Raw genomic sequence first — 57,671 nt, 5'->3', positions numbered from 1 at the left:
CACGCAATGAATTTGATGAAATACGTAAATACAATAAGATTAGGGCTACAATAAATTCAGGAGAAAATATTTGTGGAGTAGATTGGGATTGCATAGATGAATATGATGAAATTAAAAACATTCCTGATTTAAAATCTAATATTATAGTTTTATTAAAAGACAAAATAAATATAATTGGAGTAATATACTTAACAGCATCAATTAATCATAAGGAGTTTACTTATGATGAATTAAATTTTATTAATACCTTAGGTAAAATAATTGTTCCAATCCTAAAAGAATATCAATAATATTAAATTTATAGGTATGAAATTAGAGAGCTAGTTTCATACCTTTTATCATAAATAGGTAATTAATAAAAACTTAAAAGTATATATTTTTATATATAGTATATATAAGATATAATTTAAGTAGTAGGTATAGCGCTTTTCCATAGGGAAAGGTACTTATAAGTTATTTAAAATTTATATTAAAATATAATAATGAATATTAAAGTTTGGGAGATAAATAATAATAGTACTATTAAAAGATAAAATAATAAAATAGCAGGAGGAGAAAGATGAATTATAATTTAGGAAAAATATATCATGGATTTAAGTTTCATAGAGAAGAAAAGGTTGAAGAAATAAATTCTATAGCTAGAGTTTTTATACATGAAAAAACAGGGGCAAAATTATTACATCTGGAAAATGATGATTCTAACAAAGTATTTGCAATAGGGTTTAAAACACCACCAAGCGATGATACTGGAGTTGCTCATATATTAGAACATAGTGTATTATGTGGTTCACGCAAATTTCCTACAAAAGAGCCCTTTGTAGAACTTATAAAAGGATCATTAAACACGTTTCTAAATGCTATGACCTTTAGTGATAAAACTATATATCCACTAGCAAGTAAAAATGAAAAAGACTTTTTTAATTTAATGGATGTATATTTAGATGCAGTGTTTTATCCTAATATATATAATACAAAGAAAATTTTAATGCAAGAAGGTTGGCATTATGAATTAGAAAATGCTGAAGATGAGCTAACTTATAAGGGTGTAGTTTATAATGAAATGAAAGGAGCATTTTCATCACCAGATGGAGTGTTAATGAGAGGAATTCAAAAATCTTTATTTGAACATAATACCTATGGATTTGAATCAGGTGGAGATCCAGAATTCATACCAGATTTAACTGAAGAGGAGTTTTTAGGATTTCATAGTAAATACTATCATCCATCTAACAGCTATATATTCTTATATGGAGACGGAAACTTAGATGAAAGATTAGCATTTATTAATGACAATTACTTAAACAATTTTGAAAAAAAGGATATTGATGCTGAAATATTACCAGAGAAGCCTTTTAAAGAAATGAAGGAGGTTGTAACAGAATACTCTATTTCTAATGAAGATAATGAAGATGAAAAAACTTTCATGGCATTAAACTTTGTTACTGGAGAATGTACTAATGATGAATTATATATTAGTCTAAGTGTTTTGGAATATCTTTTATTAGAAACTCAAGGAGCTCCATTAAAACAAGCAATCCTTGATGCTAACCTAGGAAAGGATGTATATGGAAGTTTTGATAATGGGATTTTACAACCGGTATTTAGTATAGTACTTAAAAATAGTGATGCAAATAAAAAAGAAAAATTTAAGAATGTAGTGTTTGATACATTAAAATCGTTGGTTAAAAATGGAATTGATAAAAAATTAATAGAAGCATGCATAAACATTACAGAATTTAAGTTAAGAGAAGCAGATTTTCAGGGCATGCCTAAAGGGTTATTCTATTATATGACAGCTATGGATAGCTGGCTACATGATGAAGATCCGTTAATTCACTTAAAATATGAAAAAAATATGGAAAAAATAAAGAAAGCACTAACTTCAAATTATTTTGAGCAATTAATTGAAAAATATATATTAAACAATAATCATAGCTCATTAATAGTGTTAGCGCCTAAAAGGGGGTTAGCAGATAAAAAGGATAAAAAATTAAGAACTGGATTAATGGAATATAAAGAAAATCTGTCTGTTGAGGAAATACAAGACATAATTAATGAAACAAAGTCTTTAATAAATAGACAAAATACTCCTGATCCAGAGGAAATATTAGAAACAATACCAGTATTATCTATAGATGATATAGACCAGAAAGTTGAAGAATTGAGTGTTATAGAGGAGGATGCTTCCGGAGTGAAGCTACTTCATCATGATGCATTTACAAGTAAAATTGCTTACTTAGATTTTATGTTTGATAGCAGAACCATAGCACAAGAAGATATTTCCTATCTAAGTCTATTAACCACACTACTAGGTAAAATTAATACTAAAACCTATAGTTATGTAGATTTATCTAATGAAATACTAATTAATACAGGTGGAATATATTTTAAAAATGAAGTATATGGCGATAGTAAAGATGTCCTTAGATATAGTACTTATCTTGAAGGACATTGTAGTGTAGTAGTAGATAGAGTTCCAAGAGCTTTAGAAATATTGGCAGATATAATTAAGAATACATCCTTTGAAGATAAAAAGAGAATAAGAGAACTTATAAGAGTTCTAATATCAAGAATAGAAATGAAGCTTATGGATAGAGGACATCAAGTTGCAACTACAAGATTAGGAGCTTATTTCTCTCCTGCTTATGAATATATAGAAAAAACTTCAGGATATGAGTATTATAAATTCTTAAAGGAGATAGAAAATAACTTTGATGATAGAATAGATAGTGTTATTTTGAAATTTCAAGCTATAATGAATAAGGTATTTAATAAAAATAGTTTAATAGTGGCAGTAACTGGTAAAGATGAAGAAGTTAGTGCTGTAAAGAAGAATGTTTCAGAGATATTAGAAGTATTATCTGATGAAGAAGTACAAATTAATAAGTATAGCTTCCATGAAGAAAACAAAAATGAAGGAATGCTTACTCCATCTAATGTTCAATATGTGGCAAAGGGATATAATTATAAAAAATTAGGATATGAGTACACAGGAAAGTTATTAGTGCTAAAAACTATAATTGGCATGGATTATCTATGGAATAAAGTTAGAGTACAGGGTGGAGCTTATGGAGCTTTTGCTAATATAGTGAGAAGTGGTAATTTTATGTTTGCTAGTTATAGAGACCCTAATATAAAAGAGACCTTAAAGACTTATGATAATGCAGCTAAATACTTGGATAATTTTACAACTACAGATAGAGAGATGCTAAAATACATTATAGGAACTATAAGTGAACTAGATATGCAATTAACTCCATCCATGGCAGGAGATGCAGCAGTTAGCTATTATATAAGAAGAATATCTAAGGTGGATAGACAGCAAGAAAGAAAAGAAGTGTTATCTACTACAGTTAAGGATATTAATAACTTCTCAAAATTAGTAGCAGATGTTATGAAGATGAATTATATAGTGGTTCTTGGTAATGATGGTAAGATTAAAGAAAATAAAGATGTATTTAAAAACTTAGAAAATGTGTTTAACTAAGGGGGGAGAAATTTAATCAGAAGTTATAATTTACTTATGAATTCTGATTAAGATTAACTATGATAAATGATAGTATATATGGAGAAGGAGAGATCGCTCTAGAAGATGCAATAGGAGAAATGTTAGTTAATAAGGGTTTAACTATTTCTACTGCAGAATCATGTACAGGAGGAATGGTTGCAGCAAGATTAATTAACTATCCTGGTATATCAAAAAGTTTACTTGAAGGAGTAGTAACCTATAGTAATGAAGCTAAAATCAATAGAATTAACGTAAAAAGAGAAACTTTTGAGAAATTTGGAGCTGTTAGCCATCAGGTAGCAGCTCAAATGGCTGAAGGAATAGCGAAGACTTCAGGAGCTGATATAGGAATATCAACTACAGGAGTAGCAGGTCCAGGTGGAGGAACTGCTGAGAAACCAGTAGGAAGAGTATATATAGGATTATATTATAAAGGCAAGGTTACAACAAAAGAATTAAACCTTTCTGGAGATAGGCAAGAAATAAGAGAAAAATCTACTATAAATATTTTAGATATGTTAAGAAATGAATTATTAAATGATAAATTAATATAAAAAAGTAAAGCACCCATGTAAATGAGGGTGCTTTACTTTTTATGTTTATGCTTATTTTTATTATCCTTATTAATTAAAATAGAAGACAAATCAGTACCAATTAAGTTGTTAATATTTATATATCCATTACCTTGTTTATATTTTTTATCATTTATCAAGGTTGAATTTATTCTCAATAAAGTATATATATCATCAAAGGTAAACTCGTTGTTTATTTCAAATAATAGTGCACAGATACCTGCTATAAAAGCACAGGATATAGAGGTTCCACTACGAATAGTATAAGGGGAAGTAAGAGTCGGGGGATATATTTTTTCACCATCTTTCTCAGATATATAATTACAGTCAGTGTTTAAAGATATAATATCATCACTGGCAGCAACAAAATCAGGTTTTTTTAATATTTTATTAGAGCCGCAACAGGAATAATCACTTATTTTATAAGTAGAATTTGTATCTATTCCACCTATTGTAAGCACTTTATCAGATAGAGCAATACCTTTTATAGTATCTTCTTTATCTTCATTATTACCAGCAGGTACAACTATTATTATGTTTTTATTTCTAAGTATAGTAAAAATTTTATCATATAGAGATAAAATAAACTTATTTAAAGTAGTTATTTCAAAAGGTGCACATACTATTTTTATATTAAATTCATCAATACTATTATATAAACATTCCAAAGCAAATAAAGTAGCTGAAATATACCCTTTACCAAGCTTATTAAAGGCTTTTACCATAACTAAATGGCTATTAACAGCAATGCCATGCTGTTTTACTTTTTTATTTGTACCTTCTCCACATATTAATCCAGAAATAAAAGTCCCATGACCATTGTCATCATAAGGGTATGTTGAACCATTAATTATATCAATAAATTTTTTTACTTTATTTGATGGGGTAGATAAATCTATATGTGGATACACGCCGCTATCAATAATACCAATACCTATGCCTTTACCGGAAACCTCTTTATTTTTTAACACTTCAAATCTTTTATTGTCTAAAAAAATTCCATTGGCATGAAGGATATTTTTGTTGCATAAAAATGCTATGTCGTCAATGCATATATATTTGACTTCCGGAAGCTCTATAATTCTTTTAATAGCTCTTTTGGTAGCAAGTACACATAAACAATGCAAGGATTTAATATTATACAAGACTTCACCTTTTGAGGATTTAATGTTTTTCTCTATTGAATTTTTAATGCTACCATATTTAATTATTATTCTATATCTATTATAAATATCATTATCCATCACATTTTTGAGAGTTGGATCAAGTTTTTTATTAAAAAGCATAAAATACTCCTTATATACTTATTACACTTATTAGTATATGTAAACTAGGAGTATTTGTTAAAGCTTTTATTTATTATAAAAATAAAAGCTAAGATTAAGAATTTTTATATTCTAATCTTAGCTTTTAAAGCTTTGTAAATTTTATTATAAATTATATATGTTCTTACACATAGAGAAAAATGCTCTTGCAATAGGAGTAAGAGTTCTTTTAGAACTTACTATTAAGAAAAGATCTCTTCTTAAGTCTACATTTTCTACTCGACTTATACACATGTTACCACTAATAAAGCCATCATCACATAGGCTTTTACTAATTATAGAAATTCCTAATCCTAGATTAATAAGTTTAAGTTGAGCATGTACACTATTTACCTCACAAAGAACTTTTAATTTCTTAGGATCTATTTTGTTAGCATGAAGCTGAGCTTCTAAAGTATGTCGAGTGGCAGATTCTTTTTCTCTTATTATAAAAGGATATTTTATTAAATCATCAATAGAAATAGTTTCAGGTAAATTTAATTTAGGATTAGAAACAATAACAAGTTCATCTTCCATTATCTTATAACTATTTATTTTTGAATTATCTATGATTGTACCAACTAAACCAATTTCACATTTAAGATCTATAATATCTTTAATTATAGATACAGAACCTTGTTCTTTAATGTTAAATTTAACGTTTGAGTAGAGTTCACTAAAGGTTGAAACAAGAGTAGGTAGTAAGGAATTGCATGGAGTAGTGCTAGCAGCAATGTTTAAGACACCAGTAATATTATTATTGAAGTTAGATAGATCGGTGATAGCATTATTCCTTAAATTTATAATATCATTAGCATATTGTAGAAAAGATTCTCCTACAGGTGTAAGATTAACTTCCTTAGATGTTCTATCAAATAATTGAATATTAAGTTCTTTTTCTAAACTAGAAATATGAGAACTTATAGTAGGTTGAGATAGGTAAATAGCATTTGCAGCCTTAGAAAAACTTCTAAGTTTAGACACTGTAATAAATGCTTCTAATTGTTTAAAATCCATAGTCTACCTCCTATTAATAATAATTTAAGATTTAATAATTCGATTTATATGAAAAAAGATTTCTATTTGAGAACAGTTAAAACTCCTTACGAAAAAATAGAAAAGATAGAAGCTATCCTTTCCATTTAAAAACTATAATTCCAACTATCATTATGACAACACCGATGCATTCTCGTATTCCATATCCAGCTTCAGTAGAGCCAAACCAACCAAAATGATTGATAAGTGCAGCTGCAATAAGTTGGGCAATAAGAATAGTTGCTACAGCTATAGCCGGACCAAGACTAGACATACCCTTAATTACTGTAAACGTAATAACAGCACCCAATACTCCGGCCAAAAGGTAAAGTTTGTTAGCATCTTTTAAATTTCTAAAGGTACCGTCACCTGCAAAGAATAACACTATTAGGGCAGTTATAAGTGCAATAGCTTGGGTTAATACTGTGGTCTCCCATAGTCCAATTTTTTTTGAGAGTTCTGTATTAAATACACCTTGAACACTCATAGTTACCCCTGCAATTATTGAGAAAATTATACCCAACATAAAAACTTTCACCATCCTTTTAAAGATAGCTTACCCTAATATGGATATAATTATTTAAAATTTAAGGGGTATATCTTCGCTTAATTTTATTAATTATAAAGTTAAAATCATAGAAAAGAAATTGTTTTTAATATTAAAACTCTTTTAAATCATAACTTTTAACTAAGGTATCCCTTCTATTGTTGAGTTGTTTCCAAATCTCGATTTTATTTATCTTAGTAAAATTAAACAAATCAGTTTTATCTTTATTTTCATCTAAGGTAAATAAGTTATTTGAATAAGCCTTTCTAATTGCGTTGTTAGCATTAGAAATAGGCATGTTAAAATAGGATAGTGTTGAGAAATCTTTAACACTTATACCATGAGTATTAAACATGTCAAACATGCTTCTAGATATCTTGTTTATGTATCCTTTATCTTTAACTTTTAAGTTTACGGTATTAGATGTATCGTTAATGAAAATGTCATTATCAATTCCAACTTTAAATTTTTTATAAGGAGATAAAATTTTTGAGATTATCTCATCTAATTTATCAAGCTCTGTATTAGAGACAGAACCTAGAGGAATGTACAAATTAGATATGTTTTTATACAACTTATATTTCTTATTTAAAAATTTTTGGATAGATATAATGTCATCAACAGATTTATCATCCACCAATGCAACTAAATAATATTTCATTTTTTCCTCCCGAATGTAGATTTTTATTATAAAGTATTATATCATTATAAAATACTTTAACGCTACAATTAACAGTATTATAACATATAATAATAGGTTATAATAGACATATATAGTTAATTATATTTTTACTTTTATATGTATATAAAAATAAAAATTAAAAATTACACTTATAAATTTAAAATTTTTATTAAAATATACGAACATTGTGATATAATTATAATTATGAGATTTTAACATTTAAGAATTAAGTTTAATTGACATAGATATAGATAGACATGGAATTAAGTTAACATATGTAAAGTATGGACATTATATAAATAGTGAGGATGATACCTGTATGGAAAAATTAGTTATAAATGGAGGCAATCCATTATTTGGAAATGTAAATATTAATGGCGCAAAAAATGCAGCTGTAGCAATTTTACCAGCAGCAATTTTAGCATCTAAGGGAGTTTGTACAATAGAGAATGTTCCTAATATAGAAGATATAAATTGTTTAGAAATTATTTTAGAATATTTAGGATGTAAGGTAGAATCAAGTTGTAATTCAATAAAAATTGATAGCACAAATATAGTAACAACCAATGCTACAATCCCAGAAGTAAGGAATATGAGAGCATCCTATTACTTATTAGGATCATTATTATCTAGATTTAAAAAAGCTAGAGTAGAACTTCCAGGGGGCTGCCCTATTGGAGATAGACCAATAGATCAGCATATCAAAGGATTTGAAGCCTTAGGAGCTACAGTTACCATAGAACATGGTGCAGTAAATCTGGTTGCAGAAAAATTAGTTGGAACAACTATATATTTTGATGTAGTTAGCGTAGGAGCTACTATAAATATCATGCTTGCAGCAGTTCTTGCGGAAGGAACTACAGTTTTAGAGAATGCAGCAAAAGAACCACATGTAGTAGACGTGGCCAACTTCTTAAATACTATGGGGGCAAATGTAAAAGGTGCTGGAACGGATGTAATAAAGATTACTGGAGTAGAGGAACTTTCAGGATGTAATTATTCAGTTATACCAGATCAAATTGAAGCTGGAACCTTTATGATAGCAACAGCAGCTTGTGGTGGAGATGTTACATTAAATAATGTAATACCAAAACACTTAGAATCTATTTCAGCAAAGCTTTTGGAAATGGGTGTAGAAGTTATAGAAGATGAGGATAAAGTTATAGTTAGAAGTGGAAATAACCTTAAAGGTGTAAATATAAAGACTTTACCATATCCAGGATTTCCAACAGATGTACAACAGCCAATGAGTACTCTTTTAACTATAGCGCAAGGAAGAAGCATTGTAAATGAAAGTATATATGAATCAAGATTTAAGCATATAGATGAGTTAAAGAAGATGGGTGCAAATGTTAAAATAGAAGGTAGAATAGCTATAATAGATGGAGTTAAAAATTTATCTGGAGCTAATGTTAAAGCTACAGATTTAAGAGCAGGTGCAGCTTTAGTTATTGCAGGTCTTTCAGCCCAAGGAAAAACTGAAGTTGAAGGCATTGAGCATATAGATAGAGGATATTTGTATATAGAAGAAAAATTTAAAGCTTTAGGTGCAGATATTAGAAGAGTAAATATATAAGTTTTATATGTATTTTAGATACTAGATTGAGGAGATAATTATGAAATTTTGCCCATTATTTAGTGGTAGCAGTGGGAATAGTATATTTGTATCAGAAAACAATAGTAACATTCTAGTGGATGTGGGAATGCCAGGTAAGGCTATCGATAAAGAATTAGGGGACATAGGTATAAATCCTAATTCTATAGATGGTATATTTATTACTCATGAACATTCAGATCACATTAAGGGGGCCGGAGTATTTTCAAGGAAATACGATATTCCTATATATGCACCAAGTCTCACCTGGGAAGCCATGGATGGGAAAATTGGAAATATTAAGGAGAAAAATATAAAAATAATTGATGGTAAGTTTACTGAAATTAATGATTTGACCATAGAGAATTTTCCTATACCTCACGATGCAGTATGCCCTAGAGGTTATAGAGTACATGGCTCTAAAAAATCATGTTGTATAGCTACTGATTTAGGTCACTTTTCTATAGAAGTAAAAATGGCACTAGAAGATAGTGATATGATTTTAATAGAGAGTAATCATGATATAGAAATGGTTAAATTTGGACCATATCCATATCCATTAAAGCAAAGAATACTAAGTGCAAAAGGACATTTATCCAATGAAGATTGTGGTAAAGCTATAGTAGATATTTTAAAAGGAAATCATAAAACTATATACTTAGGGCATCTAAGTAAAACAAATAATTATCCGGAGCTTGCTTATGAAACTGTAGCAAGTGTATTAAGGGAAAACAATATTAGCGTAGAAAAAGATATAGAATTAAAAATGTGCAATAGAGATAGGCATAGTATATTATCAGAAATATAAACAGAGTTCTTAGCTTCTTTGAAGCTCTAGAAATCCTTATCCAGGGACGTAGCCACTCTTTACTCCCACTTTGAAGAAGATGGTAGTACTAGAGTGGGTAGTCATCGAATAAAAAGTTTGGTTAGTAATAGGAGGTGTAGAATGAAAAAGAATACCTTTAGTTTAGTATTAACAATAACAGTAGTTGTAATAGCACTAGTTGTAGGCGGAATTTACCTTACAAAAACTATGAGTATAAAGAAAGATAAGGCAAGTATAATAAGTAAAGAGAAACTTGAAAATACTAAAGGAGCTACAGAGGATGATGGCTATATTGATATAACTTTATACTTTGGAGGAGATGCTGAAAAGTCCGAACTTATAAAGGAAGAGAGACTAATTAATAGTGAGGATTTAATAGGTGAGATGATCATGCAAGAACTCATCAAAGGACCAGCTAAAGTTAGTGAAAAAAGCAAGCCTATTTTACCAAAGGAAACAAGGCTTTTAAGTTTTTCTATTAAGGATGGCATAGCAAATATTAATTTAAGCCCAGAAGCTATGTTTGAAATGTCTGAAGTTCAAGAAGTAACAATACTTAAGTCTATATCAAACTCTTTGAGTCAGCTGAAATCTGTGAGTAAAATAATGATTACAGTAAATAATCAAGGTGTTGAAAGTTTAGGTGGAAACTATAATATATCAAAACCATTTACTAAGGATGAAATAATTACTTTAAAAATACAGAAATAAGATATTATTGAAAGATAAATAAAAATTTATTATAATTAATAAAATAGATAAACAAATTTTGTTATAAAGAAGGAGAAAATAACATGAGCATATATAGCAATTGGACAAATTATGTTGTAGAGTATGTAAAAGAAAATGGAGAACCTGCATTTTGGAAAGAGTATGCAAAGGTTGAAAAATCAATATATACAAAAGCCTTAGCAATTGATGGCGGTGTTATTAGTGGAAAGTTCTCTGAATTAGTTAAAGAATTTGACGTTAATGAAATTTACTTTATGGGATTCTTAGATGGAATAAATGAAAGTATAGATAAAGAATTAGATCTTGAAGCTATAGAAAGTGATTCAGAAGTTAACTTCAAAATAGATTATGAAAAACTATACTTCAATATGCTTGATTCTAAAGCAGACTATCTTTATACATTATCACAATGGGATAGAATATTCTCACCAGAAAAAAGAAAAGAGATACAAAAAACTTGGAGAGAATCAAAAACAGTAATAAATGAAGTTAAAGTCGGTAGAAATGATGCATGTCCTTGTGGAAGTGGTAAAAAGTACAAGAAATGTTGTGGAAAATAATATAAACATTAGCCCTAGTGAATTTTTTATTCATTAGGGTTTTTTATATATGTATTATTGTAAGATATTCTATATACGGCTATGATATAATTAATTATATGATAAATTTACAGGGGGATTGTTTATGGATAAAAATATGAAATGGCTAAAGGAAAGTAGGGTTAATAGTACAATTAATTCACTTAAAAAGAATGGTATGAATGGCTATTTAGTAAATAGTCATGAAGAACTCATTGAGAAAATTAATGAACTTACCAATGATGGTGATACAGTAAGTTGTGGTGGTTCAATGAGCCTATTTGAAACTGGAGTTATTGATTATTTAAGAAGTGGAAAATATAATTTCCTAGACAGATATGAGGATGAGTTAAGTAAGGATGATTTGAAAAAATTATATAGAAACACTTTCTCCGCTGATGTATATTTTACTAGTACTAATGCAATTACAGAAAAAGGAGAGCTATACAATGTAGATGGCAATGGTAATAGGGTAGCGGCTATGTTATATGGTCCAGATAAAGTTATAATTATAGCAGGAGTAAATAAAATTGTAGAGAATATTGAAGAAGCCATTAAGAGAAATGAAAGAGTATCAGCACCTGCAAATTGCAAAAGATTAAATAGAGCTACTCCTTGTGTAAAGGTGGGCCATTGTATGGATTGTTCAAGTGAAGACAGAATTTGCAATGAATATGCTATAATAAGAAGACAGGGAAATAAGGATAGGATACATGTAATTTTCTTGAATGAGGAATTAGGATATTAATTAAAATAAGAATATTAGAGTAAGTGCTTTGGCAAAATAAGTTAGTTTAAAATATTTTGCTAAAGCACTTTTTTATAACTATATGAAAAATAATGAAAATTAAAGAAAGATTAAGAGAATGAAAGCTTATCTATCTATATATACTAATAGCATAGTTGAATAAATTGATATTTGAGGTAAAATATTATTAGATAATGATTGTTAAATAACAAACGTTGTTACGAGATTATAATTAAATAACTTTTAGAATATAATATAAGAATAAATTTTATTTAGGTGTAAATTATAGGAGGTCATGTATTATGAAAATTGCAGTAATAGGATGTACACACGCAGGAACAGCAGCGGTAGTAAATGCAAAACAACTTTACCCAGATAGTGAGATTACAGTTTATGAGAGAAATGATAATATATCTTTCCTTTCTTGTGGAATTGCTTTAAGTGTATCTAATGTAGTAAATGAACCAGAAAAATTATTTTATAATTCCCCAGAAAATTTAAATAACCTTGGTATAAACATGAGAATGAATTATGATGTAACTGATATTGATATGGATGAAAAAATAATCACAGCTACAAATTTAAAGACTGCCGATATAGTAAAAGAAAAATATGATAAATTAATTTTAACCTTGGGATCGTGGCCAATAGTTCCTAATTTTGAAGGAAGAAACCTAAAAAATATATTACTATGTAAAAATTATAGTCATGCAAAAACAATTATAGAGAAATCAGCTGATGCTAAGAATGTGACAGTTGTAGGAGCTGGATATATAGGAGTAGAACTTGCTGAAGCCTTTGAAATGAAAGGTAAAAATGTAACCCTAGTTGATGCAGAAGACAGAATAATGAGTAAGTATCTTGATAAAGAATTTACAGAAATAGCAGAGAATGAATTTAAAAACCGTGGAGTAAAACTAGCTTTAGGTGAAAAAGTTCAAAGGTTTGAAGGAGAAAATGGTATAGTATCTAAGGTAGTAACTGATAAAGGAAGTCATGAAGCAGATTTAGTAGTACTTTGCATAGGATTTATACCAAGTACAAGTTTAGTAAAAGGAAAATTAGACACTCTTCCAAATGGAGCAATAATAATAGATGAATATATGAGAACTAGTGTTAAAGATGTATTTGCAGCTGGAGATTGCTGTGTTGTAGAATATAATCCAGCAAGGGATAAGAGATATATTCCTCTTGCAACTAATGCTGTAAGAATGGGAACCTTAGTTGCTAAAAATCTAGTAAACCCAACTCTTAAGTATATGGGAACCCAAGGTACTTCAGGAATAAAGATATATGATAAATGTATAGCATCAACAGGTTTAACAGAAGAGGTTGCTAAGAAAACCACATCTATGGAGATTGACTCAGTAATGGTTAGTGAAAATCATAGACCAGAATTTATGCCAACCTATAAGGAAGCAACCATAAAGCTTGTTTATGACAAGGCTACAAGAAGAATTCTTGGAGGACAGATTATTTCTGACGAGGATTTAACTCAACACATGAATACCCTATCTGTTGTAATTCAAAATAACATGACAATAGAAGAACTGGCAATGACAGATTTCTTCTTCCAACCACACTTTAATAAACCATGGAGCTTATTAAATACTGTAGCTCTTAAAGCACTAAAGTAATATATAAGTTATATTATATATAATTTAAAAATAACTCATCATAATTAATATGGTGAGTTATTTTCATAGTAAAATAGATTGCTTTGATAAATTTAATAAAAGTAATGAGATAACAGTTAAAGTTTCTATGAAGTCTGTTTATTAGAGTTAGATTCGCTGGACTTACAATTATTATAAAAATTATTTAAAAAATTATAAACTTCTCCTGAATAAAATTTATCACTAGTATTTTTATCCATCTTGGACAATAAGACTTGGCGAGTAATAATATCATTTAGATTAACTTCTTTACAATTTTTCATAATATCGTACATTATCATAAAAGTCGTAGTTCTTTCAAGTCCTTCATTGCCATGGAAATGAAGCCAGCTGCCTTCAGGTTGATTTTTTACAACTTCCATAAAATAATTTACCATAGCCTCTGTAGGTAAATTTTTATATGTTACAGGAATACGAATATAAGATAATGAATAAGCTTCAGACTGCTCAGTTTCATTTTGAACCTTTGAAGGTATAATTACATCTTTAAAACCCTCTAAAGCAATAGGTTTATTAAGTGGGATAGATTTTAATCTAGAGTTTTCATCAGCAATGATTTCATTTACTGTTAAGCCTCTATTTGCATCGTTGTTAGCATTTTGCCAACTTACAGGAATCCCATCAATAAATCCATGGGATTCTTCTCTTAAGTCAATAATAGTTATAGGCACATTACCTATAGACTTCTTCATTAAAGGAACTCCAGTTTTAGAAAATTGACCACTACCAGAAATATTAAGCTTATCTAGACCAGACAAATTTATATTTTCTGAAGGAGTAATTTTATCTGTGCTCTTTCTAAAATATTTTGGTAATTCAAAAGCAGTTGGAGAATCAACCATTAACTTTACATCTGGAATAGGAGTAGCATAACATACAACATAATTAAAGGATAGAATTATAGTTAAAAAAGCAAATAAATTAATCTTTAAAAATTTTTTCATATTTAGACACCACCTATATAATATTTAATTAGTATCTATTATAATTTTACCTATGACATTCTAAATTATTCATAGTAAAATATAGGTATTATTGGTGTGGTGCTAGTATAGTTTATTGTAAAACTATACAAATAGATTAATATAAAACTATTTAAATATGGAACTATAAAACTAGAAAAATAGTTAACTATTTGTTCTGTTCATGCGGGTTTCAGAGATTTTACTGCTCAAATAGTATTATGAACTTATTAGTTAAATTAAAAAATTAGGAGGATGTTTAGTGAATATAACATTAATAACTGTAGGAAAAATAAAAGAAAAATATTTAAGAGATGCCATAGATGAATATTCTAAAAGATTATCAAGATACTGTAAGCTTGAAATAATAGAACTTCAAGATGAGAAAACACCAGATAATGCATCAGAAAAGGAAGAACTTCAAATAAAGGATAAAGAAGGTCAAAGCATATTATCAAAAATTAAAGATAATGCTTATGTTGTAGCCATGGATTTAAAAGGAAAACAAATTTCATCTGAAGAATTTGCAAATTTCATAGATAACTGTGGATTAGAAGGAAACTCTAATTTAGTTTTTATCATAGGAGGAAGCTTAGGTCTATCAGATCAAGTTATAAAAAGAGCTAATTATAAAATATGTTTTTCTAAAATGACCTTTCCCCATCAATTGTTCAGAGTAATGCTTCTAGAACAGATATATAGGGGATATAGGATAATAAAGGGTGAACCGTACCATAAGTAAATGAGGTTTTTGAAAAAATATGGAAATTAAAGATTGTTTAAGGACTATGTAGAAATTTATTTCAAAAGACAAGCTATATGATATAATAAATTTACAAATAAATTTATATCATATGGGGGATAATATAATGAAAGAATATAGTTCTATAGAAGTAAGAATGAATGAAATAGTTCAGAAATATAAGAAAAACCTTGATAAAAAGATAAATGAGAGAATTGAAGAGATGAAGCAAGATGATAATTCTCATTATATGGTTTATAATATGCTAGGTGTATCAAATGAAGAGGGTGCAATGATTGATTTATATCAAAATAAAGGACGTTTTCTTTATAAATATGCTGGGTCTATGTTGGAAGATGCAGCAATTCTTTGTTTTGAACATAAATTTAGTAATGCAGAAAGCAAAAAGAAAATAGATAATACTATTACAACTAAACCTAAGAGAGTTGAAATTGATTGCTTGGTAGGAGATACTGCTTATGAAATTAAGTGGAGAGATGCTACTACAGATGGAGACCATATAACCAAGGAGCATACAAGAGTAAAAGTAATCCAGGAAAAAGGATATAAACCAGTAAGAATAATGTTTTTTGAACCTAACAGAGGGCAAGCAAAAGAGATTCAAAAAAGATTAAAAGATTTATATACTCAAGTTGAGGGAGAATATTATTCAGGTGAAGAAGCGTGGGAGTATATAAAAAATGAAACTGATATAGATTTAAAAAATATGCTAAATGAAATGATAAGTAAAGAAATTAATGAGAAAGAAATAAGCTATATATAAAAAAGATAAAAAGGTGAGTAAAAATATGATACTTTTAGGAGATTCTTTAGTAAAGTTAAGAGAAATTAGTGAAAAAAGTGTGGATTTAATTTATTTAGACCCTCCATTTTTTACACAAAAAACACAAAAGCAAAAGACTAGGGATAATGAAAAGGAGTATTCTTTTGATGATAAGTGGGATAGTATAGATGAGTATAGATTATATATACAAGAGAGGCTAATAGAGTGTAAAAGAGTTCTAAAAAAAAGCGGAAGTATATTTTTGCATTGTGATAAAGCTGCGTCACATCATTTGAGAATTGCCTTAGATAATGTTTTTGGAGCAAATAATTTCCAAAGTGAAATTATATGGACATATAAAAGGTGGTCTAATTCTAAAAAAGGATTACTTAATAATCATCAAAATATATATTTCTATAGTAAAACAAGTGATTTTAAGTTTAATACAGTATATACAGAATATTCAGAGACTACTAATGTAGATCAAATTTTGCAAGATAGAGTAAGAAATAAGCATGGAAAGTCAGAGTATAAAAAGGATGAAAATGGAGATGTAGTTTTAGGAAAAGCCAAAAAAGGTGTTCCAATGTCTGACATATGGGAAATACCATATTTAAATCCTAAAGCTGCTGAGAGAGTTGGATATCCTACTCAGAAGCCTATACTATTATTAGAAAGAATAATTGATATAGTTACTGATGAAAATGATGTTGTATTAGACCCTTTTATGGGTTCAGGAACAACCCTTGTAGCAGCAAAGTTAAAAAATAGAAATTATATTGGAATAGATAAGTCAGAAGATGCAATACAGCTAGCTAAAAGAAGATTAGATGCTCCTGTAAAGACAGATTCTATATTACTTAAAAAAGGTAGAGAAAGTTATAAGAATTTATCAGAAGATGAATTAAATATACTAAATCAAATTGGAGCAGTTCCAGTACAAAGGAATAAAGGTATTGATGGGTTCTTAAAAGAGTATTACAAAGATAGTCCAGTAGCAGTTAGAATACAAAAAAATAATGAGGATTTAAGTTCAGCAATGAAGTTACTTAAGGCTGCAGGTAAAAAGAAAAGTTGTAAATTGATGATTTTAATAAAAACAATGAATAAAGTTGATAATCAAGAGTCATTAGATATTTCTAATGAGATAGCAGTAACCGACGAAGAAAGTAAAATAATACTAATTGACAGTTATAGAACTCAAATACAAAATTTAATAAATAATCTTTAAGCAAAAATGTAAATATATATAATAATATTGATATAAATAATTGACTCTTACTAAAGATGGTAAGGGTCTTTTTATGTGAGGAGGAATATAATGAAGCGAATTTATTTAAAAGAGCAATTAAAAGAGATACAGGATTATCCTATAGAAGTTATTAATAGTATGGCAGAAATTACAGATGTATTAGATTACAACTATGGAGATGATAGGGATATAGAATCCGATTTAGGAGGATATGTAGTTATAGCAAAAAATATCGTTGATATTGAAATGCTGAAACAAGACAAGCTACAAGATTTAATACCAGAATATACTGATATAATAGAATGCAAGGAAGGAGTTAATTGGACTTCTTCCTTATTTTTGCTTTCAAGTGATTATTCAATAGTAGTAGTGTGTACTCAAGAGATTTCTAAATATTTAATTGAAAGGTGATAATTATGGCTCAAAAGGTAATTAAAAGTACTCAATACTGTAACATAATGAAACAAGGAAAACTTAGAGATAAAGAGTACACCTATTGTATTAAAAAAATTTATGTTAAGGCAATGAGAAGGGAAGAAATAAGATTTAGTCTTTATAAAGATACTGTTAGAGCTGATAATAGGTATATTCCAAGAAGTCTTGATGTAACAAAGGTAGAGTTAATTGAACTAATAAAGAATTCTATTAAAGAAAAAGTATTTTCAGGTGAATTCATTGAATCATTAAAACAAGAAATAAATAAGTTATAAAGTCTTAATTGCTATTGATGGTAGTAATTAAGGCTTTTTCTATGTCTAGAGGAATCAAGAATTATTAAACTAATATTCAGTATGTATGGTAATGAAGGAAAAGGATATAAAGCTATAACTACTAAACTTAATTACTTAGGATATAAGACCAAGAAAGGAAATGATTTTTTAGTAGGTTCAATTAAATATATACTTACTAATCCAGTATACATAGGCAAGATAAGATATAACTTAAGACAAGAATGGAGTGAGAATAGAAGACGTAATATTAACCCAGATCCAATAATAGTAGATGGAATACATGAAGCTATAATTGATATGGCTACATGGGATAGAGTACAAGCTATAATGGAATCAAAGAAAGGTAAGCCTTCAAGAATCTATGATGGAGAGTATCCATTAACAGGAATATTAAAATGTCCAGTGTGTGGTGCTGGAATGGTGATAATGAGAAATGGTAAGAAGAGAAAAGACGGAACTAAAGCAACATACTATGCATGTGGAGCATGGAAAAATAAAGGAACAGTAGTATGTAATAGTAATGCAATAAATCTAGATAAAGCTAATGAGTATGTTTTTGGAAAGTTGTCAGAACTCTTATCTAATGAGAAGATGATAAAGACTATTGTAACAAATATAAATAAACAAAGAAAGGCTAGAGTTGCTCCTGCTAAAAAGGAAACTCAAAGAATTGACAAAGAACTAGAAAAGCTAGATAAGAAGAAGGGAAAAATATTTGAAGCATATGAGGATGAGTTAATCTCTAAAGAAGAATTCTTCAGTAGGAAGGAAGAATTAAATGAAAAAATACAGAGATTACTAGAAGAAAAGGAGCCCTATACAGTAGCATTAAGTGAAGATACAGAACAACAAGTACCGTATGAATTAATAAGGAGTGTACTAGAAAACTTTAATATACTCCTTGCCAATAGTGGTAGTAGAGAAGAAAAGAAATTATTAATTCACATGATAATATCAGAAATAACCATTAACAGACTAAGAGAAATAGATTCAATAAAGCTAAAAATAAATGATAACTTAATAGAATATGTAAGTAAACAAGACGGTGTATCTAAGAAGGGTACCCCTTCTTGTTTTATTTTAAGAAATATTGGAATAAATACTTTAAATTTAGAGATTGCTATATAAGTTAAAATGGTATAATTATCTTATGGAATTTAAATATAATAAATTTAAAAGACTATGGGGAGAGATAGTATATGGCAATACCAACATATGAAAGAATAATGCTTCCATTATTAGAAGTGTTAAGAAATAATGAGATTTATACTAATAATGAATGTATTGAGATATTGGCTAGAAAATTAAATATTACAGAAGAAGAGATGAACTTATGCTTTCCAAGTGGTAAAAAGAGAGTATTTTATGATAGAGTAAATTGGGCTAAAACTTATATGAAGAAAGCTGGACTAGTAGAGGCACCTAAAAGGGGTTTGGTTAGGATTACTAAATTAGGATTAGAATTGTTACAGGAAAATCCAAAGCAGTTAAAATCTAAAGATTTATTAAGATACAATAGTTTCTATGAGTTTGTAAGTTCAAGTAATAGAGACCAAAATCATAGTGAAAATAATGAAGTAGCATTAAATGAAAAAACACCATCAGAAGAAATTGCAAATGCTTTTGAAAATTTAAAGACCTCATTAGCAGATGAAATATTAGAAAAAATCAACTCATGTTCATTTGAATTCTTTGAGAAATTGGTAATAGAGCTATTGATTAAGATGGGATATGGTGGTTCAAGAGAAGAGGCAGGAAGAGCAACTAAGAAAACCGGTGATGAAGGTATAGATGGAATAATTAATGAAGATAGACTTGGTTTAGATAGTATATATATTCAAGCTAAAAGATGGAAAGATACAGTAGTTGGTAGACCAGAAATTCAAAAGTTTTCTGGAGCATTAGATACTCCAGGAGCAAGTAAGGGGATTTTTATAACAACTTCAACTTTTTCTAAAGAAGCTAGAGAGTATGTTAAAGCTATAAATACAAAAAACATAGTTTTAATTGATGGTATGCAGTTGGCACAATATATGATTGAATTCAATGTTGGAGTATCTACGGAAATAATATATGAAGTTAAAAAAATAGATACAGATTATTTTAGTGAAGATTAGGATTTTAGTAAACTAGATTGAGATTATGAGAGGTAACAAATAGTTGATAGTGTATAAAAAAGAAGACGATTTATTAAATAAAGATAGAAAGCGTATTATAAGTACGATTAATGAATTCAGGGATGAATCAAAATGTATGTTTAATGATATAAAATTTAAATGTAATAGTGAGGACAAAAAAGGATTAAAGAAGAACCATTTAATTCAGATGAGAAATTATTTAGATAGCATTGCTTATAACGGTAAAGTTATGATTTGTAATATAGAGGATGAGAATTACTATAGATATGGAAGAAAAATGAGAGAAGTTCATGTGAAAAAAGCTCACAGGTATAAAGTGTTTTGTGAAGTGCATGATAAAAAGTTATTTGACTCTATTGAAAATGGTAAAGAATTTAATATAAATAATAAAGAACAATGTTTTCAATTTGCACTTAGAGCCTTTACTTTTGATTATTCTAGAAATTGTATCAAAAACAATTTTAGTTCAGGAAATAAGTATATAGATAGGGTCGCAGAACTTTCTTTGAATAAAAGTAATAAAGTATTTGAAAGATTTAAACAATGCTATGTAGAAGACGAGTGGTCTGAAATAGAAACATATAGTATTATATTAGATAAAAAAATAAAGTTCATATCATGTTGTTGTTTTTATCCATTTATTGATTTAAAGAGAATATATAAAGGGTATGTAAAGGAGGAAGCTTTCTTTAATATTTTTCCGCAAGGTAATAAAACATATATAGTAATTTCCTATTTTAAAGATAGCAACCATTGCAGAAAGTTATGCAAACAGATAGATGAGTATGCAAAGAAAAATAAATATGAAGTTATAGAGAAGTATTTTAGTAAAATACTTGCATGTCAGGATATAAATTTAACTTTAGGACCACAACTTTGGAATAGCTGGAGTGAAAAAGAACAAGAAGATTTTTATAGATATGCACATAAATTAAAGGCAGCTAGTTATAAAAATTTTAGCTCACTAATGAGTATGCTAGTTTTTAAAAACAATAAATTTCATTTATTTAAAGATTTTAATTATAAATAATAAGATAAAAAAATCTCACTTACTACTGATACGGAGAACCATACCATAAATGATGGAGCTCTTTTCTAATCACAAAGAGGAATTGTCCTAAAATTATCGAATAAATATATAATTAGAACTATTTATATATTTGGGAGGATTTTATGGAAGATAATACAGAAAAAATAAAGTTAAGTTTTTGGAAGAAAATAATAGGTAGCATTCAAGGAATAGCGCATTATGAGAATGTGTTAAAAGAAACTACTGGGAAGGCAGTACTATATTTACTATTAATATCGCTGTTTCTTGGAGCTATTGGATCTATAAGAGGATCTATTGAGGTTAATAATGGCATATCAGAGCTTATACAAATATATAATGACAATTGTCCAAACTTTGAGCTTATAAATGGAGAGTTAAGTGTTGAGGGCAGTATGCCAATGGTTTTATCAGAAGATGAAGATAATTATATTATTATAGACACAACTAACAGCACAAATCCTGATGTTTTAAATTCTCATAATAAAGGTATTTTAATACTAAAAGATAAAATGATTCAAAAAGAGAACGAATTACAAACACAAGTAACCGAATTCAAATCATTACAAGGATTAACCATTAATAAAGATATAATATATAGCTATTTACCTTACGCGAAGATTATTATACCATTTATTTTTATTGTAAGTATTCTTGGATATTTCTTGGGTGGACTCTTAAGTGCTCTATTGTTAGCTCTATTTGCTCTTATAATCAATGGAATTTTTAAAACAAAGTTGAAATATGGACAGTTGTATAGATTAAGCATTTATGCACTAACTACTCCGCTTATAATAAATACAATCTTGAAAATTTTAAGTATAGAACATTTTAGTTTCTATTGGTTAGTATATCATACTATAGCTTATATTTATATTGGCTTTGCACTGAACAAACTAAAAAGTTCTAAGAATAATATTTCATTAGATTAGGTGTATAAATCAAATAAAAAGGTTAATGTCATAAATATTACGGTCAATGGTACCGTAAGTAACCATGACTCTCTATATTATATATGTTTAGGGTATTGAAATTCCCTTTATGATATGCAATGAAAAGTATATTAAGGTTAAAAAATGAAGCTACAGATTGTATAAAAATCTGTAGCTTTTTCTACGTTAATCAGAATTGAAGATATATAGTCCATATTGTAATCGGATTTACATTATAGTTATCTCATAACCAGTCAATATATTATATAGAAAAAACAGTGGTTTATCAATATAATATGTTAAAAAGCTTGAAATAATGAGTGTTAAGTAGATAATATATATGGATCCTATTTGGATGTATTTTGTACATTTGTAATAACTAACCTAAATGAATATAATTAATTTCGTTGGTTAGGAAATTTGTAAATTGAAATTGAGGTGTTGATTATGTTGTCAATGTTAGCAGACTTAAGAGAAAGTGACAAGATACAGTATGGTGCTAAAGCAAGTGCGTTAGGAGAGTTAATAAGAAGCGGAGAAAAGGTTCCAATTGGTTTTGCATTATCTTTAGAATTTTTCATGCGGTTTCTTGAATATAATAATTTTTCCTATAGTGCTGGAGACTATTTAACTTATAATGCAGAAATATGCAAAGTAATATTAAAAGGTTCATTTTCTCCTGATATGGAGAGGGGGTTACTTAAATTTTTTAATTGTATACAAGGCATGGGACTGAAATATGTAGTAAGATCCTCTGCTCTGTGTGAAGACAGCGATAACTATAGCATGGCAGGAATGTTCGATTCATTTATTAAATTGAATACTTTTGAAGAAGTTAAGACTGCAATAAAGAAGTGTTATGCTTCATTGTTTAGTGATAAGGTAATAGCATATTTCATAAAACAAAATTTAAATTTGGATGAGCTAAAAATGTGTATAATAATTCAGCAATTCGTTGAAGGTTGCTATTCTGGAGTAAACTTTTCTGTGGATACTATTGATATGGATGAAGAAGTAATGCATATTAATGCTGTAAAAGGCTTATGCGAAGATTATGTTAACGGTAAAGTAAATTCAGCTTTTTATAAAATCTATAAAAAATGTGGAGCCATACTTGAAGAGAAGCTTCCGAAGGGCAGTAACGTTCTGCCAAAGAATTTAGTAAATGAACTATATGAGTGCACATTAAGAATTGAGAAAACCTTCGGTAAATATCAAGATATCGAATGGACTATCAGAAATAAAGAGATATATATTCTTCAAGCTAGGCCTATAACAACTTTTAAAGAAAAAAAATTTGAAATTATTTGGTCTGATAAAAATGAGGGTAATTATACTTGGCATAGAGAAGGGGAAAAACCTTTGGAATTGTTAATCAATGAGATTAACATAATCCTGGGAGAGGCATTAAATAGAGGATGTTATGACACTGGACTTGAAGAATTTTATACAGAGTACTGTATTCATAATGGATATTGGTATTATCGAGATAAGGAAATGCCAAATCATAAGGTACAAGAGCAAAGCTTTTTAAGTTCATTAAGTAAGTTTTATGTTAAAAATCAAAATATATTCCAAGATGTAGTACTGCCGGAATTATTGATATTGAAAGAGGAACTGGATAAATATTTATTTAGAGACTTGTCTCAAAGGGAAGTAGCAGAGTTCTTGGACAAGTCCTTACAGTACATGGAATACTTAGCAGAAAAGCATCAACCAGTTACTCACGGATGTGATTATTTAGAGGATTTTATGCAATACTGCAGAATAATACAAAATGATCTTAGTGTAGAGGAGTTATATGATTTAGTTTTTAACATCAGTATATTAAATAAAGAACGAGGATTCTATATTGAGATGGCAGATGAGGTGAATTCAAATCTCATATTAAATAAAATCTTTAAAGACTGCAGGCATGATGAACTTTTGTATGCTAGGCTTAAAAATATCCCAGAGAGCAAAAAGCTGCTTAAATTAATAGATGATTATATTGCTTTGTACGGAATTTGTAATTTGGAATGTGATATCAATAGTGACTATCTAGAGCTTATATTAATGGAAGCGCCGTACAAAGTAATAGGACACATTCGTAGATTTCTAAAGTTTAATAGTGACAGCTTTAAAAGGTCTATTGAAAGATCTTTAGAAAATAAAAAAAGGATTAAATCCATTATACTAAGCCAATTAGGAGAAGAAGATTCTCAAGAATTTCTAAGTAAGCTTGAATTAGCAGAAAAAGCATATTTAGCAAGAGATAATCATCATTACTATTTTGAGCGAATGACAAGATCATATCTTCGATTGGCTATTACTGGGGCTGAAAAAGTATTATTAAGAAATAAACAAATTCAGCATAGCGGAGACATGTATTTTCTTACCATAGATGAATTGAAGGAAGGACTAATACAAGGAAGGGATTATAATAAGCTTATTAATGAAAGAAAAGGGTTATTTAATTATCAAAAAAAGCTGTTAGCACCTCCTATTATCGGAAAAGCGCCTGTTGAAAAGGCAGATTATAAAAATCAAAATGATGAAAATGGCATAGGAAAATTACGTGAACAGGATATTATTTTAAAAGGGATTCCAGGCCTAAGAAAAAAGGTTAAAGGAAAGGTTAAAATCGGATTGCCTGTTTATTTAAATGAAGATAGCATTTTAGTACTTCCATTCACAAGATGCGGAGAACTTGAGCCCATAGTTGGCCATGTAATAGGCATAGTTGTAGAAGTAGGGTCGCCTTTTGAGCATATAGGAATCCTTGCTAGGGAGCTGAATATACCAGTGCTATATAATGTAGAAAATGCAATGAGCATCTTTAGGGATGGAGATGAAGTTCAGTTAGATGGTTTTACAGGTGAAGTTAAAATCATAAAATCCGAGCTGTAGAAGTAAATTAATTATTAACATAGTTGAGAAATTTTTCTATTTAAATGATTTACCAAATCATTTATGTGAGATATAATAATTATTAATCAATTCTTAGAAAATATAAATTAATTAAAAAATGAGTTAACTCAAGCGATAAATATGATAATGATTGGATTCCCAACGTTGAACATCGTGGAAACGATTGCGGGGAAAGGATTTGAAGAAACGTTGAATTTTTATAATTTTGCATAAAAGGAAGGTAAAATGGAAGATTTACAGCTTGATTTACTGTTTCCAATTAAGGAGAAGGCTTAAGAATAAGTTCTAAGGGTAAGGCAGATTAACTATTACAAAGAAAGAGGTGCTTAAATGGAAGATATTAAAATCGACTCAGCATTATCATTGGTCGGTTATAATTGGCGTGTGCTTGACATACAAAACAATACGGCTTTGATTATAACCGAAGATATTATAGAACAACGCCCTTACCATGATGCTTATAAAGATATAACATGGGCTGACTGCGCGTTAAGAAAATATCTTAATGGTGAATTTTATGACAAATTCAACGCAACTGATAAATCAAGGATAATTCCGGTAATAAATAAAAATCTTGATAATCAGTGGTATGGTTCAAAGGGCGGAGCAGATACGGAAGACAGTATATTTTTATTAAGCATTGAGGAAGTGTGCAAATATTTTGGTGATAGCACTTCAAAACTGTATAACCGAGGGAAAAATCAAAGATATTGGTTTCAAAGAAAAGATGAAAACAACAGTAAGCGAATAGCAAAACTTCTGGGTAAAGAAGGGAGTTGGTGGTGGTGGCTTCGATCACCCGGTCGCGTTAATGTAAAAGCCGTGTACATCTTCGGGACTGACGGTAATATAGGTATACAAGGCAACAATATATTGAAAGGTAACATCAGTGATGGCAAATGTACAGGCGGTGTTCGTCCTGCTTTGTGGCTAAAGCTTGAATTGTAAATCTTGGGTAACTTTTAAAGTGGCTTTACTATAATTACAGCATAGAATAATTAAATTTAAAGGAGAATTAAAAAATGAGCAAGTATGAAAATGCAATGAAACTTATGGAGGAACGTTGTGGAAATGGCAAAGAGGAAGTTATTGCCCTTGCGACAATATCACTATCCTCAAGCGCTGCCGGTAATCCTCGTCCTGCTGTCCGTATGGTATGCGCTTATTATGAAGACGGTGTATTTTATGTTTCTACGGATGCAAAAAAAAGTAAAATGCTACAAATTGAGAAGAACAACCAGGTTTCTGTCTGTGGGTTAGATTGGTATGCGTTCCAAGGTACGGCTGAAAATCTCGGTTGGGTCAAGGACGAGAAGAATGCGGAAATCAGAGCGAAATTCAAAAAAACTTTCGATTGGTTCGATGAAGTTGGCGACGAAGACAATCCTAACTCAATCGTTCTGCGTATCTCTCTCACAGAGGGTACGATTACTGACAATGAAAAAAAATACGGTGAACATCAGTATGAAATTGATTTTATCAATAAAACGGCGAAATAAATCCGTAAAGAATAAGCAGTTTCTAACTTGAGATCAAAAAAATTACACTACCTGATTATAAATATTCAATTAAGACCAAGTGTGGTTTATAGCTTTAGGCATTGATACGAATGCCTAAGGCTATTTTTGCAAGTGGAAATAACGTATCCTAAGTAATACTAATTTACAAAATATGTTACAATTAAAGAGGAAGAATAATTTTTATATGTAAGACAAATAAGAATCTTGTGTTAAGGAGGTAAAATAAATGGCAAGAGGAATTATTATTTTTGGTTCATCTGGCTCTGGAAAAACAACATTAGGAAAATTGGTTGCAGAAAAACTTAAATTCCCTTATTTTGATATAGATGATTATATTTATGCACAATGGGCTAATACGTTACCTTGTAAAGTACTTCTGCTAAATGGAGATGAGGACTTAAATAAGAATGTTCAAATAATAGTACATGAATATTTGAAACAAAATTCTCAAGGATAAATTTATGAAGATGGTAGAAAAAGGAGTGGTAATGTGCGAATTATTAAAGAGAACCTTAGCAAGTTTTATGGAGGAAAGATTTTAGATGTAGGAACAGGACGAGGAGATTTCATCAAACTTTTGACTGAAAATCTTAAGGGGTATAATAAGATTATTGGAATTGATAGCCATGAAGAAATATTGGATGCAACTAGGGAAAAGCTTCATACAAAGAATGTTGAGTTAATTAAAATGGATGGAGAAAATATGGATTTTGAAGATGAAAGCTTTGATGCAGTTTGTCTATCAAATACTCTACATCATTTATCAGATAAAACAAAGGTAATTGAAGAAATGAAGCGGGTATTAAAGACTAACGGGATTTTTATTATAAATGAGATGTTCTGTGATCATCAGAACGAAGCTCAGATGTCACATGTTTATGTACATCATATAGGTGCAGATATTGATATGATTACTAACCGAATGAATCATAATTACACCTATAGAAGAGAAGAAATAAAGGAAATTATAAGATCACAGGGCATTAAAATTCTTGATGCTTTCGAATTTAAATATAGTGATGAGATTAATACAAATATAGATGAGTTTGAAGAAATATACACTGCTGTTGGGAAAAGGATAGAAAATATAAAGCAGTCATCAAGGTATGAAGAAATAAAGAAACATTTTGAAGACCTGAAGGAATGGATGAACAAGTATGGTTTAGCAGGAGCCACTCAATTAATGATTATTGGAAAAAAATAGACGGATATGAACTTACCCCTTCGTTACAAAAAGCGCTACTATTAAAGGAATATAATCATATTGTTAAATTGATTTAGAAATTTAGATTGAGGAGGCAGATATATAGAAATGAAACACATAATTCAAATAATATTTACAGTTATAGTGGTGTGTACTATTGTTATTACAGCAATAAAAGTGATGAAGAAAAACCATAAGGAAACTTATATGTCTGAAGGTATGATCCTTGGATTTGTAATCGGCGCTATTTCTAGTTATTATATAATGAATGCACTTATATGTACGCCTATAGGAATGTTTTTGGGTATTGAAGTTGGAAAAAATATAAGAAGAACTAGTTAGAATGATATTTCATTAAAGAAATTATATTAGGAGTGTTGTTAAGAACCATACCGTAAGTGATGCTCCAGATCTTTAATTTGGTTAGCAGAACTTATACACTGTATAAATAAATGTGAAAAATAGCTTTAGCCTTTGATATAAATTGGCTAAAGCTATTTTTTATGACTAAATGCTTTATCATAAGTAATATTAAATGAGAAATGTAATAAACGGTTATGTAATAATTATAGTAAATCAGAAAAAAACTTTTAATATAAAAATGTCGCAAATTTAAGTTTCATTCGTTATATTAGTTGAGAGTACTCTTAAAGGATAAGGAGTGATTAAGTGAAAGCTTCGTCAGATGAAAATTTTCAAAATAATATGTTAGAACAGCTTTATGATTCTTACGAATATAAAATGTATGGCATTGCATATTCAATTTTAAATAATGAAGGTCAAGCAGAAGATGCAGTTCAGGACGCATTTATAAAGTTAATTCCACACCTTGAAGATATTAATAGTGTAGCAAGTGTAGAGACAAAACGATTAATAACATACACAATAAAAAATGTTGCAATTGATATATATCGTAGGAATAGGAAAGAATCTGAACTATTTGCTAAAGGCGTAGACGAGCCAGTGATAAATGAAAATCAACAAGGAATTGCTTATGTAAAAACAATAGAAGATAGACAAATCGTAGTACAATTACTTTCTAGTTTACCACCAAAATACCGTGAGATAATTAGGTATCGTTGTTATTACGAACTTAGTTATAAGGAAATATCACTATTATTAAATATCAGTGAAAAGGCAGCAGCTAAAAGATATGAACGTGGAAGAAAGTTGCTAAAAGAACTGATGGAAAAAGAAATGATAGGAGATGAATTGTATGGATAATAAAATTGATATTGATAGAATGGCGTATCTTATAGGTGAAGAAGATGCTATGGAAGAATTGGATAAATTTACAGAACCACATGGGTTCTCAAAAAAGTATGAAGGTGAGAAGATGAAAATGATTAAAAAGGTAAAAAATATAGAGCCTATTCCTATATCAAATAGAAAGAGGAAAGGAATGACAAAGAAAAAGACTATAGTACTTATTGCAGCCATTACAGCAACTTTAGCATTATCTGTAACAGCCTATGGAATAAACAAAGGAATTATATTTACTACAAGTAGGAACGAAGAAACAGGAATTACTACTGTTGAGGCACAATCAGAAGTTCCTATCAAAGGAATACCACTAATAAATATAACTCCAGGCTATCTTCCAGATGGATATGAGCAATATGTAGGAGACAATTCGAAGTATTTCCTTAATGGTGACGCTTCTGCAGGAGGTGGTGAGATATTAATATATCAATCCGATTATGTTTATCAACCACCAAAATATAAAAGTATAGAAGAAACCACTATTGGTGGTGTAAAAGCACTGATTACAACATACGAAGATGGAGACAGTACTATTGATTTATGTTATGAAGAAGATGGACAAATTATTAGAGTTGGCGGACTTAATGGTATTTCTTTAGAAGAACTTAAAAAGGTAGCAGAAAACATTAAATATGAAGTAATTCCAGGAAAATTCATGGTTCAATATAATCCAGTTACTGGTGAAACCATTGATATAACAGGAGACACTACTGACCTACCAATTCCTGCTGATGGAATATGTGCTATAGGACAAGAAATAACTGGTAAAAAGTCTGCTAATGGTGAGCTAAGTTATATTGTAAAAGACGCTGAAATTATGGATAAATTACCTACATTAGATAAAAGTAAGTTCTATAACTATGATGAGTATTCTAAAATGATAAATGAAGACGGAACATTAAAGGATTATAAAAGAGTTTCTGTTAAATGGGAAAGCAATGAAATGAAAAATGTTACTGAAACAGCAAAATTAAAGTTTGCTTACGTAACTGTAATCATGACAAATCATTCTGATACAAAGTTAATAAACGAAATTATTGATCCAAAAGTTGAGCTTAGGACTAAAGCAGCAAATGGCACCCTTGAAGCTTTTACTAATAATAGTGATTTTATTAGTGATCTTGCAGCAGTTAGAGAACCAATATATTTTGATAAATTTAAGAATGAAGAAACTAAAGAATCAGAAATTGATCAAACAGAGCTTGATAAATTAGGCTTTAAAAATTATGCAGAGTATATATCTTTTTATGAAGGAATGGAATTTATGCTGTGTGATTTTGAACCACATGAAACTAAAGAAGCACATTTTATTTATGTAGTAGACGCTGATCATATTGATGATGCTTACATTCATATGCCTGTTGGTACTCCTCTTGGAAATTATGTTAAGCTAAAGTAATTAAATTAAAATCTATGAGGGCTATCTTAAAAAACTTTGAGATAGTCCTTATCATAAGTAGTATGAAAAATTATTTTAATATACAATTTTCAATAAAATGGTATAATTAATAGTAAATAATGTTTATACAATCTGTATTTTTAATATATAGTATAAAATGTTAGTTTAATCAACTTGAAAAGGCATGTAATAGATGGATAAAGAGGTTAAGTTAATAATACTAAGAGGCAATTCAGGAAGTGGTAAAACTACAACAGCAAAGGCATTACAAAAGAAATTTGGGCATGGTACCATGTTAATATCACAGGATGTTGTTAGAAGAGAAATGTTGTTTGTGAAAGATGGCCCTGACACAGAAGCAATTAAATTATTAAATGAACTTGTACTATATGGGAAAAAGCATTGCAATATTGTAATTTTAGAAGGTATTTTAAATTCAATGTGGTATAGAAAACTATTTGAAAATTTACATAATGAGTTTGATAATCAAATTTTTGCATATTACTTTAATATACCTTTTGAAGAAACTTTAAATCGTCATAAACAAAAACCTAATGCACATGAATTTGGGGAAAAAGAAATGAGAAAATGGTGGAATGAAAAAGATTTAATAGGTATGATTCCAGAGGTATGTATACATAAAGAATTAAGCTTAAATGAAATAGTGAATATTATCTATCAGGATGTTGTAAAGTGAAGGCTATAATTTTAAACTCCGCACCAGGCGTTGGAAAGACTACCTTATTGATGCTACACAAAGAGGAGTTGAAGAGATTAGAGATTTGTTTGTAGATTCTATATTAGCAATTTTAAAGGGGAATAGATAGATGGCTAAATATATTGATTTAAGTTATACCATAGAAAATGGACTAAGTACTCATCCTTACGATGAAGAGCTAAAGTTATATCAAAATAGATTTTTGGTTAAAGACAAATACAATGACACGAAACTAGAAACTGGTATGCATGTTGGAACTCATATTGATGTTGTCAGCCACATGTTAGATAGTAATGTTTTAATAGATGATTATCCAGTAGATAAGTTTATTGGAAAAGGATGTTTACTTGATGTTAGAAACCAAGATGTTATTAAAATGAAAAAGATGTATTTAGATATTGTAGAAAAGGATAGCATAGTGATTCTATATACCGGCTTTGAAAACCAATTTGGATGCGATGATTACTTTACTAATCACCCAATAGTGGAAAAAGAGTTAGCTGAATTTTTTATAGATAGAAATATTAAGATGATTGGCATGGACTTGCCATCTCCAGATAAATACCCTTTTCAAGTTCATAAAATGCTACTAGAAAAAGATATTCTTATTATTGAAAATATGAAAAATCTCGGGAGTTTATTGAATGTAGGTGAATTTGAGATTATTGCATTGCCACTTAAAATAAAAGCGGAAGCATCCCCTGTGAGAGTTGTAGCTAGGATTTAAATTTAAGAATACTAATTCAAAAAATTGATAGTACAACGATATTGAGAACTCTACTATAAATAAGAAAAATAGTATTAATATGCTATGGTTACAAAATGTTAAGGAAAATAATCTGTTTCTGCATCAAAACCAATTAGCTGAAGAAGTTATGGAGGAATTTATGCTTTTATAGATTAGATGAGGTCGTATTATATATATGATTTCATCATATATAGTTTTATCCTATAATGCTTTGGAATTATAGGATTTTTTGTGTAAAATGTAGACATAACAGTAGATAGGAAGTGAGAAAATGAACCATAAAATACAAAGAATTAATAGCTATGGAGATGATAGGTTTGATAAAACTATTTTAAATCAACATGGTGCCTTTATTGTTGATGAAAAGTATAAATGTAGTTTTAAGATAATAAATAAAGATTCTGCTATTGTATTATTTGATAAGGAAGTTGATATATTTCAATTGATAAATGAATTTAGATTTTATTCTGAACACATTATTAATTTCTATGAGGAAAATATGGAATTAATAAAAGCTTTTACCCCCAATAATATATTTCACATAACTATTAAGGATATTCAGCCTTCACAGTTTTTCGTTGATATAGACAAAGTTAAAGCCATAGAGTCTTTCATAAAAAGTGAAGAAGATATTATCATTCCTCTAACAAAAATCAATGATTCTTTTATATCTTTGGATGGACATACTAGACTTTATTATGCAGTAAGTAAGGGATATTCTAAGGTAAAAGGCTATTTGACAGAATCAGGTGATTACCTAGAGGGCTTTGTAGAAGAAGCAAGGAAAAGAAAAATCTATTCCCCATATGACCTTAAGTTAATATCCCATGAAGAATATAAGTTAAAGTGGGATAAGTTTTGTGATGATTTTTTTAGTGAGAGGGAATAAAAGATTGAAAGCTTTACTGCATTGAATAGTAGTTAAAAATAGAGCAACTAATTAATACAGAATAGATGTTATAATTCTATATAATATTATGTTATAAATTGTTTGTAATAACATAATTTACATGATAAAATTTATATAAACAACTTGAATTACAGAAAATTAAAACTTCAAAATTATTTATAGTATTTAGAAGAGGTGGGACTCATTATGAGAAACAAACTAGGTAATTACTCAGTGCAGTTAATATAATCTGATAGCAGATTGTGCTGAGGTAATAAGATATTTGTTATCAGTTAACTGCATTACTTTTCAAATTAAATTATCATATTTGGTATATTATGAAAAGGAGTAGTTAAATGAATAGAGGAGAGTTTAAAAACTATTTAAAAAGTGAGGAAAAGAAAGGTTTTAAGGGATGGGATTTCTCATATCTTGATGGTAGATGGGATGGAGAACATATACCATGGGATTATAAAAAAATCTTATTATCTTATTTAAAAGCAGAGCATAAGCTTTTAGATATGGGAACAGGAGGAGGAGAATTCCTACTTACTTTGGACCATCCAGTTTATAACACGGCTGTAACAGAGGCATATCCACCTAATGTTGTAATTTGTCAGGAGAAACTAAAGCCACTTGGTATAACAGTTAGGCAGGTATTTGATGACGCAGTATTGCCCTTTGAAGATGATTCTTTCGATATAATAATTAATAGGCATGAATCCTATGATATTAGTGAAGTTAACCGGATCTTAAAGACAGGTGGGCATTTTATTACTCAACAAGTAGGTGTAAAAAATAATGTTGATTTATCAGAAAAGTTAATCAATAATTTTAAGCCATCATATCCTCCTCATGACTTGAAGCATAATATTAAAGCTTTTAAAGATAACGGATTTGAAATTCTTAAGTCAGAAGAGGCTTTTACTCCTATATGTTTTTATGATACAGGAGCGTTGGTATACTTTGCAAAGATAATAGAATGGGAGTTTCCTAGTTTTTCCGTTGATACTTGTTTTGAAAACTTATGTAAAGTAGAGAGAGAACTCAATGAAATTGGGTATATAGAAGGAACAGAGCATAGATTTCTTATTGTTGCTAAGAAGTTATCAACATCTAATGAGACAGGAAATTTTAGATATAATTATTAGAATAAGATGAGTTATAGATTTTGAACTTGGGTGTGATAGGATAAATTGTACCATAAATAAATGCTAAATTTACGAAAGTCAGTAATAAATGATGTAAAAATGTAACTCCAATCTTTTAATAGGTTGGAGTTTTTTGTGATATAATATAAAAAATTATATAAGGGAGTATGCGATATGAGTAAACATAATATCTATACAATGAGTGTAGCAAAAATCTATCCTCTTTTGGTTACAAAAGGGGAGAAAAAGGGACGTACTAAAGCAGAAGTAGATGAAATCATCCGTTGGCTCACAGGATATAGCCAGGAAGAGTTAGAAGCTCAATTGGAAAAACAGATAGCCTATGAGACCTTCTTTATGGAAGCTCCTAAGCTGAACCCAGAAAGGGTTTTAATTAAAGGTGTGGTTTGTGGTGTACGAGTGGAAAATATTGAAGAACCAATTATGAAGGAAATTCGCTATCTGGATAAGCTCATCGATGAGTTAGCAAAAGGAAAATCCATGGATAAGATTTTGAGGAAATAATGATTAAAGTGAAAACAAAAAATACTAATGATATTTTGTAGAACGTGATGGATGAGATTGCCTCGTTATTTACGCGGGGTGAAGAATATCACAAGTAACATAAATTATATAAATAAAGAAGCTTACATCTCGTGATGTAAGCTTTTTTCCCTATTATTTCTTTTCAGATGTTTCTTCTTTTTTAGGGTCTTTATCAAAGTATTCATCTAATTTCTTTCTCATGTTCTCTGGAACCTTTTTCTCTATTGGGAAGGCTACTGAATTTATAACTGATTCACTGAATTCTTTAGTTATAATAGTAGTCAATTCTAAGGCTTCAGCACTTAAATATTCCATAACATCATTTCTTGTGTGGATGAAAGCTCCACCCTGTGGTGCAAAACGACAGAAGGTAAGAGATGGAATTCCTTCATCAGCAAAGGCTGTAGAATCACTTGAGTATATGTCTTGTTCTACTTTAAGTGGGAAACCTTTAATCTTAGCCATTTGATCAATATAATCAACTAAACTTTGCTCTGCAGTAACTAGAGCCATTTCTTTTCCAAGAATAGAGCCAGCCACGTCTACGTTAATCATTAGAAGGTGTTTCTTAAGCTCTTCCTCATGGTCTTTTAAGTAAGCTTTACTTCCAAGAAGCCCAACTTCTTCAGAGCCATACCACATAAATTTTACAGTTCTCATTGGTGGATTTTCTTTAAAGTGTCTTAGAAGTTCCATTATAATAACTGAACCAGCTCCGTTGTCATATACTCCAGTACTGTAAGGAACACTGTCATAATGAGCACCGAAGGAGATTATCTCTTCAGGGTATTTAGTACCTTCTAAAGTTACCACCACATTTTGAGAAGTTAGATCTACATCTTCCATGATTAGCTCTACATGGATTTTAGAAGCTTTGTTCTTAACCATATGGAAGCAATCTTTCATACGCATGTTAATTGTAGGTATTCTTCCATGCTGTGTATTCTTTTCACGGATTCTAGCTATAGAAATATCAGTTTTATCGTCTTCATCCATGGCAGTACCAGACATAGTTATATATCCAGCAATACCAGCATCCATAAGTTTCTTATAAAGTTTGGGATTTGGACGAGTATTTATTAGTACAAATTTTCCTTTAAGATCAACTAAATTTACATCCAAACCATCTTCAATGTATACAAAATCTGCAGTTATTCCACCTTCAGATGTACCAATTGAGCAGTTATATGGTGCAATCTCATATTCTTTTTCAAAGGGCTCTACAACCTTTAGTGTAGCTTTTTTAATTACAGAGCTAGGAGCTTTGAAAGACTCTAAGTGTCCTTCACAGCCAATTGAGGATATTTCCTCTAATAAAATGTTAGCAGCTTTTAACTCTTCCTCTGAGCCACTGGTTCTTACAAAACCGATTTTCTTTAGTAGTTCAAATTCTCTTTCAGCATTAATCTTCATTATATTCCCCCCTTATTTGTCCATCTAAATATATTATACTAGAGTTGTATGAAAATTGAAAATATAAATGCAGATATATAGTTGAAGAGGGGAAAGCCTAACCTATTGAACCTAATGTGATTAGAAACACCTGCTAAATCCATGATAAATTGAAATAAACCTTTATTTTCTTATATAAGTTTGATATAATATGAAGTTATGTTAGTAGAATTACATATATTTAAATACACTTGTTAGTATAGAATGCTATAGCGTATGATAAATGAAGAACATTACTAAAGTAGGGGGCAACTTAGTATGATTAAAATTTTTTCTTCGTTAAAAGGCTTAGGACTTAATTATGAAGACGATATAGAGTTATATACAAAAAAAGAAGATAAATACGATGAAGAAACAAAGGATAAAAAATCAACAAAAATTGATATTAATACATTACTTTATGATAAGAAGGTTACTTGTCCAGTTTGTTTAAAAGCTTTTACATGTAGAGTTGTAAAGGCGTATGTTCCTAAAGTAAAATCAAAAGATACAGATGCTTTTATAAGATATGAGGGGGTAAATCCATACTTTTATGAAGTATTGGTATGTCCAACATGTGGATATGCAGCATTAAAAAGTGATTTTCAGAAAATACAATCCTATAAACGTGAAGTTATACTTGTAAAGATAGGCAATCAATGGCAAGGTAAAGAATATCCTCAAGTTTATAATGAAGAAATCGCAATTGAACGTTATAAACTTGCATTACTAAATGCAGTGCTAGGAGAATTTAAAGATAGTACAAAGGCAATGCTTTGCTTGAAAATTGCATGGATGTATAGACTTCTAGAAAATAAAGAAGATGAGAAGGCATTTTTAGAAAGAGCACTTCAAGGATTTGTTATTGCTTATGAAAATGAACGAACTCCAATATACGGATTAAATATTTATTCTTTACAATATATTATAGGTGAGTTATATAGAAGAATAGGGGATTATACAAATGCTAAACTATGGTTAGGAAGAGTAATCGTAAGCAAGACGGATCAAAAAATAAAAGATAAAGCTAGAGACATGAGAGATTTAGCAAAAGATCTAGAGATAAAAGCAAATGAAGCTACTTGTGAATAGAGATATATGATTGTATATTAATGAGGTATTTAAAAGACTTGTGGTCATCTACTATTAAGTATATAAATTTTAGCTAAGATTATAATAAAGCCTATAGTTTTCTTTAATAAAATAAACTATAGGCTTTATTATATTATATATTAACCAATACCACCGTATATTAATCCTAAAATTATTACAATAATAGTTGTTGGCACAAAAACATATTTTCCAAAATTCATAAACCATATACCAATTTTACATTTTGAACCTAAATTTAACTGAGATAGAGTCTCATCTCTATCAAGTATGTAGAAGAATATAACAGCAGTAATTAATGCCCCCAATGGAGATAGAACTATGGTAATAAAGTTTGTGAAGTTGTTAAATAAAGAACTACTTAAACTTAATGGTATAGCTAGTATAAAAGCCGATATAGCTGTAATATAAGTGGTTTTCTTTCTACTCCACTTAGTTAAATTCATAATTGCTTCTACAGGTCCCTCTAACATAGCTATGGAAGATGAAATAGAAGCAAAAATAATACTTAAGAAAAATAAAGAACTTAGTACTTGTCCTAATTTCATAGTCTTGAATATACTTGGTACAGTTACAAATAGTAAAGCAGGTCCAGAGGTAGGGTTTAGATCTAAAGCAAATACTGCAGGCATTATTACAAAGGCAGCAAGTATAGCTGCAAGAGTATCAAACAATGCTGTAGATATAGCACAATTAGGTATATCAAAATTTTCGTCTGTATAGCTACCACACATAACCATACAACATCCTGTTAAGGATACAGTGAAAAAGGCTTGTCCTAGAGCCATAACCCAAGTACTTGGATTTAAAAGGTAGGACCAATCAGGAGTAAGGAGATACTTCACACCCTCTATCGAATTGGGTAGGCTTAATGATTTGGCAATTAGAAGTATAAATATAATAAATAACAAAGGTATAATGATTTTATTTATTTTTTCTATACCCTTAGAAATCCCAAAACTAACTATTACTAAAGTTATAAGAACAGCTAAACCATGCCAAAATACTGTAATATTACTATTTATAAAAGTAGTGAAGTAAGACTCTATATTTATAGTTAATATCTCACCAGTTAAACTTATGAAAAAGTATTTTAATACCCAACCAATAACAACTGTATAGAACATAAATATACCAGTTAGTCCTAAGGTTGGAATTATAGATATAATAGAGCCATGTTTAATATTTCTTTCTTTAAATATCTTTTGAAGAGCACCCATTGACCCTGTTCTAAACTGCCTACCAAAGGAAAACTCAGCAATTAACCCAACTGTTCCTAGTAGTGCTACGAAAATAAAATAAGGTATTAGGAATGCAGCCCCACCATTCTCACCTAATCTATAAGGGAACATCCATATGTTTCCTAACCCAACGGCAGCACCAACACATGAAAGAATGAAACCAAAGTTACTAGAGAATTTTTCTCTTTTTTTAGTATTTTGCAATTTTAATTACCTCCTAGAAATATGATATAAAATATTTATAATAATAAAAAAGACTCATAGATTACACTATGAGACCCTTAACCTAGGATATAAAAAGGCCTCATAGTTTATCTATGAGGCTAAATTTATTGCAACATAAACTCTTTAGCTATCATAGATACAAAACACTCCATTGGTGTGGTTTGTATCTATGATAATTGATATATAGACACAAACCTATCTAAAAAAGCTAAAGAAAGAGTTATTATTTAATTTTGAAATTGATAGGTTCGTTTTTAAATTCATAATCTTATCTCCTAATACGATATTTTATGTTATGTATCATATCATTGAAAAATATAGAAGTCAATAGATAGATACAGAATATATATTACTATAGTTATACCTATGAATAAAATATAGAAGAGTAGAGTTAAAAATGATATAATAAATTATATGGGAATATAGTAATTATTTACAAAAATGTTATAACAATTTTATTATAGAGTGGGAAGTAGGATTATAGTCAATATGAGAAATTAAAGGAGAAGATTAAAATAATGAATACTAGAATTGAAAACAGATTAGATATATTTGTAGATTATACAATGCAATTAGGTAAAGTACTGAAATGGGATTATAAACTGTCACATATGTTATGCTCAATGCTATATACTAATGAGGAACGTATATTAGATGCAAATCGTATAAAAGAAATGAGAGAATACATTAAGAAGAATACAGGAATATTTTCTAGCTTTAAAGGGACTACTCTCCCAATAATAGCAACAATGCTATCTTTAGATGAAAATCCAGAGAGCTTATTTACGAAAACTCAAATTTTATATGATAAAATGAAACAACAGAATTTTCGGGGTTCCGAGTATCTTACCATTGCGGCAATGCAGGTTGCTAAAATAAAAACTGAATCTGAATACAATAGAATTATTAATCGTATGAAGGAATTTTATGATAGATTACGTAAAATACATCCATTTTTAACAAGTACAGATGATTATATTTATGTTGCAATGGTGGCAATGACAGATATTGATTTGGAATTGGCAATCAGACGTGTAGTAATAATAGAAGATAGATTAAGGCCAACTCTTGGTGGAGGAAATGATATGCAGGCATTGGCACTTGTGTTACTTCTTGCAGATAATGACGATGATGAATTATGTAATAAGGTTTTACAGTTATATAAGTACTTAAAGGATAAAAAGTATAAATTACGTTATAACGGAACAATGTCAACTCTTGGAGTTCTTGCCATGACTTCTAATGATATGAACCTTATAGCAGAAGAATTAGTGAATGGTGCAGAATACCTAAAAGATAAAAAAGGGTTTGGAGCATTTTCCATTAGCAAAGTGCAACGTGCTATGTTTTCTGCAAATTTTGTAGCACTTCAATATATTGGTGATATGAAGAATAATCTATTAGAAGGAACCATATCTAATAATATTACTAATATTATTATTGCACAACAGATGGCAACCGTTGCAGCAACTATGGCAGCAACTTCAGCAGCGGCTAGTTCAGCAAACTAGAAATATAAAAAGTCTATACACATAAAAGTCCGTTGAAGTAAATAATTAACTTTAACAGACTTTTTTATTTAAAAAATTTTTAGTATGTAATTTATATTTTACTGCGCTTACATTTATAATTGGTTAAATGATAGACAACAACTGAAACCACAATAATTCCAACAGCAATCCCTAAGGAGGTTTTAAGTGTATTAAGAGCATAAAAATCAAATTTTATTTTATTTCCCGCTAAAGCATAACTCATAGAATAGTATAAGCTACCACCAGGTACAAGAGGTACGATAGAGGGCAATAAAAATACAGTTGTAGGTGCTTTATGAATTCTAGCTAAGAGTTCAGAGTATGCTGTACCTAGAATCGAAGCTATCATATTAGATATAAAAATATCATTCCAATAATAAAAAGAAATTAAATAGATACACCAAGTAATAATACCTCCAATAGATGCATAGAGTATTCTTTCCTTTTTTATATTAAATAATAAGGCAAATCCTAGGCTACCTATGTAAGCAGTAATGATTTGAATTAAATACTTCATTATTGCAATATACCTCCTAATATAATCAATGAAATTGCAAAACCACAGGCAATAGCTATGGCAATTAATATGGATTCAGTTAATCGTAATAGGCCAGCTATAATATCGCCACAAAGCATATCACGAACGGAATTTATTAATGGAATTCCGGGAATAAGAAGCATAATATCTCCTATAATAATTTTATCAACATTAGCTCCTATTCTTATTTTAGTAAATAAAATTGCAGCTAGTCCAGTAATAATTGAGCAAACAAAAGTATATATTAATTGATTAATGCTTTCTCTTTTGATAAAAGTATCAATAAAGAATATAAGGATACCAATGATTGCAGCCGCAGTAGCATCTATGAGATTACCACCAAAAAAGATAGAAAATCCACTAGAAGCTAGTATGTACCCTAGGCAGGAACTCCACCTTATACTGGGCTCACTTACTGATAGTTCTTGTATTTTTCCCTTTATTTCATTGAAAGAAGGTTTAGTTTGACATATATATCTAGATAAGGAGTTAAGCTTCTCAAGTTGACTAAGGTCTGTTCCATAGGAGTAAATCCTTCGTGTTTGTGTTAGAGTTTCTTCATCACTAGTTTTTATAGTAGCTATAATTAATGATCTTATTGAGAAAACATCTATACGGTCAATTTCATAAACCTTACAAATACGAATAATTGTATTTTCAACACGATTAGTTTCACCACCAACTCGTAGCATATGTTCACCAATATCTAAGGAAAGGCTTAGTATTTTGGACGCTTCAATTGTGATTTCATTCTCCTTCATAAATGTCTCCTTTAAGTTAGTTTATATTCCCATATTTATAATATTAGAATATAAAGATTATTACAATGAGATAATTCTAATAAGTTCGATTTATGTATTTTAAATACAAATAGATGTTAGTCAGAAATAAAATGTTAAAGAGAAAAATCAAAACACCTGAATAGTATTTTAACTAATCAGGTGTTTCTTTATATTGATTTATGAATTACCACAAGGGTGAAAATTCCTTAAGTTACTACCAGAATAATCCACGTCTACAGCAGTTGTTTCCAAAGCCACCAAAACCGCCACAACCCAATAATACCAACCATATTAGCCATTGGTTATTACCACAATCACAACCAAAATTAGAATTACAATTACGGTTTGTAAATCCTGTACAACAGGAGGTTGGACATCTGTCACAACATGGCTGTATATTACAACAACAGCAGCAATCACATTTGCAATTAGAATGACGTCTTCTATGACTACTCATATATATTACCTCACTTTTTATATTTACTCCTAAGATTATGTTTTGGGAGTATGTAATATAAAAGGAATTTGAAATACACTAATATAAATATATATGATTTATAAAGATGTATCTCACTATTATGATATGAAGATATTGAATTTAAGTTACAGGATAATAATGATTAAAGTTGACATGTGTAAATGATTAAGTTGAAGAGCGAGTTTTTATATATAGAGCGTTTTTTAATTAAAATAGATGAAAATATGTTATTTCTATATTTTCATCTATTTGATTTACTTAATGAATACCACCCATCAGTAGTTATGATTTTATTGAACTCATTTTAACCACCAAGGGTAACATCTTGTTCATTGTACCAGTCTAAAGCATTGTAGAAGTCTGTAGAAGTAAAATCCGGCCAATAGGTGTCTATTACGTAAAAATCAGAATAAACAGACTGAATTGGTAAGAAACCACTAAGTCTTCTTCTACCTCCCCATCTTATTATTAGATCAATTCTAGAAATATCCTCTGAATGTATGTAGGGTAGAATATGTTTATTAGAGGATTTGGATTCTTTTAATAGATTTAAGTCCCACTCCCATCCATAATGGATTAGAAAGTTTACCTTAATACCACCATTACCAAATTTTTTTCTAGTTGTAAAGGGAATTAAAGCCTTAGGAAAAGCACTTGATTCAGTATTTCCAATAACCAAGATTTCACAATCCTCCTTTGTTAAAAGCATGACAGAATCAATACAAGCTTGTATAAAAGCAAGCTTTTGCTCAGAGGGACGTTTGGTATTGTCTATAGTAAAACCGTAAAATGTTAACTCTTTTATATTTTCTTTTTGGCAAAGTTTAAATACTTCAAGACCAGGATTTATGCCATGTTCATATCCTTTATCTTTGGTTAGATTATTAAGTAAAGCCCAGCGTCTGTTGCCGTCAGGAATTATTCCAATATGATTTGGTATTCTCATATGATCTCAATTAACCTCCGTAAAAATTAAAATTATAATACTATGTTTTCCATAAAAATATAAAATAAACATAGATAAAAAATACTATTTTGTAAGAAGGTTGTAAGAAGTTAATGCTAATATACAATATATAGGAAATAATTATTATGGAGTGATTAAATATGAGTATGTTAAGAGCAGATAAACTAATCAAAATTTATGGAGAGGAACCCAATATAGTTAAAGCACTAGATGATGTAAGTATAGATATAAATGAAGGGGAATTCATAGCAATAATAGGCACATCAGGCAGTGGTAAGTCCACGTTGCTTAATATGCTAGGGGGACTAGATAGACCTACTAGTGGTGATGTTTATATATTAGAAAAGAAATTAAGTGATATGAAGGATGAAGAACTTACAATTTTCAGGAGAAGAAATATAGGATTTATATTTCAAAACTATAATCTAGTTCCAATTTTAAATGTTTATGAAAATATAGTTCTCACTATAGAGTTAGATGGAGTAAAGATTGATAAGGAATATGTAGATTCAATTATTGATACGTTGGGTTTAAAAGAAAAACTTACTAATATGCCTAATAACTTATCTGGAGGACAGCAGCAGAGAGTTGCAATTGCAAGGGCATTGGCAACAAAGCCAGCAATAATATTAGCAGATGAACCAACAGGAAATCTTGATAGTAAAACAAGTATGGATGTTATTGGACTTTTAAAGATGACTAGTAATAAGTTTAATCAAACCATGGTTATGATTACCCATAATGAAGAGATTGCACAGCTTGCTGACAGAATTATTAGAATAGAAGATGGTAAGGAAGTAGTAAGAGGTGATAAGTAATGATGTTTGAAAATAACAATAAGGAAGTAGTTAAGAGAATAACTAAGAGATCTCTTAAAACTAATAAAACAAGAAATATATTTGCAATTGCTGCTATAATTTTAACTACCTTTATGATTTCCACAGTTTTTAGTATAGGCATTAGTTTCGCTAAAAACTATAGGGTGCTAAATTTACGTATGCAAGGTACAACGGCTACTACAACTTTAAAAGGAGCAACAAATGACCAATATGAAAAATTAAAGAAACTAGATATATTTAAAAGTTTAGGATATGAAATTAATGTAGGTAGGGTTAAGGCAGATTCTTTAGAGAAGAATAAAACAAAAATAAATATGGAATATCATGATAAAGTAGATTGGGAAAACCAAATAACTCCTTGTATAAGCGATATTGAAGGAGAATATCCTAATGAAGAAAATCAGATCATGGCATCTACAAAAGCATTAGAATTTTTGAATTTAAAAGATGCTAAAATAGGGGACAAAATAAAGGTTTCCTATGAAACAAAGGGTGGGGCAAAAGAGTCGGAATTTTTGTTAAGCGGGTATTATACTAACTATGATATTGTTCAAGATACAGGATATTTAATGGTTTCAGAAGAATTTATAAACAAAAACAATCTATCCTTGGAGAATGATGGAATTGCTCTTATGACTTTAAAGAGTAGTGAAAAGGATAATGCACCGGATATTTTAAGTTCTAAAATTCAGTGTAAACAAGGACAAGAGTTCCAATATAGCTATGATATAAGTGAAGAATCATCAAGTGCTGCAATTGCAACTGTAATTACAATAATAATAATAGCATTATTTATAGTGCTAAGTGGATACTTACTTATTTACAATGTTATGTATATATCCGTAATCAAGGATATTAATTTTTATGGACTTATGAAAACTATAGGAACATCACCACGACAAATAAAGAAAATCGTTAAGGGGCAAATTTTAAGATTATCTAGAATGGGTATTCCTGTAGGCTTAATACTAGGAGCTATATTTTCTTTTTTTATTGTACCAATAGCTATGGGTGCTCTTAAGAATGGAAGATACAATGAAAGCGCAATGCCAGCTAATATATCCTTTAATCCTCTAATTTTTGTTGGAGCGGCACTATTTGCACTATTAACAGTAATACTAAGTTGTAATAAGCCAGCTAAAGTTGCTAGTAGTATTTCGCCAACGGAAGCTTTAAGATATTCTGGAACAAAGGTAAAGAAACAAAAGAAAAGTAGAAAATCAACTAATGGAGGAAAGCTTTATAAAATGGCTTGGTATAACGTTTTCCGTGATAAAAAACGTGCGATAGTTGTATTTCTTTCATTATTCATGGGTATTATAACTTTTCTCAGTATCAACACATTTCTAGATAGCCTTGGGGTAGATAATTTTATAAATAGGTATAATAAAAATGATTTTGAAATTCAAAATATTAATACTGATAAGGAGAAGTTAGATAAACATTTAGTAGATAATATTAAAAGTTTGCAAGGAATTAAAAATGTAGCTATAACAAAAGTAAGTATGGGTGAGTTAGACATGACTAATAACTTCTTTTTACCTTTAATTGAAGAAGAACATATAAAAAGAGGAATATCTCAAGAAGAATTAAACGCATTTTTAAATAAAATTAAAGAAGAACCTAATATATATTCTAGTTGGATTCTTGGAATAGATGATGAAATTATAGAGAGATACAATGAATATGCTGATTATAAAATAGATATAGAAGAATTTAAAAAAGGGAGCTTAGCTTTAATTCAGCCAAGATTTTATGATGGAAAGGATAAGTCACTTTATACTGAATTAAAAGGTAAAAATTTCAATCTGAAAGATAAAGATACAGGGGTTACTGCTAGATATAAAGCACAAATTATCAGTGATGCTAATGGAGACTTACCTTATGGCTTAGGTGGAGTAGTGGGTGCACCAACAATTTATATTAGTAATTCAGCTATGGAGAAATTAGATAAAGATGCAGTATATTACTTATTACAAATAAATGTTGAGGATGCATATGAATCTGAAATTAAACAAGAATTAAAGACATTAACTAACAATCGTGGTTTATGGTTAGAATCCAAAAGTGATATTAGAGAAGAATTTAGTAGTACATCAATGGTAATGAAGATACTTGGGGGAGGAATTTCTGGTATTCTTATATTAATTGGAATTTTAAACTTTATAAATGTAATGATTACAGGAGTTAATGTTAGACTAAAGGAATTTGCGGTGATGGAAAGCGTGGGTATGACTAAGAAACAAATTAAAAAGATGCTTACTTTTGAAGGAGCATATTATGCAAGTATAACTACTTTATTTATTTTCACTTTGGGAATAGGAATTATATACGGAATAGCAGAGTTAACAAAGAAAATTGCAGATTATGCAGAGTTTGTATTTCCTACAGTGCCACTATTAACTTTAGTAGTATTTATATTTTTAGTATGCTTAATTACACCTGGCGTTGTATTTGAAACATCTTCAAAGAAAAGTGTAATAGAACGTATAAGAGAAACAGAAAATTAATTTTAGGTGGCAGATTTATACAATCTGCCACTTTTGTTATAATGGAAAAAAGAGGTGGTATGATGAGGACAATTCTAATAATTGAAGATGATAAAATTCTTAATAGGGGTGTTACCTTTGCATTAAGAAAAGAGGGATATAATATACTCTCGGCTTATACAAAAGAGGAAGGCAAGAATTTAATTTTAAATAAAGATATTGACTTTTTATTGCTTGATATAAATTTGTCTGATGGCAGTGGACTGAAGCTATGTGATGATATTAGGGGTAGTGTCAACTTTCCTATTGTATTTTTAACTGCCAATGATACAGAGGAGGATATGGTTAAAGGTTTTGAAAGTGGTTGTGATGATTATTTAACAAAGCCCTTTTCCTTGGAAATATTAAAGCATAAAATTAATGCCATATTAAGAAGACAGTCAGCAGAAACTAAAGATACTTTTCAGTATGAAGATTTAAAAGTAGATTTTAATAGAAAATCTGCTTTTGAAAGAAAAAATGAAATTAATTTAACTAGTACTGAATATAAGCTTTTAGAACTACTTGTTAGAAATAAAGGTAAGGTGATGACTAAGGAAATGCTTCTAGAAAAGCTTTGGGATGTTAATGGTAATTTTGTAGATGAAAATACTTTAAGTGTAAATGTAAGACGTATACGCAAGAAAATAGAAAAAGATTCTAAAAACCCTAGGTATATTATTACTGTTTTTGGTATTGGCTATATGTTTGGAGAGTAGCATATGAAAAGTAATTTTTATAAGATGAAAAATATGATTCAAATATTAATTATATTAATTTGTTCAGCATTTACTGCATTTATAACTTTTTCAGTAAAAAATTTAAACGTAACTATTATCTCAACTATTTTTTCAATAATAATTATTTTAGGATTTTATATGTATGAAGGACTATTTAAAAGTTATATGATAGAAATAATTATAAAACTTTCGGATATGTTAGCCATAATGACTGATATGAAGGAAAAAGAAGTGTTTTCTATAGTTGAAGATTCAATTTTCTCAAAGCTTCAATCTCAAACTATTAAGTTAACTAGAATTTTGAAAGCTCAAAATAAGAAAATAGAAGATGATAAGAATGAAATAAAGTCATTAATTTCTGATATAGCGCATCAACTAAAAACACCATTAACAAATTTAAAGATGTATGGTGAGTTTCTTCAATATGATAATTTGACAGAAGAAGAGAGAAGAGATTTTCAAGAAACAATTATGGTTTCTTTAAATGAGCTAAGTTTTTTAGTAGAAAGTATGATTAAAATGTCTAGGTTAGAAAGTGGTGTAATTCAGTTAAAGCCATGTTATGAAAGCTTAAATGAAACTATATTATTAGCAATAGGTCAAATACGCAAAAAGGCACAATTTAAAAATATAATTTTAGAGCTTAATGAAAAGGAAAAAGTTACAATTTTACATGATAGAAACTGGACTATAGAGAGTGTATTTAACATTCTAGAGAATGCAGTAAAGTACACAAAAGAAAACGGAGTAATTAATATTTCTATACAAAGTTATGAAATATTTGCAAGGATAGATATTGAGGATAATGGTATAGGGATTAGTGAAGAAGAACTACCTAAAATATTTAGTAGGTTTTATAGAGGAAAGAATGTTGGCGATGTTGAAGGTATTGGTATAGGACTTTATTTAACAAGGGAAATTATTTCAAAACAAGGTGGATATATTAAAGTAAAATCAAAAAAACAGGGAACTGTATTTTCAATATTCTTACCTATTAAATAAATTAATTATCCCATAAGATAAATTGACATCTTTAATGATTCAACATAAAATAGTTTGCGGAGGAAATGGAGTGTTCTAATGCGAACTATTTTTTAATTTATTTTGTAGGAGGTTAATTATTAAATATTTTTACAAATGAATAGTAGATTATATTGAAGATAACAATATAATAGAAAAATTACAAAGGATAAAGGTGATTCAATGGACATATTAAATAGCATTATAGGTATTATATTTATTTTTATAGTAGCATTCTTACTGTCAAATAATAAAAAGAAAATAAACTGGAGAACTATTATTATAGGATTTTTAATTCAATTGTGTTTTGCAGTTATAGTTTTAAAGTCAGCTGTTGGGAAGAAAGCCTTACAGAAGGTAGCCACAATGGCAACTTCAATTATCGGGTATGCAAATGAAGGAATAAATTTTTTGTTTGGAGCAGCTATACCTACTAATGGAGGAATGGTTTTTGCTTTTCAGGTATTAACTGTTATTATATTTATTTCATCTTTAGTTTCTGTATTATACTACTTTGGGATAATGCAATTTATTGTAAAGATAATAGGTGGGGCTTTAGCAAGACTCCTAGGAACGTCTAAACTTGAAACTTTATCAGCAGCTGCAAATATATTTTTATCGCAAACAGAGTCACCTCTTTTAATAAAACCATATATCAATAAACTGTCTACATCAGAATTATTTACTGTAATGGTTGGAGGTGTAGCTTCAGTTTCAGGTTCTGTTTTAGTTGGGTATTCACTTATGGGGATTCCACTAGAATATCTTATCTCAGCAAGCTTTATGGCTGCTCCAGCAGGACTGATAATGGCTAAAATGATATTTCCAGAAAGTGATGCAAAAGCCTTAGAAGATAAAATTGAATTAGGAAAAGATGGTTCAGTTAACGTGGTAGATGCAGCATCGAAGGGAGCATCAGAAGGGTTAGGTTTAGCGCTAAACATAGGTGCCATGTTACTTGCATTTATTTCTCTTATAGCTTTAGTAAATGGAATAATAGGATTTATTGGTGGACTTATTGGAATAGATGGATTAACCTTAGAAATGATATTTGGATACATATTCTCACCAGTGGTTGCAATTATAGGAGTTCCTTGGAATGAGGCTTTAACGGCTGGAGCTCTTCTAGGACAAAAGATAATTTTAAATGAATTTGTTGCCTTTAGTAAACTAGGACCTATAATAGGTGACCTTTCGCAAAAAACTGCAGCTATAATGACTTTTTCACTATGTGGTTTTGCAAACATATCTTCCATTGCTATTTTAATCGGTGGAATTGGAGGAATGGCACCAAAGAGAAAGCATGAAGTTGCAAAATTAGGATTAAAAGCTGTGGTTGCAGGCACTTTAGCGAACCTTTTAAGTGCAACTATTGCAGGACTTTTAATAGGATTATAAGATTATTAGTCATGTTGTAAATATCACAGAAAAGTTGATACTTTTATCTCATTTTAAGATAATTATATTTTCTTGAAATGAGATATATTTTTATTAGATATTAAAATAGATGTTAAAAACTTCATAATAAAAATATTATTATAATAAATAAAACCTATTTAAGTATGAAATAATATAATTAGAGGGTTTACTATTATTAAATTTTAAAACATAAGATTTCATTATGTAATTATATAAAAATATTTTTAAAATGACTTGACATTTAATATATAAACATGTAAATTAGTATTAACAAATTAAATTGAACAAAATTTAATTTAGATAAATAATATTTTGGTAAATTGATTTTAGGAGGAATAAAAGATGGCAAAGATAGTTAATTCAGCTGAATTTAATAATGAAATAAAAGATGGTGTTGTAGTAGTAGACTTTTTCGCAACATGGTGTGGACCTTGTAAAATGTTAGCTCCAATATTTGAAGAATTATCAACTGAAATGGAAGGCAAGGTTAAATTTATAAAAGTTGATGTGGATCAATGCCCAGACATATCAATGCAATATAGTGTAGCATCCATTCCTACAATAATAGTATTTAAAGATGGAAAAAATGTAAATACTACAGTAGGGTTTGTACCAAAAGAGAGAATAAAAGAAATTGTAGAAGCTTATATATAATAAAAATATAGGAGGTTACTCCTATATTTTTAATCTGTAAATTTGGAGGATAAATCTATGAGTGAAAGATATGATATTGCAATAGTTGGTAGTGGACCAGCAGGAATATCAGCCGCTTTAAATGCAAAAATAAGAAATAAGAATTTTATCATATTTGGTAATGATGAACTTTCAAATAAATTAGTAAAAGCTAATGAAATTAATAATTATTTAGGTTTCCATGGTAAAAGTGGTAAAGAGATACAACAAGCCTTTATCAATCACTTAAGAGCTATGGATATAAAAATAACAGAAGAAAAAATAAATAATATATATGCTATGGGAGATTACTTTGCTTTAATGGTAAATGATAAAACCTATGAAGCAACATCAGTAATATTAGCTACAGGAATTCAATATGGTAAACTATTCCATGGTGAAGAAAAACTTCTAGGTAAGGGTGTTGGATATTGCGCTACCTGTGATGCACCACTTTATAGAAATAAAGTAGTTACAATAATAGCCTATAGTAAAAAAGAAGAGGAAGAGGCAAACTTTATTGCTACTTTAGCATCAAAGGTATATTATATTCCTATGTATAAAGAGTTTGTAAATGTTCATTCATCTATAGAAGTAGTAAATGATATACCAGTAGAAATAATTGGTGAAGGTAAAGTGGAAAAGCTAGTTTTAAAGAATAAAGAAATTAATACTGATGGTTTATTTATACTAAGAGATAGCATATCTCCAGGTCAATTAGTTCCGGGATTAAAAATCGTAGACAATCATGTAGAGGTTGATAGGCTAATGCAAACGAACTTAAAAGGTTGTTTCGCAGCAGGAGATATAGTAGGAAGACCTTATCAATATATAAAGTCTGCAGGGGAAGGAAATGTGGCTGCATTATCAGCAGTTTCCTATGTAGATTCAAAGGAAAAGTAAAATAAGAGATATTTGTATGAATTATTTATAATGTTATTCAAATTATTTGTTGTATTGACATATAAATTTTAAAATTGTAAAATAATCTCAAACAATGTGGTTTATTAAGAATTAATTTTAATAAGTCATTCTGTGAAATGGAGAATTTATATGAAGAATTGTGAATGTATTAAACTAGAAAATCAAATATGTTTTTCTCTATATGCAGCATCTAGAGAGGTAATAAAGTTGTATAAATCCATTCTTGATAAGCATAATCTTACTTATACACAATACTTAGCTATGTTAGTGTTATGGGAAGAAGAAAAGATGACAGTTAAGGACATTGGTAAAAGACTACACTTAGACTCAGGTACTTTAACTCCATTATTAAAAAAATTAGAATCTATGGGGATAATTACAAGACATAGAGACGTAAATGATGATAGAGTAGTCATAATAGAGTTAACAGAAGCTGGCTTAAAGCTAAAAAGTGAGATTTTAGATGTGCCAGGAGAAGTATTTTGCAAATTGAATATATCTAATGATGAAGCAAAGGAGCTTAAACGTAATTTAGATAATTTATTACAAAGTTTAGAATAGTGCAGCAAAAGTTTAATAACTATAGTAAATATTCATACAAAGTTAGTTATAGGAAAAATTATGGATAAAAACCTCTTTAGATTTTAACTAAAGGGGTTTTTTCATGAGTTAAGATTGAACTTTAATAGAGCTTATAGTAGTTCTAACTCTACTACTGTATCTTTTTCATCAGGAAGAATTGCACTAGGCAAGTGTATAAAGGCATCAGCTTCAAATTCTTCTGCCATCCATGGAAACTCTACTTTAATTTCAGAACAGTCTTTAAGCAATCTAGCTTTTTTTATTTTGCCCATTAGATTGTTCAGATTAGTGTGACCGATTCCTCTATCGTAAATGTGGGCATAAAGTAAATTCCCCTTTTGGGTATATCTTCCCCGTTCTGGTTTTGGTAGGTAGCTACCTTTACAACCATAGATACTATCTCCATTATCTGCAAGCCATTCTCCTATTTCTCCTAGAATCACTGCAGATTCTTTGGGAATTTCACCCTTTGCATTAGGTCCTACATTTAAAATCATATTACCATTTTTGCTAACACATTCAACTAAGCTCCTAATTATTTGTTTTGAAGATTTATAATCTTTGTCCATAGAAGCATAGCCCCAATTATTATTGAGCGTAATACAAGCTTCCCAAGGTACAGGATTTCTATTTTCATTAAGTACGCCCCTTGGAGGAATAATTTGTTCTGGTGAGTCAAAGTCACCGGTATAAGTAGAAAGGTTAGCTTTTTTAATACTTTTTTTATCATCTAATCTGTTATCAATAATTATATCAGGTTGATATTTCCTTATCATATCTACTAGTTCAGTAGCTTTCCATTTTTCACCGGTCATATTATCATAAGAAAAGTCAAACCACATTATATCAATTTTACCGTAGCCAGTAACTAATTCCTTAACTTGATTATGAAAATACTTAACATAATTATCGAAGTTATGAATTTTATTTTTAAAGGCTTTGTTATTTCTCATTGGATGGTGCCTATCACCATAGGCTGGATAGTCTTCATGATGCCAATCAAGAAGTGAGTAATAAAGACCAATTTTAATATCTTCTGTTCTGAAAGCATCTATGTATTCTTTAATTAAATCTCTTCCAGCTTTTGTATTAGTAGATTTATAGTCAGTATAAGAACTATCAAATAAGCAAAAACCATCGTGATGTTTAGCAGTCATAACTGCATACTTCATGCCGGCTTTCTTTGCAAGTTTGGCCCATTGTCTAGGGTTATATTTGGTTGGATTAAATTCAGCAAAGTATGGTTTATATTCTTCAACAGTCATCTGTCGGTTAGTCATAATCCATTCACCTGCAGCAGGTATACTATATAATCCCCAGTGTATAAACATTCCAAATCTAGCTTCTTGGAACCATTTAGTTCTTTCTTCACGTTGAAGATAAATTTTGCTTTCATTTTCAATATCTATCATGATTTCACCAATCCTTTCTATTTTAATTATACATTAATATTTTAAAAAATTTGTAAAAGATTCACTTTTATTTTTAAGAAAATTCATTGAATAAAAGTATATATAAACTTACAATAGATGTAGTAGTTTATTTATTGAGTAGAATAGATAAGCTTGTATTTAAACTGTGAAGTACCCAGTAAGAAAATACATTTTATAAGGAGGATAGTAATGAAAAATAATTTAAAGAAACTAAGCTTAATTATTGGAACTATAATTATAGGTATATCTTTATTTACAGGTTGCTCTAAGAAAGATGAAATAAAGGATGCCTTTAACATTTATAAAAATGCTTGGATTAAGCAAGATTTTAAAAGTATGTATAATATGCTTTCAGTGGAATCAAAAGCATATATAAACGAGGAAGAATTTTTAGAAAGATACACTAATATATATAGTGCTATTGTAGCTAGTAATATGGATATTCAAATAGTAGGAGAAAAGGAAAGAGATAAAAAGTCATTAGAAATACCATTTATTATGACTATGGATACAGTGGCAGGAAAGGTAGATATCAAAGATTATAAAGCAACTTTAGTTAAAGAAGAGGATGGGTATAAAGTAAAGTGGAATGAGAGTTTAATATTTCCTCAAATGGAAAAACCAGATGATAAAGTGAGGGTAGAAGATTATTACTCTAAACGTGGAAGTATATTAGATAGAAATGGGAACTTTTTAGCACAAGATGATATAGTAAAGTCTGTAGGAATTCATCCAAGTAAATTTGAAAATAAAAAGTCAGAAAAAATAACAGCTATGGCAACTATATTAGACATAAGTGAGTCATATATAGAAGAACAGCTAGCAGCTAATACTAACCCAGATTATTTTGTACCAATAGTATCTGTACTTCAATCTGATTCTGAAAAGTTAAATAAGCTTTCCACTATTGAAGGAGTTCAAATAAACAATAAAAACTCCAGAGTTTACACCGGAGGAGAAGCTTTTGGAAATCTAATAGGATATGTGGGAGCCATTACAGCAGAAGAAATAGAAAATAATAAAGATAAGGGTTATTCACAAATAAGTCTCCTTGGAAAAGCTGGTCTTGAGAAGGTTTATGAAGATATATTAAGGGGCCAAGATGGTGGAGAAATATACATTGAAAAGGGAGAAGAAAAAATAACTTTAGCTAAAACAGAAGCAAAGAATGGTCAGGATATAAAACTATCAATAGACCCAGAGCTTCAAAGTAAGATATATAGTGAAATGAAAGGTGAGAAGGGAGCATCTACTGCAGTAGACCCTAAAACTGGAGAAGTTTTAGCTATGGTAAGTTCACCTTCCTATGATCCAAATATATTTGTAACATATAAAACAAAATCCTTAAGTGAGCAGTGGAAAAAGCTTGATGGCCAGCAGTTTGACAATAGGTTTAATAATGTATACGCACCAGGCTCTACAATGAAGCTAGTTACAGCGGCTATAGGATTGGATGCAGGCGCACTTAATCCAGGAGAAACTATGGATATTAAGGGATTAGATTGGCAAAATAATTCATCATGGGGTGGATATAAGGTTACGAGAGTAAAAGATCCTGGTAAGGCTATAAACTTAAAAGAAGCTACAAAATACTCGGATAATATTTATTTTGCAAGAGTAGCATTGAATATAGGAGCAGATGCCTTTATAAGTGGAGCTAAAAACTTTGGTATTGGAGAAGAGATAACTTTTGATTTCCCAATGGAAACTTCTCAAATTAGTAATGATAATACTTTAAGTAAAGAAATACTTCTTGCTGACACAGGATATGGTCAAGGTGAGGTGCTTATGTCACCATTAGATATTGCATTATCATATAGTGCATTAGGAAACAATGGAGATATAATGCAGCCAAGACTTAACATTGGAAAAAATCCAGAAGCAAAAGTATTGAAAAATGCTATAAAGGCAGAAAAAGTACCAGCTTTAGTAGATGCTTTCTCAGCTGTAATAAATGATGCAGATGGAACAGCTACCACTGCAAAAGTAAATGGATTTAATATAGCTGGTAAAACTGGAACTTCAGAGATAAAGAAAGATCAAAAAGATGAATCGGGTAAAGAAAATGGATGGTTTGTAGCTGTAAACACAGATGATTCTAAAATTGCCATATCTATGATAATAGAAGATGTAAAGGGTAGAGGCGGTAGTGGAATACCAACAGCTATGGTTAAAAATGTTATGGAGTTTTATTTGAAAAAATAGATATTTATTATAGTTAAAGAGGGTGTCTAAAATGCTAAATATTGAAATTATTTCAGGCTCAAAGGAACTATTAGAATATGTAAGTCCACTGTGGGATAAGCTTAATAATCATCATAAAAATAAATCTATAAATTTTAAAGAAAAATATGAGAAGCTCTCATTTAAGGAAAGAAGTAATGGATTCCTTATTTACAAGAAGGACAATATAAATATTAATCTAGTTAGGGACAAAGATAAAAAAATATATGTGGGATATTGTATTTCTACAATAAATAGTGGTCTTGTAGGAGAAGTTAGTTCTTTATATATAGAGCCTGAATATAGGACGTATGGGATTGGTGATGAACTTATTAAAAGAGCCATTAAATGGCTAGATGATAACAAGGTTAATAAAAAAATAATTGGAGTAGCTGTAGGAAATGAGGATGTACTTAAGTTTTATGAGAGGCTTGGATTCCGGAGTAGAACTATTATTTTAGAGCAGTGTTAACAATGGGAGGCAGTAATATGTCTCCTATTTTCTTATAAGGTTATAATTTAATTTTATTTAATATATGAGGTGAAAACGAAGTGAAATTTAGTATAGGTGAAATGGCTAAACTACATAATATAAACATACAAACTTTAAGATACTACCATAATATTGGATTATTAGTTCCTGTAGAAGTAGATTCTAAGTCAGGTTATCGATATTATGATAGTACTTCTAGTCAGAGATTGTGGAAAATAAAAGCATTACAGTCTACGGGATTATCTCTTAGTGAAATTATGAAGGTTTTAAGTGGAGATATATGTGAAACAGAAAAATTGTTTAATAATTTGAAAAATGTAATTGATGAAAACATAGAGAACTTAAAAAAAGTTTCTTGTTATGTAGAAGAGCAATTAAAAAATATAAATGATTTAAGGGAAGGAAATTATTCTACAGAGCCGAGAATTATGGTATTAGAAAGAAGGGAAGGATATTTAATAGACGTAAATGAAAATAGCACTATAGATAATGTAATAAGGTCTTTGGTAAGTTTTGATAGAAATTGTAGTATTAGTGTAGAAGTTATGTTTAAGCCGTCAAGGTTAATAAATATTAATGATAAAGGAGAAACTCATCTTAAAAGTTATCTGGCTCTTAGCAAAGAAGAAAAGCTAAATGATTCTAAGAATAAATACACATTAAAAGAAGGGGTTTATGGAGTCATTGACCATATAGGTAGTCGGGACAGTTTAAAAGAAAGTTATGATAGCTTATTAAAATATATAAAATCTTCTAAAATGGAATTACAAGGAATCGGTATAGAAGAATTAATTATAGGGCCAAACATATCTGATAATAATGAAGAATGGGTGAGACAGATTCAGCTATTATTGAAATAGTAATTATCGTGAAATATTTAAAGGATATAATTGGTAGTTTATTGACTAATTATATCCTTTAATTTTAAAATTTATTTGTCATCAGTAGGAAAGTCCTCTCCCATAATCCATGTAAATCCATATGCCTTAAGAGCTTCTATAAAATTCTTATTTCCTATACAAGACCAATTTGCTTTATAGTGAAGACCAAAGTATCTTTGGGCCATATTAATATAACCTTGCTGTTCTATAGATGTAATAATCTTATTACTGTAATCTTCGCCACCTATATCTAAAGTCACTTCTTTCATTGATGCCATATTAGTTGGACTAAGGGGAAATTTTTTAGAATTGTATTTTTCATTTTGTAGTTTTACTAAAGTGTCTATAGTTAAGTCTTTATAGCTTTCCTCATGAACTATGGCTTCTATGCCTAACTTTGGAGCAGGAATTAAAGGTTGATTTGGATATCCAATACTTAAAAGAACTACAGGGAATACGCCTTCTGGAATATTAAATATAGATTTTAATTCCATAAAACAACTTTCTACTGTGCCTATATATACAGAGCCTAAACCTATAGAATCAGCAGCAGTACAAATATTTTGAGCACATATTATTGTATCTTGAAGAGCAATCCAAAAATGTCTATAACTCTTGGTAGCTACAAAAGGAGCATCAGAGGCTTCACACCAACGTTGAATTCTTCTCCAGTCAATACAGAATAGAAGATTAACAGGTGCATTTTTAACTAGTGATTGCATATCGCATTCATTAACTAAACGTTCCTTAGTATTATCATCAGTTATCTTTATTATAGAGTAAGGTTGAAGATTTCCTCCAGTAGCAGCATGTAAGCCGCAAGATATAATCTCATTCAATAGTTCATCAGGAATTTTCTTGTCTAGAAAGC

General features: G+C 29.4%; 56 protein-coding genes and 1 pseudogene (2 of these 57 only partly in view). 44 read left to right on the top strand and 13 right to left on the bottom strand.

From position 1 onward, the window contains the following. The 3 genes and pseudogenes from B2S02_RS11660 to B2S02_RS11650 all read left to right on the top strand — a co-directional run. Nucleotides 1–290 carry the end of a diguanylate cyclase gene (locus B2S02_RS11660; protein ID WP_346920736.1) on the top strand. 5,104 nt of this gene lie to the left of the window's left edge, so 290 of the gene's 5,394 nt are visible here — the last part of the coding sequence; its start codon lies beyond the left edge, outside the window; its stop codon occupies nt 288–290. A gap of 269 nt (nt 291–559) precedes the next feature. After that, a complete protein-coding gene (locus B2S02_RS11655) occupies nt 560–3,487 on the top strand; it encodes an insulinase family protein (RefSeq protein ID WP_346920735.1) in 2,928 nt (975 codons plus the stop codon). A gap of 59 nt (nt 3,488–3,546) precedes the next feature. Continuing rightward, nucleotides 3,547–4,062, top strand: a pseudogene (locus tag B2S02_RS11650) (nicotinamide-nucleotide amidohydrolase family protein); the annotation flags it as partial. 32 nt (nt 4,063–4,094) lie between these two features. Here B2S02_RS11650 and B2S02_RS11645 read toward each other — a convergent pair. The 4 genes from B2S02_RS11645 to B2S02_RS11630 form a co-directional block, all read right to left on the bottom strand. Further along, entirely contained in the window at nt 4,095–5,366 is a 1,272-nt protein-coding gene (locus B2S02_RS11645; protein ID WP_346920734.1) for a S8 family serine peptidase, read from the bottom strand. A 144-nt stretch (nt 5,367–5,510) separates the two neighbouring features. Continuing rightward, nucleotides 5,511–6,401: a selenium metabolism-associated LysR family transcriptional regulator gene (locus B2S02_RS11640; RefSeq protein WP_346876266.1), complete on the bottom strand. Its 891-nt coding sequence runs from the start codon at nt 6,399–6,401 to the stop codon at nt 5,511–5,513. Nucleotides 6,402–6,513: 112 nt separating this feature from the next. Next, nucleotides 6,514–6,945, bottom strand: a complete 432-nt coding sequence (locus B2S02_RS11635; RefSeq protein ID WP_346849199.1) for a DMT family transporter — start codon at nt 6,943–6,945, stop codon at nt 6,514–6,516. Nucleotides 6,946–7,078: 133 nt separating this feature from the next. Next, nucleotides 7,079–7,627 carry a hypothetical protein gene (locus B2S02_RS11630; RefSeq protein WP_035134591.1) on the bottom strand — a complete coding sequence of 183 codons (549 nt, stop codon included), beginning with the start codon at nt 7,625–7,627 and terminating at the stop codon, nt 7,079–7,081. 340 nt (nt 7,628–7,967) lie between these two features. Here B2S02_RS11630 and B2S02_RS11625 point away from each other — a divergent pair, with 340 nt between their 5' ends. From B2S02_RS11625 to B2S02_RS11600, 6 genes are all read left to right on the top strand, one after another. Further along, nucleotides 7,968–9,224, top strand: a complete 1,257-nt coding sequence (locus B2S02_RS11625; RefSeq protein WP_346920733.1) for a UDP-N-acetylglucosamine 1-carboxyvinyltransferase — start codon at nt 7,968–7,970, stop codon at nt 9,222–9,224. Between the two features lie 40 nt (nt 9,225–9,264). Continuing rightward, on the top strand, nt 9,265–10,050 hold the full coding sequence (locus tag B2S02_RS11620) for an MBL fold metallo-hydrolase (RefSeq protein ID WP_346876267.1): 786 nt from the start codon (nt 9,265–9,267) through the stop codon (nt 10,048–10,050). Between the two features lie 141 nt (nt 10,051–10,191). Next, complete coding sequence (locus tag B2S02_RS11615) at nt 10,192–10,782, top strand: GerMN domain-containing protein (RefSeq protein ID WP_346920732.1); 591 nt, start codon at nt 10,192–10,194, stop codon at nt 10,780–10,782. 83 nt (nt 10,783–10,865) lie between these two features. Then, nucleotides 10,866–11,363 (top strand): SEC-C metal-binding domain-containing protein, encoded by a 498-nt coding sequence (locus tag B2S02_RS11610; protein ID WP_346920731.1) that lies wholly within the window; start codon nt 10,866–10,868, stop codon nt 11,361–11,363. A 124-nt stretch (nt 11,364–11,487) separates the two neighbouring features. Further along, nucleotides 11,488–12,129: a lactate utilization protein gene (locus tag B2S02_RS11605; RefSeq protein ID WP_346920730.1), complete on the top strand. Its 642-nt coding sequence runs from the start codon at nt 11,488–11,490 to the stop codon at nt 12,127–12,129. A gap of 302 nt (nt 12,130–12,431) precedes the next feature. Beyond that, nucleotides 12,432–13,766, top strand: a complete 1,335-nt coding sequence (locus tag B2S02_RS11600) for an FAD-dependent oxidoreductase (protein ID WP_346920729.1) — start codon at nt 12,432–12,434, stop codon at nt 13,764–13,766. A 125-nt stretch (nt 13,767–13,891) separates the two neighbouring features. Here B2S02_RS11600 and B2S02_RS11595 read toward each other — a convergent pair whose 3' ends face one another. Next, a complete protein-coding gene (locus tag B2S02_RS11595; protein ID WP_346849205.1) occupies nt 13,892–14,749 on the bottom strand; it encodes a fused DSP-PTPase phosphatase/NAD kinase-like protein in 858 nt (285 codons plus the stop codon). Between the two features lie 280 nt (nt 14,750–15,029). Between B2S02_RS11595 and rlmH the strand changes: the two genes are divergently transcribed. The 22 genes from rlmH (at nt 15,030) to B2S02_RS11485 (ending at nt 34,721) form a co-directional block, all read left to right on the top strand. Continuing rightward, complete coding sequence (gene rlmH, locus B2S02_RS11590) at nt 15,030–15,509, top strand: 23S rRNA (pseudouridine(1915)-N(3))-methyltransferase RlmH (RefSeq protein WP_035134602.1); 480 nt, start codon at nt 15,030–15,032, stop codon at nt 15,507–15,509. 127 nt (nt 15,510–15,636) lie between these two features. Further along, a complete protein-coding gene (locus B2S02_RS11585) occupies nt 15,637–16,293 on the top strand; it encodes an ApaLI family restriction endonuclease (protein WP_346920728.1) in 657 nt (218 codons plus the stop codon). 25 nt (nt 16,294–16,318) lie between these two features. Continuing rightward, nucleotides 16,319–17,524, top strand: a complete 1,206-nt coding sequence (locus B2S02_RS11580; protein WP_346920727.1) for a site-specific DNA-methyltransferase — start codon at nt 16,319–16,321, stop codon at nt 17,522–17,524. Between the two features lie 90 nt (nt 17,525–17,614). After that, nucleotides 17,615–17,956 carry a hypothetical protein gene (locus B2S02_RS11575; protein WP_346920726.1) on the top strand — a complete coding sequence of 114 codons (342 nt, stop codon included), beginning with the start codon at nt 17,615–17,617 and terminating at the stop codon, nt 17,954–17,956. A 5-nt stretch (nt 17,957–17,961) separates the two neighbouring features. After that, on the top strand, nt 17,962–18,255 hold the full coding sequence (locus tag B2S02_RS11570) for a hypothetical protein (protein ID WP_346920725.1): 294 nt from the start codon (nt 17,962–17,964) through the stop codon (nt 18,253–18,255). Nucleotides 18,256–18,315: 60 nt separating this feature from the next. Continuing rightward, nucleotides 18,316–19,404: a recombinase family protein gene (locus tag B2S02_RS11565; RefSeq protein ID WP_346920740.1), complete on the top strand. Its 1,089-nt coding sequence runs from the start codon at nt 18,316–18,318 to the stop codon at nt 19,402–19,404. Nucleotides 19,405–19,475: 71 nt separating this feature from the next. Continuing rightward, entirely contained in the window at nt 19,476–20,393 is a 918-nt protein-coding gene (locus tag B2S02_RS11560) for a restriction endonuclease (RefSeq protein WP_346920724.1), read from the top strand. Between the two features lie 43 nt (nt 20,394–20,436). After that, complete coding sequence (locus B2S02_RS11555; protein ID WP_346920723.1) at nt 20,437–21,444, top strand: hypothetical protein; 1,008 nt, start codon at nt 20,437–20,439, stop codon at nt 21,442–21,444. Nucleotides 21,445–21,587: 143 nt separating this feature from the next. Further along, a complete protein-coding gene (locus B2S02_RS11550; protein ID WP_346920722.1) occupies nt 21,588–22,394 on the top strand; it encodes a DUF1189 domain-containing protein in 807 nt (268 codons plus the stop codon). Between the two features lie 447 nt (nt 22,395–22,841). After that, a complete protein-coding gene (locus B2S02_RS11545; RefSeq protein ID WP_346920721.1) occupies nt 22,842–25,283 on the top strand; it encodes a PEP/pyruvate-binding domain-containing protein in 2,442 nt (813 codons plus the stop codon). A 351-nt stretch (nt 25,284–25,634) separates the two neighbouring features. After that, a complete protein-coding gene (locus tag B2S02_RS11540) occupies nt 25,635–26,252 on the top strand; it encodes a DUF6273 domain-containing protein (RefSeq protein WP_346848703.1) in 618 nt (205 codons plus the stop codon). A 74-nt stretch (nt 26,253–26,326) separates the two neighbouring features. Beyond that, on the top strand, nt 26,327–26,803 hold the full coding sequence (locus tag B2S02_RS11535) for a pyridoxamine 5'-phosphate oxidase family protein (RefSeq protein ID WP_346848704.1): 477 nt from the start codon (nt 26,327–26,329) through the stop codon (nt 26,801–26,803). Nucleotides 26,804–27,050: 247 nt separating this feature from the next. Beyond that, nucleotides 27,051–27,281, top strand: a complete 231-nt coding sequence (locus tag B2S02_RS11530; RefSeq protein ID WP_346848705.1) for a shikimate kinase — start codon at nt 27,051–27,053, stop codon at nt 27,279–27,281. A 33-nt stretch (nt 27,282–27,314) separates the two neighbouring features. Next, entirely contained in the window at nt 27,315–28,028 is a 714-nt protein-coding gene (locus tag B2S02_RS11525; protein WP_346920720.1) for a class I SAM-dependent methyltransferase, read from the top strand. Nucleotides 28,029–28,136: 108 nt separating this feature from the next. Further along, nucleotides 28,137–28,370, top strand: a complete 234-nt coding sequence (locus tag B2S02_RS11520) for a hypothetical protein (RefSeq protein WP_346848707.1) — start codon at nt 28,137–28,139, stop codon at nt 28,368–28,370. A 327-nt stretch (nt 28,371–28,697) separates the two neighbouring features. Continuing rightward, entirely contained in the window at nt 28,698–29,252 is a 555-nt protein-coding gene (locus B2S02_RS11515) for a sigma-70 family RNA polymerase sigma factor (RefSeq protein ID WP_346848708.1), read from the top strand. Next, a complete protein-coding gene (locus tag B2S02_RS11510) occupies nt 29,245–30,690 on the top strand; it encodes a hypothetical protein (RefSeq protein WP_346920719.1) in 1,446 nt (481 codons plus the stop codon). The genes B2S02_RS11515 and B2S02_RS11510 overlap by 8 nt, the downstream gene beginning before the upstream one ends. Before the next feature lie 193 nt (nt 30,691–30,883). Next, on the top strand, nt 30,884–31,387 hold the full coding sequence (locus tag B2S02_RS11505) for a kinase (RefSeq protein WP_346848710.1): 504 nt from the start codon (nt 30,884–30,886) through the stop codon (nt 31,385–31,387). A 130-nt stretch (nt 31,388–31,517) separates the two neighbouring features. Next, nucleotides 31,518–32,135: a cyclase family protein gene (locus tag B2S02_RS11500; protein ID WP_346848711.1), complete on the top strand. Its 618-nt coding sequence runs from the start codon at nt 31,518–31,520 to the stop codon at nt 32,133–32,135. Between the two features lie 292 nt (nt 32,136–32,427). After that, complete coding sequence (locus tag B2S02_RS11495) at nt 32,428–33,045, top strand: hypothetical protein (RefSeq protein WP_346848712.1); 618 nt, start codon at nt 32,428–32,430, stop codon at nt 33,043–33,045. A 356-nt stretch (nt 33,046–33,401) separates the two neighbouring features. Further along, nucleotides 33,402–34,196 (top strand): class I SAM-dependent methyltransferase, encoded by a 795-nt coding sequence (locus B2S02_RS11490; RefSeq protein WP_346920718.1) that lies wholly within the window; start codon nt 33,402–33,404, stop codon nt 34,194–34,196. Between the two features lie 174 nt (nt 34,197–34,370). Further along, nucleotides 34,371–34,721 (top strand): DUF2200 domain-containing protein, encoded by a 351-nt coding sequence (locus B2S02_RS11485; RefSeq protein ID WP_346876287.1) that lies wholly within the window; start codon nt 34,371–34,373, stop codon nt 34,719–34,721. A gap of 153 nt (nt 34,722–34,874) precedes the next feature. On the opposite strand, the gene B2S02_RS11480 is transcribed toward B2S02_RS11485, so the two are convergent. Further along, on the bottom strand, nt 34,875–36,155 hold the full coding sequence (locus B2S02_RS11480; RefSeq protein WP_346848715.1) for a M28 family metallopeptidase: 1,281 nt from the start codon (nt 36,153–36,155) through the stop codon (nt 34,875–34,877). 297 nt (nt 36,156–36,452) lie between these two features. Here B2S02_RS11480 and B2S02_RS11475 point away from each other — a divergent pair, with 297 nt between their 5' ends. Beyond that, nucleotides 36,453–37,265, top strand: a complete 813-nt coding sequence (locus tag B2S02_RS11475) for a DUF2225 domain-containing protein (protein WP_084178197.1) — start codon at nt 36,453–36,455, stop codon at nt 37,263–37,265. A gap of 140 nt (nt 37,266–37,405) precedes the next feature. Here the strand turns inward: B2S02_RS11475 and B2S02_RS11470 are convergent, their stop codons facing one another. Next, on the bottom strand, nt 37,406–38,728 hold the full coding sequence (locus B2S02_RS11470; protein WP_346848716.1) for a sodium-dependent transporter: 1,323 nt from the start codon (nt 38,726–38,728) through the stop codon (nt 37,406–37,408). Between the two features lie 539 nt (nt 38,729–39,267). Between B2S02_RS11470 and B2S02_RS11465 the strand changes: the two genes are divergently transcribed. Next, a complete protein-coding gene (locus tag B2S02_RS11465; protein ID WP_346848717.1) occupies nt 39,268–40,260 on the top strand; it encodes a DUF4003 family protein in 993 nt (330 codons plus the stop codon). Nucleotides 40,261–40,351: 91 nt separating this feature from the next. Here B2S02_RS11465 and B2S02_RS11460 read toward each other — a convergent pair whose 3' ends face one another. From B2S02_RS11460 to B2S02_RS11445, 4 genes are all read right to left on the bottom strand, one after another. Next, on the bottom strand, nt 40,352–40,798 hold the full coding sequence (locus B2S02_RS11460) for a threonine/serine exporter family protein (RefSeq protein ID WP_346879080.1): 447 nt from the start codon (nt 40,796–40,798) through the stop codon (nt 40,352–40,354). After that, entirely contained in the window at nt 40,798–41,580 is a 783-nt protein-coding gene (locus tag B2S02_RS11455; RefSeq protein ID WP_346879081.1) for a threonine/serine exporter family protein, read from the bottom strand. The genes B2S02_RS11460 and B2S02_RS11455 overlap by 1 nt, the downstream gene beginning before the upstream one ends. Nucleotides 41,581–41,815: 235 nt before the next feature. Then, nucleotides 41,816–42,058: a hypothetical protein gene (locus B2S02_RS11450; RefSeq protein WP_346848720.1), complete on the bottom strand. Its 243-nt coding sequence runs from the start codon at nt 42,056–42,058 to the stop codon at nt 41,816–41,818. 325 nt (nt 42,059–42,383) lie between these two features. Then, nucleotides 42,384–43,025 carry an undecaprenyl diphosphate synthase family protein gene (locus tag B2S02_RS11445; protein WP_035134702.1) on the bottom strand — a complete coding sequence of 214 codons (642 nt, stop codon included), beginning with the start codon at nt 43,023–43,025 and terminating at the stop codon, nt 42,384–42,386. Between the two features lie 161 nt (nt 43,026–43,186). On the opposite strand from B2S02_RS11445, the gene B2S02_RS11440 reads away from it, so the two are divergent. From B2S02_RS11440 to B2S02_RS11405, 8 genes are all read left to right on the top strand, one after another. After that, entirely contained in the window at nt 43,187–43,864 is a 678-nt protein-coding gene (locus B2S02_RS11440) for an ABC transporter ATP-binding protein (protein ID WP_346848721.1), read from the top strand. Next, nucleotides 43,864–46,395, top strand: a complete 2,532-nt coding sequence (locus B2S02_RS11435; protein ID WP_346879082.1) for an ABC transporter permease — start codon at nt 43,864–43,866, stop codon at nt 46,393–46,395. Before B2S02_RS11440 ends, B2S02_RS11435 begins: the two co-directional genes overlap by 1 nt. Nucleotides 46,396–46,436: 41 nt before the next feature. Beyond that, nucleotides 46,437–47,132 (top strand): response regulator transcription factor, encoded by a 696-nt coding sequence (locus tag B2S02_RS11430; RefSeq protein ID WP_346920717.1) that lies wholly within the window; start codon nt 46,437–46,439, stop codon nt 47,130–47,132. A 3-nt stretch (nt 47,133–47,135) separates the two neighbouring features. Beyond that, a complete protein-coding gene (locus B2S02_RS11425; protein ID WP_346920716.1) occupies nt 47,136–48,155 on the top strand; it encodes a HAMP domain-containing sensor histidine kinase in 1,020 nt (339 codons plus the stop codon). A gap of 201 nt (nt 48,156–48,356) precedes the next feature. Beyond that, complete coding sequence (locus tag B2S02_RS11420; protein WP_346920715.1) at nt 48,357–49,571, top strand: NupC/NupG family nucleoside CNT transporter; 1,215 nt, start codon at nt 48,357–48,359, stop codon at nt 49,569–49,571. Between the two features lie 363 nt (nt 49,572–49,934). Beyond that, entirely contained in the window at nt 49,935–50,246 is a 312-nt protein-coding gene (gene trxA / locus B2S02_RS11415) for a thioredoxin (RefSeq protein WP_035134706.1), read from the top strand. Nucleotides 50,247–50,303: 57 nt separating this feature from the next. After that, entirely contained in the window at nt 50,304–51,167 is an 864-nt protein-coding gene (locus tag B2S02_RS11410) for an NAD(P)/FAD-dependent oxidoreductase (RefSeq protein WP_346892611.1), read from the top strand. A 150-nt stretch (nt 51,168–51,317) separates the two neighbouring features. Continuing rightward, nucleotides 51,318–51,749 carry a MarR family transcriptional regulator gene (locus B2S02_RS11405; RefSeq protein ID WP_346848728.1) on the top strand — a complete coding sequence of 144 codons (432 nt, stop codon included), beginning with the start codon at nt 51,318–51,320 and terminating at the stop codon, nt 51,747–51,749. 131 nt (nt 51,750–51,880) lie between these two features. Here B2S02_RS11405 and B2S02_RS11400 read toward each other — a convergent pair whose 3' ends face one another. Beyond that, nucleotides 51,881–53,182, bottom strand: a complete 1,302-nt coding sequence (locus B2S02_RS11400) for an alpha-L-fucosidase (RefSeq protein ID WP_346920714.1) — start codon at nt 53,180–53,182, stop codon at nt 51,881–51,883. 210 nt (nt 53,183–53,392) lie between these two features. On the opposite strand from B2S02_RS11400, the gene B2S02_RS11395 reads away from it, so the two are divergent. From B2S02_RS11395 to B2S02_RS11385, 3 genes are all read left to right on the top strand, one after another. Further along, nucleotides 53,393–55,408: a penicillin-binding transpeptidase domain-containing protein gene (locus B2S02_RS11395; protein ID WP_346890760.1), complete on the top strand. Its 2,016-nt coding sequence runs from the start codon at nt 53,393–53,395 to the stop codon at nt 55,406–55,408. Nucleotides 55,409–55,439: 31 nt separating this feature from the next. Further along, the gene (locus tag B2S02_RS11390) at nt 55,440–55,898 is read left to right on the top strand and encodes a GNAT family N-acetyltransferase (RefSeq protein ID WP_346876294.1); all 459 of its coding nucleotides are present in this window, start codon (nt 55,440–55,442) and stop codon (nt 55,896–55,898) included. A gap of 80 nt (nt 55,899–55,978) precedes the next feature. Next, nucleotides 55,979–56,779, top strand: coding sequence for a MerR family transcriptional regulator (locus B2S02_RS11385; RefSeq protein WP_346876295.1), 801 nt, complete (start codon nt 55,979–55,981; stop codon nt 56,777–56,779). Nucleotides 56,780–56,850: 71 nt separating this feature from the next. On the opposite strand, the gene B2S02_RS11380 is transcribed toward B2S02_RS11385, so the two are convergent. Beyond that, nucleotides 56,851–57,671 carry the 3' portion of a nitroreductase family protein gene (locus B2S02_RS11380; RefSeq protein ID WP_346890759.1) on the bottom strand. Its footprint extends 61 nt past the window's final position, so only the last 821 of its 882 coding nucleotides appear in the window; its start codon lies off the right edge, out of view; the stop codon is at nt 56,851–56,853.

It is taken from the genome of Clostridium sp. UBA7339 (assembly GCF_002470865.1).
Lineage (GTDB): Bacteria > Bacillota > Clostridia > Clostridiales > Clostridiaceae > Clostridium_J > Clostridium_J sulfidigenes.
The sequence above is the reverse complement of the archived record's forward strand: the minus strand, read 5'-3'. Positions and strand labels throughout refer to the sequence as shown.

Coding starts and splice junctions, on each gene's coding strand:
- B2S02_RS11550 (WP_346920722.1), top strand. CDS start 21,588: ATGGAAGATAATACAGAAAAAATAAAGTTAAGTTTTTGGAAGAAAATA.
- B2S02_RS11500 (WP_346848711.1), top strand. CDS start 31,518: ATGGCTAAATATATTGATTTAAGTTATACCATAGAAAATGGACTAAGT.
- B2S02_RS11510 (WP_346920719.1), top strand. CDS start 29,245: ATGGATAATAAAATTGATATTGATAGAATGGCGTATCTTATAGGTGAA.
- B2S02_RS11485 (WP_346876287.1), top strand. CDS start 34,371: ATGAGTAAACATAATATCTATACAATGAGTGTAGCAAAAATCTATCCT.
- B2S02_RS11395 (WP_346890760.1), top strand. CDS start 53,393: ATGAAAAATAATTTAAAGAAACTAAGCTTAATTATTGGAACTATAATT.
- B2S02_RS11495 (WP_346848712.1), top strand. CDS start 32,428: ATGAACCATAAAATACAAAGAATTAATAGCTATGGAGATGATAGGTTT.
- B2S02_RS11460 (WP_346879080.1), bottom strand. CDS start 40,798: ATGAAGTATTTAATTCAAATCATTACTGCTTACATAGGTAGCCTAGGA.
- B2S02_RS11585 (WP_346920728.1), top strand. CDS start 15,637: ATGAAAGAATATAGTTCTATAGAAGTAAGAATGAATGAAATAGTTCAG.
- B2S02_RS11450 (WP_346848720.1), bottom strand. CDS start 42,058: ATGAGTAGTCATAGAAGACGTCATTCTAATTGCAAATGTGATTGCTGC.
- B2S02_RS11435 (WP_346879082.1), top strand. CDS start 43,864: ATGATGTTTGAAAATAACAATAAGGAAGTAGTTAAGAGAATAACTAAG.
- B2S02_RS11430 (WP_346920717.1), top strand. CDS start 46,437: ATGGAAAAAAGAGGTGGTATGATGAGGACAATTCTAATAATTGAAGAT.
- trxA (WP_035134706.1), top strand. CDS start 49,935: ATGGCAAAGATAGTTAATTCAGCTGAATTTAATAATGAAATAAAAGAT.
- B2S02_RS11390 (WP_346876294.1), top strand. CDS start 55,440: ATGCTAAATATTGAAATTATTTCAGGCTCAAAGGAACTATTAGAATAT.
- B2S02_RS11625 (WP_346920733.1), top strand. CDS start 7,968: ATGGAAAAATTAGTTATAAATGGAGGCAATCCATTATTTGGAAATGTA.
- B2S02_RS11545 (WP_346920721.1), top strand. CDS start 22,842: ATGTTGTCAATGTTAGCAGACTTAAGAGAAAGTGACAAGATACAGTAT.
- B2S02_RS11610 (WP_346920731.1), top strand. CDS start 10,866: ATGAGCATATATAGCAATTGGACAAATTATGTTGTAGAGTATGTAAAA.
- B2S02_RS11475 (WP_084178197.1), top strand. CDS start 36,453: ATGATTAAAATTTTTTCTTCGTTAAAAGGCTTAGGACTTAATTATGAA.
- B2S02_RS11520 (WP_346848707.1), top strand. CDS start 28,137: ATGAAACACATAATTCAAATAATATTTACAGTTATAGTGGTGTGTACT.
- B2S02_RS11600 (WP_346920729.1), top strand. CDS start 12,432: ATGAAAATTGCAGTAATAGGATGTACACACGCAGGAACAGCAGCGGTA.
- B2S02_RS11655 (WP_346920735.1), top strand. CDS start 560: ATGAATTATAATTTAGGAAAAATATATCATGGATTTAAGTTTCATAGA.
- B2S02_RS11575 (WP_346920726.1), top strand. CDS start 17,615: ATGAAGCGAATTTATTTAAAAGAGCAATTAAAAGAGATACAGGATTAT.
- B2S02_RS11570 (WP_346920725.1), top strand. CDS start 17,962: ATGGCTCAAAAGGTAATTAAAAGTACTCAATACTGTAACATAATGAAA.
- B2S02_RS11595 (WP_346849205.1), bottom strand. CDS start 14,749: ATGAAAAAATTTTTAAAGATTAATTTATTTGCTTTTTTAACTATAATT.
- B2S02_RS11505 (WP_346848710.1), top strand. CDS start 30,884: ATGGATAAAGAGGTTAAGTTAATAATACTAAGAGGCAATTCAGGAAGT.
- B2S02_RS11645 (WP_346920734.1), bottom strand. CDS start 5,366: ATGCTTTTTAATAAAAAACTTGATCCAACTCTCAAAAATGTGATGGAT.
- B2S02_RS11420 (WP_346920715.1), top strand. CDS start 48,357: ATGGACATATTAAATAGCATTATAGGTATTATATTTATTTTTATAGTA.
- B2S02_RS11560 (WP_346920724.1), top strand. CDS start 19,476: ATGGCAATACCAACATATGAAAGAATAATGCTTCCATTATTAGAAGTG.
- B2S02_RS11455 (WP_346879081.1), bottom strand. CDS start 41,580: ATGAAGGAGAATGAAATCACAATTGAAGCGTCCAAAATACTAAGCCTT.
- B2S02_RS11440 (WP_346848721.1), top strand. CDS start 43,187: ATGAGTATGTTAAGAGCAGATAAACTAATCAAAATTTATGGAGAGGAA.
- B2S02_RS11620 (WP_346876267.1), top strand. CDS start 9,265: ATGAAATTTTGCCCATTATTTAGTGGTAGCAGTGGGAATAGTATATTT.
- B2S02_RS11425 (WP_346920716.1), top strand. CDS start 47,136: ATGAAAAGTAATTTTTATAAGATGAAAAATATGATTCAAATATTAATT.
- B2S02_RS11605 (WP_346920730.1), top strand. CDS start 11,488: ATGGATAAAAATATGAAATGGCTAAAGGAAAGTAGGGTTAATAGTACA.
- B2S02_RS11400 (WP_346920714.1), bottom strand. CDS start 53,182: ATGATAGATATTGAAAATGAAAGCAAAATTTATCTTCAACGTGAAGAA.
- B2S02_RS11490 (WP_346920718.1), top strand. CDS start 33,402: ATGAATAGAGGAGAGTTTAAAAACTATTTAAAAAGTGAGGAAAAGAAA.
- B2S02_RS11580 (WP_346920727.1), top strand. CDS start 16,319: ATGATACTTTTAGGAGATTCTTTAGTAAAGTTAAGAGAAATTAGTGAA.
- B2S02_RS11410 (WP_346892611.1), top strand. CDS start 50,304: ATGAGTGAAAGATATGATATTGCAATAGTTGGTAGTGGACCAGCAGGA.
- B2S02_RS11635 (WP_346849199.1), bottom strand. CDS start 6,945: ATGTTGGGTATAATTTTCTCAATAATTGCAGGGGTAACTATGAGTGTT.
- B2S02_RS11465 (WP_346848717.1), top strand. CDS start 39,268: ATGAATACTAGAATTGAAAACAGATTAGATATATTTGTAGATTATACA.
- B2S02_RS11540 (WP_346848703.1), top strand. CDS start 25,635: ATGGAAGATATTAAAATCGACTCAGCATTATCATTGGTCGGTTATAAT.
- B2S02_RS11535 (WP_346848704.1), top strand. CDS start 26,327: ATGAGCAAGTATGAAAATGCAATGAAACTTATGGAGGAACGTTGTGGA.
- B2S02_RS11530 (WP_346848705.1), top strand. CDS start 27,051: ATGGCAAGAGGAATTATTATTTTTGGTTCATCTGGCTCTGGAAAAACA.
- B2S02_RS11640 (WP_346876266.1), bottom strand. CDS start 6,401: ATGGATTTTAAACAATTAGAAGCATTTATTACAGTGTCTAAACTTAGA.
- B2S02_RS11615 (WP_346920732.1), top strand. CDS start 10,192: ATGAAAAAGAATACCTTTAGTTTAGTATTAACAATAACAGTAGTTGTA.
- B2S02_RS11445 (WP_035134702.1), bottom strand. CDS start 43,025: ATGAGAATACCAAATCATATTGGAATAATTCCTGACGGCAACAGACGC.
- B2S02_RS11480 (WP_346848715.1), bottom strand. CDS start 36,155: ATGAAGATTAATGCTGAAAGAGAATTTGAACTACTAAAGAAAATCGGT.
- B2S02_RS11405 (WP_346848728.1), top strand. CDS start 51,318: ATGAAGAATTGTGAATGTATTAAACTAGAAAATCAAATATGTTTTTCT.
- B2S02_RS11630 (WP_035134591.1), bottom strand. CDS start 7,627: ATGAAATATTATTTAGTTGCATTGGTGGATGATAAATCTGTTGATGAC.